The following is a 57,585-nucleotide window of genomic DNA, read 5'->3' as shown; positions in this document are numbered from 1 at the left end:
CCTGCTCTCAGAAAACCACTTGATGCGGTACTTGATGCAGAGCAAGCATCTTTTTAAGAGCAGGCGGGTGGAGAGCCCCAACCGGACCGGCCCCCACCGCTCCCGGGCGACCACCCACCGCCCCGCCGCTCCACCGCCCCCTCGGCCGGTGACGACCCGTTGGGCTGGACGGCGACGACGCCTTGGCGCCCCCTCCCCGTTCCCGCTGCTGGCCGCCGTGCGCCGAAGGCGCGAGACGATGCCCGCACGCGGCGTCCGGACCACGCCGCCCCGCGGTCGCCGGCCCGTTCGTCGCGCTCGCGCGCCTCCGGCCCAGCGCACCGCTGGACCGACCGGCTCACCACCGCGCGGCAGCAGCTGCGGCGGAGCGCAGCGGAGCCAGTCTTGAGTCCAACCGTTCACCGGGGCGAGGAATCGGGACACCGGGCCAGCCGCCCCTTCCCTCGTCGGGGGAGCGTGATGGACTGAGCTATCCCCCCGGCAACGGCTCGCAGGGTGCCCTCGCGCGGTCTTACGAACCGCCCCAGGTCATATTGGCGACGGCCACGAACATCGCGAGGGCGATCGCCACACCCTGAACGGCCCTCCCCCAGCCGGGCATTGCGGCCGCACCGCCCGGGCCGACCCATCACACGGTCACTGATCATCTACGATCACTGATCGGCTACGGTCACTGATCGCCTACGGTCACCGACCATCCCTTCGGACTTACTCGCCTAACCCCTTGGCGGAGGCCCTTCCAGTTCCGCCAGGGCAAGCTCATAGACACGGTGCTCATCCTCGGTCACCGGCACCTCTCCCCTCCCGTCCTCTATCGCGGCGTCCAGCCACTCGTGGATGATCAGCTCGATGATGTCCGGCACCCCCGTGCCCAACAGCATCTCGACCAACGGCCAGGCGTGCATCGTGACGGGAAACCTGGCCGCCTGGTAAGCCGCCCTGGCTTCCTGCCATATCTTCCGGGCCGCCTCCGGGCCCTCCACACGGGCCGCGTCGTGCAGCAGACGGCACCAGCCGATATCGATACGGTCGACACAGCCGCTGAACTCACTGTCCCAACGGCTGATTTCGGCGACCTCACGGAACAACGCAACCGCCGAGGCCCGCTCGCCGGCGGAGTAGAGCTCGTGCGCCTGCCCCAACTTCGCGTCCAGCCGCCCCCGCGGGGTCGCCCCGTGCTTGGCCACATAGGCGTCCATCTCCGCGAGGTAGTCGCTGAGTTCGGCTGCGCGGCTCCCTATGTGTTCGGCATAGCGCCACAGCTCATCGGTCTCGTCCTCGTCGATACCGTGGGCTTCGGCTTCCCGTAGCAACGCGATGGCCCGGTCGCTGTCCTCGTTCATCTGGTCCGGGTCCGTGCCGTCGTCCAGGGAGTCCAGGAAGCCGTACGCTCCGGCGAGCGCCAAGACACCTCGTACGTGCTCGTCCACGCCCGCGGACGCCAGGGATGCCTCCACGGCCGACGCGACATGGGACCAGTCCGTCTCGTCGGTCAGCTCTCCGACGGGGGTGAAAAATGCGGTGAATTCCGTCGGCAGCCTTCCGGAGATGATCACGCTGGTGACACTGGCGGGAACCGGCGGCAGGTCCATGAATCTCCCTCAACGCGGTCGATCAACAGATGAGCCAGTGTCTCCCGGCGCGACGCCAGGCCCCGCGCTGGGGCGTGGTGTGAAAGTCGCCGCACATCCTTGGCCCCGTGAGGGCCGTTCCAGCCTCCTCAGAGGCAGGAATGTACGAACGTACCTTCCGGGGCGTACGATCGTACGCATGGCGGTGGACTACTTTGCTGACGACCCGCGTACCAATCTGGAGCGCATGCTCGCGGGTGATCTCTATATCGCCGACGATCCCGAGATCGCCGGCAGGCAACAGCGCGCCATGCGGCTCGCCGCGCGCTACCAGACCACGTTCCTGGACGACCGCGCCGCCGCCCGGTCGCTCCTCGATGAGCTGCTCGGCTTCGCGGGCGAGGAGATCGAGGTGCGGCCGCCGCTGTACGTGGACTACGGCAGCAACATCTCCATCGGGGCCCGGACCTTCGTCAACTACAACCTGACCGCACTGGACGTGGCTGCGATCACCATCGGCGAGGACTGCCAGATCGGCCCCAACGTCCAGCTCCTCACCCCCACCCACCCCCTGGAGCCGCAGCCCCGGCGCGACAAGCTGGAGGCCGCGCTCCCCATCACTCTTGGAAACAATGTCTGGCTCGGCGGAGGCGTCATCGTGTGCCCCGGGGTGAGCATCGGCGACAACAGCGTCATCGGCGCCGGATCGGTCGTCACCAAGGACATCCCCGCGAACGTCGTCGCCGTCGGCAGCCCCGCCCGGCCCGTCCGCGATCTCTGAAAGCGCCCCCTCCGATGGCCACCGGACACACCGACCCGCAGCGCCGCGAGCGCATCCTCACCGCCACCCTGAACCACATCGCCGACGAAGGCGTCGCCGGCGTCTCCCACCGGAAGATCGCCGCCCGCGCCGGTGTGCCGCTGGGCTCGATGACGTACCACTTCAAAGGCATCGACGAACTACTCCGCGAAGCCTTCACCCGCTTCGCCGACCATGTCGCCGCCATCTTCGAGCAGCACCTGAACGCGGCCAAGAGCCCCGAGCAGGCGCGCGAAGCGGTCACCGACCTCATCCACGAACTCTCCGACGGACCGCAGCAGGACCTGATCGTCACCCACGAGCTCTACACCCTCGCGGCCCGGCACCCGGAGTACCGAGCGCTGACACGGAAGTGGATGATCCGCAGCCGACAACTGCTGGAACGCCACTTCGACGCGGAAACAGCCCGCCAGCTCGATGCACTTATCGAGGGACTCGCCCTCCACCGTGCCCTCGACACCACACCGCACGCCCGAAAGCTCACGAGCGAAGCCGTCAAGCGCATCACCACCACCGCCTAGCCGCGGTCCTCAAACAGCCTGCGGGGGCACGGGCCTGACACCGGGTCCCCGCAGGCACTGCAGGTTGGTCCCTAGGCCTGGACCGAGGCGCGCAGCCGGGCCGCGTCCTGGCCGGGGGGCAGTCCGTAGACGCTGCGGTATTCACGGTTGAACTGGGTCGCGCTGACGTACCCGACCGCCTCGGCGGCCTGGGCCGCCGTCGTGTTGCCCGCGACCAGGCGCCGCCGCGCCTCCCGCAGCCGCAGGTGTTTCTGGAACTTGAGCGGGCTCATGCCGGTGGCGGCTTTGAAGTGCCGGTGCAGGGTGGCGGGGCTCATATGGGCCACGGCGGCGATCTCGTCGATGCTGAGCGGTTCGGTGTAGTGGGCGAAGATCCATGCGGCCGTCGCGCGCACCCGGGACGCAGCGGAGTCGGTCAGTGACCACTGGCGCAGGACAGGGCCGAGCGGGCTGCGCAGCAACCTGTAAAGGATCTCGCTCTCGATACGGGCGGCCAGGGGGCGGATGTCGTCGGGGGTTTCGAGGAGCCGGACCCAGCGGGTGAGCGCGTCGATGAGTTCCGGGGCCATCGGCGCGGTGATCTGCCCGCCGACGGTCGCCGGCGAGGGCGCTCCCGGCCCGGCCGCCGCCGGCCCCGCCGCCTCTGGCCCGGCCCCGTCGAGCTCCAGCAGCAGCTCGGCGAGCACCGCACCGTCGAGCCGCATGATCGCGGACCGGTACGGCACCTTCTCGAAGACGGCGGTGACGGGCAGGTCGAGCGTGTTCAGAAGCATGTCCCCGGGTGGAACGACCTGGCTGCGGTCTCCGACGACGGAGCGCTTGGCACCGTCAGCGATGAAGCAGATCATCGGCTCGTACTGCACATCGACGGGGTCCATGGGCTCGTCGAGCGCGACCAGCAGGAGCCGGGGCACCGCGGTCTCGGTCCACATCCCCCGCCCGTGCCGGTCGATGGCCGCGGCGAGCTCGTCGAGCATGGGACACACCCTTTACGTGAGAGGATCAGGCAATCCTATGCGATCTGCGGCCCATGACGCTCCGCAGCCGCGTTCCTAACGTGGACGGCATGACAGAGCACAACACCAACCCCACGAACCCCACCGGCGCCGCCGGCCTCCCGCACCGGAGGCTCGGCACCCAGGGTCTGGAAGTCGGGGCGATCGGCCTGGGCACCATGGGCATGACGATGGCGTACGGAGCCGGGGACGAGCAGGGCGGGATCGCCACCATCCACCGCGCCCATGAACTCGGCGTCACCTTCTTCGACACCGCCGAGCTGTACGGAATGGGCACCGGCAGCAATGAGCAGTTGCTCGGCCGGGCCGTGAAGGGCTTCCGCGACGAGGTCGTCATCGCCACCAAGTTCGGCTTCGATCTGACCGATCCCGGCAAGCTCGGGGCCCTGGACAGCCGCCCCGAGCACATTCGCGAGGTCACCGAGAACAGCCTGCGCTACCTCGACACCGACCGTATCGATGTGCTGTACCAGCACCGGGTCGACCCGAACGTACCCATCGAGGACGTGGCCGGCACGGTCGGCGAGCTGATCGCCGAAGGCAAGGTGCGCTACTTCGGGCTGAGCGAGGCGGGCCCCGACATCATCCGGCGCGCCCACGCCGTGCACCCGGTATCGGTGCTGCAGACCGAGTACTCGGTGTTCGAGCGGGCCGTGGAGGTCGAGGTGCTGCCGGTGGTACGCGAGCTGGGGATCGGCTTCGTGCCGTACTCGCCGCTGGGCCGCGGCTTCCTCACCAGCGCGGTGAAGCCCGCCGCCGAGTACCCGGCGGACGACATGCGCAGCTGGGACGAGCGCTGGCAGCCCGGCAACTACGAGAAGAACCTGGCCGCCGTACGGGAGCTCACCGCCCTCGCCGACGCCAAGGGCATCGCGGTCACCCAGCTGGCGCTGGCCTGGCTGCTGGCCCAGGGCGAGGACATCGTGCCGATCCCGGGCACCCGCAGCCCGCACCGCCTGGCGGAGAACGTGGCCGCCGCACATGTCACCCTCACGCCCGGGGACCTGGCCCGCATCCGGGAGATCCTGCCGCGCGGCGCGGCCGGCTCCCGCTATCCCGAGGGAATGATGCCGAGTTGGTGAGCCCGCGTCACGGGTGTAGACGCTGCGTCAAGCAAGAGGAGACGCAGCGTCAACGACACCCGTGGCTTCTCACGTCAGCATTGAGTGCGTCGGCCGAAGCACCGCAGACAGCGGCCGGCGCATCGCAGACAGAGGAGCGGCATGAACCCCATCAGCAAGAGACTCGGCGTCGTCCTGGGGCGCACGACCTCAACGCGGACGGGTACGGAATCGAGGCCGTCCTCACCTACGACGACCGGAAGGCCACGACTCGAGGGCACAACGCGACCTTCCACAGCCCCTGGACGACGGGGGACCTGCCCGAAGACCGGACCTACCTCATGCGCGTATGCGTGGTCAGAGGAACCGCCGAGAAGTGCGTCGAGGCCCAAGTCACCTCCTGAGCCCGGGCCGGCCCACCTGACCTCAGCAGCACTGCCAGGTGAACATGGCCCTCTCGAAGCGGCCCGCGGCCAGGTCATCGGGGCGGATCAGCCAGTAGAGCACGCCGCCGTCGCCCCACATCATGTCCAAGTCCTCGTCGGAGTCGAGCTGCGCGAGCAGCACCCACCCCTCCGCCTCCTTCTCGATCCGCGGGTCCTCCCACGACAGGTCACCGCCGCCCAGCGCGCCATGGGCCACCACGATCTCCACGGCGGTCTGGATGGACTGGGCATGGCCACCGATCTGATGCGCGGCGCCACTCTGGTGACTCCACACCGCTCTCTCGAACGCTTCCGGAAGCTCGTCCTCACCGAACTCGGCGGTCAGCGCGAGCGAGCGGAAGTCGGGCGCGCTCGGGCCCGTACGGACGGTCAGCGGCACCTCCGGAAACGGGGTGAGGCCCGCCGGCGCGGGCCGCTCGGGTGCGGTGGCGGACTCGGGCGGGAGGTGGAGGACGCGGGCACCGGCCCAGGTCTCCGGGTCCGCGGTGTCGACCACCCAGTCGACGTCCTCGTTGTCGCCGTAGTAGAAGAAGGCGAGCCGGCCGTCCGCGGGCAGCGGTATGTCCAGCGCCTCCCTGGGCAGCGCGGCGCAGTCGACCTCCGCGACGAACGGCAGCGGCCTGTGCCCTTCCCACACCGGCCAGTCCACGCCCTCGGGCAGCCGGGGCAGCCCGCCGAGCCGGCCGACGACCGGATCGGCGGGCTCGGCCTTCCGGAGATGGGCGGCCGGGCGCAGCAGCGCGATCCAGCGGTCGGCGAGGTCGGGCGGCAGATGGGTGCGGGCCAGGGTGTGCAGCGGGTCAGGTGCGGTGGTCATACAGCTCATGATGGCGGGCGGGTCCGACAGTCAGACGTACGGGCAGACGTACGGGCAGACGTACGGGCGGGCGTACGGGCCGACGTACAGGGGGCGTGGCGCCCGCGGCGGCACATCATGGGTCGTTGCGCAGGACACGGCCTTCGCCGAGGTGAACGACGAGGCGTTCATGGTCTGCCAGCCACGTCGGCGCGTGGCTGAGCCTGTTGCCGTCCAGCCGGAGCGAGGTGAGGGCCGGGAGGTCGGCCATCCATGCGGGCAGGTCGGTGAGTTCGTTGTCGCCCAGGTCAAGGCTGGTGAGCGCGGTGAGGCCGGCCATCGACGCCGGAAGTTCGGTGAGCCGGTTGCCGCGGAGGCTGAGACTCGTCAGCGCGGTGAGGCCGCCCAGCGTTCCGGGCAGCGCCGTGAGCCGGTTGAAGCCGAGGTTGATGCCGGTCAGCTCGGTGAAACCCCCGACCCATGGGGGCAGCTCGGTCAGCTCGTTGCGGTCCAGGTTCAGCCATCGCAGGGTGGTGAGCCTGCTCAGCTCCGCGGGCAGCCGGATGAGCCGGTTGCTGCCCAGCAGGAGATGGGTGAGGTTGGCCAGCTCCCCGAGCGATGCGGGCAGTTCGGCGAGGCGGTTGTAGTCCAGGTTGAGTTCGGTGAGGGCGGTCAGGTGCCCGAGTGTTGGGGGGATCTCGACGAGCTGGTTGCCGGACAGATCGAGCTCGCTGAGCGCGGCGAGGTCGCCCAATGAGCTCGGCACGGTGGAGATGCGATTGCTGCCGACATCGAGGCTGGCGAGCTTTTTCAGGCCGCCCAGGAACTCGGGGAGCTCGGTGAGCCTGTTGTCACGAAGGGCGAGGTCGGTGAGTTCGGTCAGCTGCCGCACCCATATGGGTATCTCCGCGAGCCAGTTTCCGTTCAGCACGAACTCGGTGAGCGCGCTGAGGTTGCCCAGCGATGCCGGTAGTTCTTCCAGCCGGTTGTCGCTGAGGGAGAGGTGGGTGAGCCCCGTGAGGTCGCCCAGGAAGCCGGGCACCTCGGTGAACGTGCCGTCGCTGAGGTCGAGCCGGGTCAGCGCGGTGGCCTCGGCCAGCGAGGCGGGGACGACGGGCAGCGACAGATGGCCGAGCTCCAGGGACGTATCGCCGTCGTCGATGACCTGGGCGATGAGCTCTTCCGCGTCCTCCAGGGCGAACGAATCATCGTCGTCGTCGATCTCGAACGGTTCGTCGTACTCGGACATGAGTGATCCCTCGGAACGGGCCGCTGTGACGGGAAGATCGAATTCTGCCGCGCCGAACCGCGGGGCGCCACCCGGGGGCCGGATCCAGGGCGGCGGTGGCATGCGCGGCGGCGCGAATGGTCTACTCCCGGGATGTATCTCACCGTCTTTCTGCTGGAGTTCCAATCGTGGTACTGGGAGCGCGAGTTCCGCGACGAAGAGTTGCGGGAAGCGTTTGCGACGACGAATGATCCGACCACCCCGGAGGCGTTCGAGCGTGGCTATCTGACGCTGCTGCGCAGCGGTGACACGGTCGCCTGCGGCATCGCGCTGGACTACTACGACCGTGCGGAGATGACGAGCCGGTATGTGGGAGGCAACCCGCTGGAGCCGCATGCGGAGGAGGTGTTCGCGGTCGCCCGTCGGCTGCTCGCGCAGCCGCCGAGGCCCGGGGACGGCGTAGCCAAGGAGGGCGCCAACCACGCGAGCGCGCTGGCCGCCCTGACGCGCGGTGGCCTGGAGGACCGGGACGCCGACGCGATCGCCGGGGTCCTGGCACGGATGCCGGAAGTGAACCTGCTGGAGCGTGCTCTCGATGCCGCGCACATCCTCGTGGACGAGGAGGAAGAGTACGAAGAGGACGAGAAGGGGGGAGCCGAGGGGGGAGCCGAGGAGGAAGTCGGTGAGGCTCCCGATCCGCGGCTCGTCGCGCTGATCGCCCGGGTGGAGGCATGCCGTGATCGTGTCGCGGCCGTCGCCGCGCTGCGCGAAACCCCGGGAGCGGAGGCGACCGAGTCCCTTGTCCGTGCGACCGATGACGCCGAGTGGCGGGTCCAGCAGGAGGCCGCCGCGGCGCTGGCGGCGGGGGCGCGCTTCTACGCACACCGCCCCCTGTTGGAACGCCTGGTTCGGAGCTGGTCGGCCGAGCAGCGGTCCACCGCGGCGGATGAGGTCCGCGACGCGCTCGCCGAGGGCCCGCACAGCCTGCACTGGGAAGGGGCCGAACCGCCGAGCGCGGAGCTGCGCGCCGCGCATCGCGAGCTGCGGTCCCCCACCGGGGAGGCCGCGCACCGGTCGGCGCTGCGCACGTTGTTGCACAGCGAGTCGCCGGTGGCGGTGGGAATCGCGCTCGACCACTTCCACCTCGCCGAGGGGATCACCCGCTTCGGCCTCGACGACGCCGAGCATGCCCCGGACGTGCTCACGGCCGCTCGCGCGGTCCTGCGGCAGCCGCCGTCCCCGGCCGCGCTGAGCCCGGAGACGGGGTTGGGCGCGAGCCACGCGAGCGCGCTGAACATCCTGAAGGAACTGGGCGAGCCCGAGGACGCGGCGACGATCGTGGCCGCGCTGCGGGCGGACACCGCTCCGGCCGTGGTCCGCGAGGGTGCCGTGGCCGCGGCGAGCTGGTGTCTCGAGCGGTGGGAGGCGCCGGACGAGCGGGTCGTCGACTCGCTCGAGGAGCTGATCTTCGACGGCACGGCGGACATGGAGCTGCGCACCGACGCGGTCAACGCGCTCTTCGGTCTGAACGAGCCGCGGATCACCGCCGTGCTGGTGCGCGCCGCCCGCTCTGTCGACTTGTCGATCCAGGTGGAGGGGGCCATCGGCCTCACCTACAGCCACCTGATCGATCAGCACCGGGAGCTGCTGCGCGAGCTGGTCGCGTCCTGGCCGGAGAAAGAAGCGGGGGACCGGGCCCGGATCGTGCGGGACGCGGTGGACGAGTGAGGTGACCGCCGCGGGGCCGTTCACCCTTTGGGGCCGAGCCTTGGGAACGAGAGGCAGGTCAAGGAACCGTAAAGCGGGCACGTTCGTTACCCCGGGCATGACCGCTATGACTCCCGGCTCGAACCTCCCCCTGTCCGTCGCGCGCGTGGCAGTGGATGTCACCGCCCCGGTGCGGCTGGATGTGTCGGGCCTGCTCCTCACCGCCAATGGCAAAGTGCGCTCCGATGACGACTTCGTCTTCTACAACCAGCCCGCCGGGCCCGGCGTGACCCACGGCGCCGGGGCGGGCGGCGCGGGTGACACGATCACCGTCGACACCACCGCCGTGCCGGGCGACATCGAGAAGATCGTGGTGACCGCGAGCCTGGACGCGCCCGGGGCGACGTTCTCGGGCACCGAGCCGACGGCCACCGTGCGCGGCGCGGACGACGGCGCCGTGATCGCGACATTCACCCCGCCCCAGCTCGGCGCCGAGACCGCGCTCGTGATCGTCGAGGTGTACCGGCGCAATGGCGCGTGGAAGGTGCGCGCGGTCGGGCAGGGGTATGCGAACGGGCTGGCGGGCATCGCCACCGACTTCGGTGTGACGGTGGAGGAGCCCGCCGCGCCCGCGGCCCCCGCCCCCGCGGCCGTCCAGGCGCCGCCGCCCGCCGGTCCGCCCGCCGGTTTCCAGCCTCCGCCGATGCCCGCCGCCCCGCCGCCCGCTCCCCCGGTCGCCGCCCCGGCAGCCGCGGCCGCGGCGCCCGGCGCCGGGAAGATCAACCTCGACAAGGGCCGCGTCAATCTCCAGAAGAACCAGACGGTGTCGCTGGTCAAGGGCGGCCGACCGCTGCAGAGTTCGGTCAAGATGGGCCTGGGCTGGGAGCCCGCCTACCGCAGCAAGGACATCGACCTCGACGCGTCCGTGATCGCCTTCGGCGTGGACCGCAAGAAAATCGACGCCTGCTTCTTCGGCAAGCTCTCGATTCTCAACGGCACGATCCAGCACTCCGGCGACAACCTCACCGGTGAGGGCGGTGGCGACGACGAGACCATCACGGTCCACCTCGGCGGGCTGCCGCCGGAGGTCACCGGCCTGGTCTTCACGGTCAACTCCTTCTCCGGCCAGAAGTTCACCGATGTCGCGAAGGCCTACTGCCGCCTGCTGGACGCGGGGACGGGCGAGGAGCTGGTCCGCTTCGATCTGACCCACTCCGAGCCGCGTACGGGCGTGATGATGGCCAAGTTCATCAAGCAGTTCTCGGGCGAGTGGGAGATGACCGCGATGGGCGAGTACGTGGACTCCCGTACGGTCCGCGGGATGGTGAAGCCCGCCGGCAAGGCGCTCTGAGTCGGCTGGGTCGGCTGAGCATCTGATCCAGGACGGGCCCGGCACCGGGGGCCCAGGCCGGACCGCCGAAGAGGGAGGAAGGTCGGCGCTCCGGCCCGGGCCGTCCCGTAGCCCGTACAACGAGCGGAGCGGGCAGAGGTGTCGCAGCGGTGTCGCAGAAAATACGGGCCGCCCCCGCCAGATGCGCGGGGACGGCCCGGAGCTGAGGGATGATCAGCCGCGGGGGCGCTGGCGGCGCCAGGGGCCGGTGATGGCCAGCATGATGCCGGGAGTCTGGATGTTGGCGTAGAGGGTGCGGCCGTCGGGCGAGAAGCAGACGCCGGTGAACTCGCTGTACTCCGGCTCCTCCGCGGTGCCAATGTTGAGTTCGTTGCGCGCGATCGGGTACGTACGGCCGTCGTCCGTGGCGCCGAAGAGGTGCTGGACGCCCTCGCCGTCCTCGGCGATGACCAGACCGCCGTACGGCGAGACGGTGATGTTGTCGGGGCCGTCGAAGGCGCCGTCCTTGGACGGGTCGGGGTTGACGCCGAGCAGCACCTTCAGGGTCAGGGTGCGCCGCTTCGGGTCGTAGAACCAGACCTGGCCGTCGTGCGCGACCGGGCTCTCCTCACGGGCGTACGAGGAGACGATGTACGCGCCACCGTCGCCCCACCACATGCCCTCCAGCTTGCGGGCCCGGGTGACCTGGCCGACGTCGAACTGCTTGCGCACCGGGACCGACTTCGCGTCGCGGTCGGGCACGTCCACCCAGTCCACGCCGTAGACCGTGCCGGTCTTGGTCGCGCGCGACAGGTCGTCGACGAAGTTGCCGCCGGAGTCGAAGCACTTGGGGGCCTGCAGCACACCCGCGTCATCGGCGAGGGTGCGCAGCTTGCCGCGTCCGTGCTCGAAACCGCGCGGCGGGACCCAGCGGTAGAACAGGCCGTTCGGGCCGGAGGCGTCCTCGGTCAGGTAGAGGTGGCCGCGCTTGGAGTCGACGACGACGGCCTCGTGGGCGTAGCGCCCCAGCGCCTTGATCGGCTTGGGGTCGCGGTTGGCCCGGCGGTCGTGCGGGTCCACCTCGAAGACATAGCCGTGGTCTTTGGTCATGCCGTTCTTGCCGGCCTTGTCCTCGGTCTCCTCGCAGGTCAGCCAGGTGCCCCACGGGGTGGATCCGCCCGCGCAGTTGGTGGAGGTGCCCGCGATGCCGACCCACTCGGTGACATGGTCGCCGTGCTTGGAGACCTCGACGACGGTACAGCCACCGGAGGCCGCCGGGTCGTAGACGAGGCCCTCGGTCAGCGGCACGGGGTGCGGCCAGTCGGCCCGCGGGCCCTTCAGCTCGTGGTTGTTGACGAGCAGCGTGGCGCCGCGGGTGCCCTCGAAGGTGGCGGTGCCGTCGTGGTTGGAGGGGGTGGACTCGCCGGACTCCAGCTTGGTCTGGCCGGTGCGGGTGATGACCCGGTAGCTGAAGCCGGCGGGGAGCGCGAGGAGGCCCTTGGGATCGGCGACGAGCGGGCCGTAGCCGAACCGGGCACCGCCCCGCTCGGCCGCGTCGGTGGTGGTCAGGTCCTCGGACGGCTCCGCGGCCAGCGCGCCGGGGCGGTGGCGAGCACCCCGGCGCTGCCGACGAGGGCGACACCGGTATACGCGGAACTCTTCGCGAAGTCTCTGCGGGTGAGCGGCATCTTCATCTCCTGAATGGCCAGATCTGTCCACCGACTGCGCGCCTACGCTCCCGTCCCCGGCCGAACAACAGTTGAACTGGACGCGACATCGACGGTTCGATTGACGCGGACAGGCCGAACCAGCGCCAGGCTCCCGCAGGAGCGTCAGGCGCGTGACGGTGGAGCGTCAGACGCGTGAGCGCGCCTTGAAGGCCGCCTTCCGCGCTTCCTTGGCGGTCTTCTTGTCCGGGTGCAGCCGCCCCATCGCCTCCAGCACCTCGGCGGTCGCCGGGTGGTCCACCCGCCACGCCGAGTCGAAGAAGCTCCCGGACTGCTCGACGAGGCCGCGCACCAGCTCCCGCAGCTCGGCGGAGTCGCCTTCGGCGGCGAGCTGGGCCGCGATGGTGTCCACCGTCAGCCAGAACACCATCTCCTCGGACGGCTCCGGGACATCGGGCATCGCGTGTTCGGCCAGCCATACCCGGGCCAGGCCGCCCAGGTGCCAGTCGTCAAGCACCTCGCGCAGCGCGGGCTCGGCCGCGTCCCCGACCAGCGAGAGCGTCTGCTGGCAGGCCAGACGGCGCAGCGGCGCGCTCGTGTCGTCGCCGCGCGCGGCGGCCAGCAGCTCGCGGGCGGCCGCGTCGGGCGTACGGCGGGCCAGCCACTGCTCGGCCTCGGCGCGCGCCGCGGTCTCCGGGTGCCCGGGCAGGGCGTCCAGCAGGACCTCCGCGCCCTTGTCGGCCAGGTCGCCGACGGCCGGGGCGTCGATACCGGCGTCCAGCATGCGGTTGCGCACACCGAAGACGCCGAGCGGGGTGAGCCTGACCATGCCGTAGCGGGAGAAGTCGTCCTCGTCGGGGCCGAGGGGGTCGGAGCCGAGGGGCGATCCGGCGGTCTCGGGGAAGCGGCCCTCGCCGTCGACCTCCTCGATCAGCGCCTCGTCCACGGGCTGGTACTCGACCAGGCCGGTCGGCTCCAGCATCCGGAACTGGTCGTCGAGGCGGACCATCGCCTCGGAGATCTCCTCGAGGATGTCGTCGGTGGGCTCCTCCATGTCCTCGGGGACGATCATGGCGGCGGCGAGCGCGGGGAGCGGCACGGCGCGGCCGGCGTCCTCCTCGTCCAGGGCGGTCAGCAGATACAGATTGCCCAGCACCCCGTCCAGGAACTCGGCCTCCTCCTCGGGGTTCCAGTCGATCTCGTCGAGGTCGATCTCGCCGTCGTCGCCGATCTGGTCGACGATCTCGGCGAGGTCGGGGGCCGCCGCGTCGGCGAGTACGGTCTCGAAGCCGCCGAGCCAGATGTCCAGGACGTCCCGCGGGCTGCCCTCGGTGATCAGCCGCAGCTCCTCGCCGGGGGTGGCGATCCCCGTGGCTCCGTCCTCGTCGAGGTCCTCGTCGACATCCCCGTCGGCCGCCGCGCCCTCAGCCGCCGGCGCGGGCTCCTGGACCTCGATCAGCCCGGTGTCGACGGCCAGCTGCCAGGCCTCCGCCGCGTACCCCGGCCCGTCCTCGTCGGTGCCGAGGCCCAGGTGCTCGGCCGCCGCACGCAGATCGGGCTCGGTGAGCACGCCGCCCGCCGCGACCGGCCGCTGTGGCCCGGCCCAGCGGGCGAGCCGTACCGCGCGGGCCAGCAGGGGGGCGCTGAGCGCGTCCCGGGCGAGTTCGGCCTCGGAGCGAAGCCGCACGGGCGGCAGGGTGGGGCGGTCTCCGGGCATCGGCGGAGTCATCTCCTCGGGAGCGGATGGAGCGGACGAAACGGCTGGAACGATGGAAACGGTTGAACGCGTGATGGAACTCATGATGGAACTCTTGGGATGGATCGTGCTCGGGAGGGGCCGCGGCACCAGGGGCGCGACCGGGTCCAGCCTAGACGGAAGGTGGGGCTGTTTCGTCCCGATGTGCCGTCAAGGGGACGTCGGCCTGCGAATTCGGCCATGGACCCGGCATACGACATGAGCGGCCGACCCCACGGGCGCCGGAGCGCGCCCCACCCCCGCGCCGTGCCCCGGTTCACGCCCCGACCCCGCCCGTACACCAGCCGTCCCTTGACAACTGCCCTGGTGAAGAAGGACATTGACGCGCGTAGACGCTTGTGCGCCCCTGGTAAACGTCTCGTCGCTCCCTCATCGGAGGCCCCACCATGCCCCCACGCGCCCTGCGCGGTCCCGCCACCGTCACCGCCGTCGTCGCCTCCGCGCTCGCGGCCGGGCTGCTCGCCGCCCCACAATCGGCGGCCGCCGCCGAGATCCGGATCCATGACATCCAGGGCAGCACCCGAATATCCCCGTTCGCGGGCAAACAGGTGTCCGAGGTTCCCGGCACGGTCACGGCGATCCGCGCCTTCGGCTCCTCGCGCGGCTTCTGGTTCCAGGACCCGCACCCCGACCGGGACCGGGCCACCAGCGAGGCGATCTTCGTCTACACCGGTTCGACGACCCCGTCGGTCGCCGTCGGGGACGCGGTGCGGGTCTCCGGCACGGTCAGCGAGTACTACCCGGGCGGTGCGGACGCCGGGCTGCAGTCGGTCACCGAGCTCACCAAGGCGACCTGGACGGTCGAGTCCTCGGGCAACGCGCTGCCCGCCGCTTATGCGCTCACCCCCTCCACCGTCCCCGACCGCTACGCCCCCGACGCATCGGGCGGCAATAGCGGCAATAGCGGCAATAGCGGCAATATAGAAGAGTTGCGGCTGCGCCCGAACTCCTACGCCCTGGACCGCTATGAGTCCCTGGAGGGCATGCGCGTCTCCGTCAAGGACGCCCCGGTCGTGGGCGCGACCACCCAGTACGACGAGCTGTGGGTGACCGCCGAGCCCGGCCACGCCCGTACCGCCCGCGGCGGCGCGCTCTACAGCTCCTACCGCGACCCGAACGCCGGCCGGGTCAAGGTCGCCTCCCTCATCCCGTTCGCCCAGCGCCCCTTCCCCGTCGCCGATGTCGGCGACCGGCTGACCGGCACCACCGCGGGGCCGCTGGACTACGACAACTTCGGCGGCTACGAGATCCAGGCCACCGCGCTCGGCGAGCTCGCGGACGGAAACCTGGCCCGGGAGACCACCCGTAAGCAGAAGGCCGACGAGCTGTCCATCGCCACGTACAACGTGGAGAACCTGTCCCCCAAGACCGCGCAGGCGAAGTTCGACCGGCTCGCCTCGGGCCTCGTGGACAACCTCGCCTCGCCCGACATCGTCGCCCTGGAGGAGGTCCAGGACGACAACGGCCCGACGAACGACGCGGTCACCAGCGCCGGAGCCACGCTCAAGAAGCTCACTGACGCGATCAAGGCGGCCGGCGGCCCCGCGTACGAGTGGCGGCAGATCGACCCGGCCGACGACCAGGACGGCGGCCAGCCGGGCGGCAACATCCGCGTCGCCTTCCTCTTCAACCCCGAGCGGGTCTCCTTCACCGATGTCGCGGGCGGGGACGCCACCACCGCGGTGCGGGTGACGGACGACGGCGGCAAGGCGGGCCTGTCGGCCTCCCCTGGCCGTATCGACCCCGAGAACCCGGTCTGGAAGGACAGCCGCAAGCCGCTGGCCGGGCAGTTCTCCTTCCGGGGCCGCCCGGTCTTCGTGGTCGCCAACCACTTCAACTCCAAGGGTGGCGACCAGGGCCTGGACAGCCGCTTCCAGCCCCCGGCCCGCGGCTCGGAGACCCAGCGCACCGGGCAGGCCGAAGCGGTCAACGCCTTCGTCAAGAAGCTGCTGGCCGTGGACCCGCAGTCGCGGGTCGTCGTCGCGGGCGACCTCAACGACTACCAGTTCTCGCCCGCGCTGGCCGATCTCACCAACGGCGGGGTGCTCACCGACCTGGTCACCGGGCTGCCGAAGGACGAGCGCTACGGCTATGTCTACAACGGCAATTCGCAGGTGCTTGACCACATCCTGACCAGCCACGCCGTGCGCCGCCCGGACTACGACATCGTGCACATCAACGCGGAGTTCGCGGACCAGTCCAGCGACCACGACCCGCAGATCGTCCGAGTGAAGCCGTAGCAGTACTGAACTGTCGGACCAGCACAATTAAATAGACCTGTACCCCGAAGGGGCCCAGAATCCAGCGCAGGAAACACCCCCTGTCCCGTCCTCCTGCCGCACGGAGCGTTCACACATGTCCCTGGGCCCCTTCGGCCGTACCGCCGCCGCCATGATCACCCCGTTCGACGAGGACGGCGCCCTCGACCTCGACGGCGCCCAGCGCCTGGCCACCCATCTGCTGGACCGGGGCGGCTGCGACGGAATCGTGGTCAGCGGCACCACCGGCGAGTCCCCGACCACCTCCGACGCCGAGAAGGAGGCACTGCTGCGGGCCGTCGTGGAAGCCGTCGGCGACCGGGCCCGGATCACCGCGGGGGTGGGCACCAGCGACACCCGGCACACCGTCGAGCTGGCCCGCGCGGCCGAAAAGGCCGGAGCGCACGGCCTGCTCGTCGTCACCCCGTACTACAGCCGGCCGCCGCAGGACGCCGTGGCGGAGCACTTCCGTACGGTCGCGGACGCCGTCGGGCTGCCCGTGATGCTGTACGACATCCCCGCCCGCACCGGCACCGAGCTCGCCGCCGACACGCTGCTGCGGCTCGCCGAACATCCTCGCATCACGGCCGTCAAGGACAGCGCGTACAACCTGCTGAAGGCGGCGAAGGTGATGGCCGCCACCGACCTCGCCTACTTCTCCGGCTGCGACGAGCTGAATCTGCCGCTGCGGGCCATCGGCGGCGTCGGCTACGTCAGCGTCGTGGCCAACGTCGCAGGTCAGCAGGTGCGCGCGGTGCTCGACGCATACGACACGGGGGATCCGGGCGAGGCCGCCCGGCGCCATCTGGCCCTCACCCCGCTCATCGAGCGGATGATGGCCGCCGGCACGCCGGGGGTGGTCACCGCCAAGGCGCTGCTCGGCGCGCTCGGACTGCCCGCGGGCCCGGTCCGGGCCCCGCTGCTCCCGGCCGGCCAGGAGCTGACCGACAAGCTGCTGGCCGCGTACGGCGAGGTGGCGGGCGGGCGCTGACCCTGGAGCGCCCGCCCCACGCCCTGAGGCTCAGTTGTGGCTGTGCAGCGCCTCGTTGAGGCCGCCCCACGAGCCGCTGCGCGGCAGCGCCTCGACCGCGCCGGTGGTGGAGTTGCGGCGGAAGAGGAGGTTGTTGACGCCGGACAGCTCCAGCGCCTTGTGGATCGTGCCGTCCGGCAGGGCGATCCTGGTGCCCGCGGTCACGTACAGGCCCGCCTCGACGATGCAGTCGTCACCGAGCGAGATGCCGATGCCCGCCTCGGCGCCCAGCAGGCAGCGCTCGCCGATGGAGATCGTCTGCTTGCCGCCGCCCGACAGCGTGCCCATGATCGACGCACCGCCGCCGATGTCCGAACCGTCGCCGACCACGACGCCCGCGCTGATCCGGCCCTCGACCATGGAGGTGCCCAGCGTCCCGGCGTTGAAGTTGACGAAGCCCTCGTGCATGACCGTGGTCCCGGAGGCCAGATGGGCGCCGAGCCGGACCCGGTCGGCGTCGCCGATGCGCACCCCGGCGGGGACCACGTAGTCGGTCATCCGCGGGAACTTGTCCACGCTGGTCACCGACAGCTGCAGCCCCTCGGCGCGGGCCGCGAGGCGGGCCCGCTCGACCTGGTCGACGGGGACGGGGCCGAGCGAGGTCCAGGCCACGTTGGCCAGCAGGCCGAACATGCCGTCCAGGCTCTGGCCGTGCGGCTTGACCAGGCGGTGGCTGAGCAGGTGCAGCCGCAGATAGACGTCGTGCGCGTCGAGCGGCTTGTCGTCGAGGGAGCCGATGACCGTACGGACGGCCACGACCTCGACCCCGCGGCGCGGGTCCGGCCCGAGGGCCTTGAGGGCGGTGTCGCCCAGCAGCTCGGCGGCGCGCTCGTCGCTCAGCCGCTCGGTCCCGGCCGGGCCGGGCTCGGCGACCAGCTCGGGGGCCGGGAACCAGGTGTCGAGAACGGTGCCGTCCTCGGCGAGGGTGGCAAGACCGGCGGCGGCTGCGCCGGTGTGGGTGGTGCTGGTGGTGATGGCTGCGTCGGTCATGGTCAGAACGCTAACCGGAGCCGGGCCCGGGAGGCGAACCGGTCTCAGCGAGCGGTCCGGGGCGGTCGGTCGTCCGCTGTCGGCGGGCGGTCCGGACGGCCGAACATCCGGCGTCGACGAGCGATTCGGGCGGCCGGTCGGCCCCTGTCGGCAGGCGGTCCGGGCAGCCGGTGACCCGCTGTCGGCAGGCAGTCCCGGCGCCGGACATCCGGCTGTAGCGAGGCCATTCGGGGCGGCCGGACATCCGGCGTCGGCGGCCGGTCCCGTAAGCGGCCGGTCCCTGCAACGGCCGGACGCCCAATGCCGGCGGGCAGGCCCCGGCAGCCGGACGCCCAGCGTCGGCGGGCAGTCTCGGCAGCCGGCCATCCGGCGCTGGCGGGCAGCTCCTGGCAGCCCGTCATCCCTTGCCGACAGGCCATCCCGGGCAGCCGGACGTCCGGCGTCGGCAGGCCGTCCCGGCAGCCGACCGTCCGGGCTCGGCGAGCGGTCCCTGCAGGCGGACGTCCGGCGTCGGCAGGCCATCCGGGCAGCCCGTCATCCGCTGCCGGTGGTCCGGTGTCGACAGGCCATGCCAGCAACCGATCATCCACCGTCCTCCCGGCTCAGCGAGCGTTCACGCGCAGGCCGCCGTCCACGTCCCCGCCGCCCTCGTCCCCGTCCGCGCCCATGATCCGCGCCAGCACCGCGCGGGTGCCCTCCCGGTCGTACGGGCGGTCCGCCAGCAGCACCTGCAAGGTCAGCCCGTCGATCAGAGCCACCACCGCGCGCGCCGCGGCCGCGTCGGGCACCAGTCGCGTCAGCATCCGGGCCATCTCGTCCAGGCACTCGGCGGCGAGCGGGCGCAGCCCCTCATGGCGCAGCGCGGCGAAGTACAGCTCATACTCCAGCTCCAACCGCGCCCGGTCGCCCGCGAACTGCTCCTCCAGCCACCGGGCCAGCTCGTCGGCGGGCGGCGCGGCCGGATCGACACCCTCCGCCCAGCGCTCCACCTCCGCCAGCCACTCCGCGTTGATCTGCCGGAGCGCCGCGATCAGCAGATCGTCGAGGGTGGCGAAGTGGTACGTCGTCGAGCCCAGCGGCACATCGGCCGCGGCGGCCACGGTCCGGTGGCTGAGCCCCGCGATACCGCGCTCGCGGACCACGGCAGCCGCGGCGTCGATGATGCGCTGCCGCCGCTCGGGGTCGTAGCGGCGGGCCATCAGTGGGCCCCGCCGAGGTTGAGCACGATCACCCCGGCGATCACCAGCAGCACCCCGGCCACCTTGGCGACGGTGGCGGCCTCGCCGAGGAAGAGCATGCCGATCGCCGCGATGACGGCGGTCCCGGCCCCGGCCCATATGGCGTACGCGGTGCCCATCGAGACCGTCTTGAGGGTCTGCGCGAGCAGCGCGAAAGCGACCAGATAACCGGCAGCGGTGGCCAGCGAGGGCCAGAGCTTGCTGAAGCCCTCGCTGTACTTCATCGAGGTGGTGGCCAGGATCTCGGCGGTGATCGCCCCGGCGAGCGTCAGATATCCCATGCGTACGAGTGTACACAACGATGCGTACGACCGTACGCAACCGACACCCGGAAACACCGGGAAACACCCGGAATACGCGAACAGCCCCCGCGCCGAGGCGCGGGGGCTGTTCAGGCGTGCTGCTGCCGTCAGCGGCCGTCAGACGTTGAAGCCGAGGGCGCGAAGCTGCTCACGGCCGTCGTCGGTGATCTTGTCGGGGCCCCACGGCGGCATCCAGACCCAGTTGATGCGCAGCTCGTTGACGATGCCTTCGGTGGCCGACTTCGCCTGGTCCTCGATGACATCGGTCAGCGGACAGGCCGCGGACGTCAGCGTCATATCGAGGGTGGCGATATTGGCGTCGTCGATGTGGATGCCGTAGACGAGCCCCAGGTTGACCACGTCGATGCCCAGCTCGGGGTCCACGACGTCGTACAGGGCCTCGCGGACCTCTTCCTCGCCGGCCGGCTTGACGGCTGTTTCCACGATGTCACTCATACGATCTTCCCTTCGGCGCGCTCGCCCAGCGCCTGGGCGGTCGCGTCCTTCCACGCCATCCAGCTCAACAGGGCACACTTCACCCGGGCCGGGTACTTGGAGACGCCGGCGAACGCGACCGCGTCCTCCAGCACCTCCTCCATCGCGTCGTCCGGCTCGGTCTTGCCCTTGGACTGCATCAACTCCAGAAACGTTTCCTGGATTCTGCGCGCCTCGCCGATCTCCTTGCCGACCAGCAGCTCATTGAGCACGGAAGCGCTGGCCTGGCTGATGGAACAGCCCTGGCCGTCGTAGCTCACATCCTCGATGGTCTCGCCGTCGAGACGGACCCGGAGGGTGATCTCGTCCCCGCAGGTCGGATTGGTGTGGTGTACCTCGGCGTCCCCGTCCCTCAGGCCCCGCCCGTGCGGGTGCTTGTAGTGGTCGAGGATCACGTCCTGATACATCGAATCAAGCTTCACGCAGCACGCCCCTACCCGAAGAAGTTCCGAACGTGCTCCAGGCCCTCGACCAAGGCGTCGACCTCGGCCGGGGTGGAGTACAGATAGAACGACGCTCGCGTGGTCGCGGGAATTCCGTACCTGAGGCAGACGGGCCGGGCGCAGTGGTGGCCGACCCGGACCGCGATGCCCTGCTCGTCGAGCACCTGACCCACGTCATGGGGGTGGATGTCCCCGAGCGTGAAGGAGATCGCGGCGCCGCGGTCCTCGGCCGTGGTCGGGCCGATGATGCGCAGGCCGGGGACCTCCAGGAGCCTGCGCACCGCGTACTCGGTGACCGCGTGCTCATGGCGGGCGATGTTGTCCATGCCGATCGAGGTCAGATAGTCCACAGCCGCGCCGAGGCCGACGGCCTGGGCGATCGGGGGCGTACCGGCCTCGAACTTGTGCGGCGCCGGGGCGTAGGTGGAGGAGTGCATCGAGACGGTCTCGATCATCTCGCCGCCGCCGAGGAACGGGGGCAGGTCCTCCAGCAGCTCCTGACGGCCCCACAGCACGCCGATGCCTGTCGGGCCGCACATCTTGTGGCCGGTGAAGGCCACGAAGTCGGCCTGGAGCGCCTGTACGTCCATCGTCATATGCGGGGCGGCCTGCGAGGCGTCGATCACGACGAGGGCGCCGACCTGCTGTGCCCGGCGGACGATCGCCTCGACCGGGTTGACCGTGCCGAGGATGTTGGAGACCAGCACGAACGAGACGACCTTGGTCTTCTCGGTGATGATCTCGTCTATGTTCGACAGGTCGAGCCGGCCGTCGTCGGTGAGGCCGAACCACTTCAGCTTCGCGCCCGTGCGCTGCGAGAGCAGCTGCCAGGGGACGATGTTGGAGTGGTGCTCCATCTCCGTGATGACGATCTCGGTGTCGCTGTCCACGCGGTAGGGCTCATCGGCCCAACCCAGCATGTTGGCGACGAGGTTGAGCGATTCCGAGGCGTTCTTGGTGAAGATCACCTCGTCCCGGCTCGGCGCGTTGATGAAGGCGGCCACCTTGTCCCGGGCGCCTTCGTACAGCGCCGTGGCCTCCTCGGCGAGCACATGCACTCCGCGGTGCACATTGGCGTTGTGCACCTCGTAGTACTCGCTGAGTACGTCGAGCACCTGACGCGGCGTCTGCGACGTGGCCGCGTTGTCCAGGTACACGAGCTTCTTGCCGTCGTGGACCAGCCGGTCCAGGATCGGGAAGTCCTTGCGGATCGCCTCGGTGTCGAGGAGGCCCGGCAGCTGTGTCATGTCCCTGCGCCTCCGTATACGTCGCCGAACCCCTGGCCGCCGAAACGGCCCCTGTCGTCGTCACTCACTCGTCGCGCCGCCCTTCACATAAGCCTCGTAGCCCTCTTCCTCCAGCTTGTCCGCGAGCTCCGCGCCGCCGGACTCGGCGATCCGACCCGCCGCGAAGACATGGACGTAGTCGGGCTTGATGTATCGCAGGATGCGCGTGTAGTGGGTGATCAGCAGGGTGCCGACCTCACCGGTCTCGCGGACGCGGTTGACGCCCTCGGAGACCACGCGCAGCGCGTCGACGTCCAGACCGGAGTCCGTCTCGTCGAGGATCGCGATGCGGGGCTTCAGCAGTTCGAGCTGGAGGATCTCGTGTCGCTTCTTCTCACCGCCGGAGAAGCCCTCGTTGACGTTGCGCTCGGCGAAGGCGGGGTCGATGGAAAGGCGCTCCATGGCCTCCTTGACCTCCTTCACCCAGGTGCGCAGCTTCGGCGCCTCACCGCGGATGGCGGTGGCCGAGGTGCGCAGGAAGTTGGAGACGGAGACCCCGGGGACCTCCACCGGGTACTGCATGGCGAGGAAGACGCCCGCGCGGGCCCGCTCGTCGACGGACATGGCCAGCACGTCCTCGCCGTCCAGCGTCACCGTGCCGCCGGTGACCTGGTACTTGGGGTGACCGGCGAGCGAATACGCCAGCGTGGACTTGCCGGAGCCGTTGGGGCCCATGATGGCGTGGGTCTCGCCCTGCTTCACGGTCAGGTCGACACCGCGCAGGATCTCGCGGGGGCCGCCTTCGGCCTCGACGGAGACGTGCAGGTCGTGGATCTCAAGCGTTGCCATGGGTGCCTCAGGACTCCTGGGTGACGGAGACGAGCACGTCGTCCCCTTCGATCTTTACGGGGTATACGGGGACGGGGCGCGTCGCGGGGAGGCCGGACGGCTTGCCGGTGCGCAGGTCGAAGCTGGAGCCGTGCAGCCAGCACTCGATCTGGCAGTCCTCCACCTCGCCCTCGGACAGCGAGACGTTCGCATGCGAACAGATGTCGTTGATCGCGAAGACCTCGCCCTCGGTGCGCACGAGCGACACGGGCACGCCGTCGAGCTCCACCCGCTTGGGGGTGTCGTCCTCCAGCTCGCTCAGCGCGCAGGCGCGTACAAAGGTCTGGCTCATGCGACGGACGCTTTCAGCTCGGCCTCGATCTTGGCGATCAGGCGCTCCTCAAGCTCGGGGATGCCGATCTGCTGGACGAGCTCGGCGAAGAAGCCGCGGACGACAAGACGGCGGGCCTCGTCGGCCGGGATGCCGCGCGCCATCAGGTAGAACAGCTGCTCGTCCTCGAAGCGGCCGGTCGCGCTGGCGTGGCCGGCGCCGACGATCTCGCCGGTCTCGATCTCCAGGTTCGGCACCGAGTCGACGCGCGCGCCGTCGGTCAGCACGAGGTTGCGGTTGAGCTCGTAGGTGTCGGTGCCCTCGGCCGCGGCGCGGATCAGCACATCGCCGATCCAGACCGCGTGGGCGTCCTTGCCCTGGAGCGCGCCCTTGTAGGCCACGTTGCTCCGGCAGTGCGGGGTGTCGTGGTCGATGAAGAGCCGGTGCTCCTGGTGCTGGCCGTTGTCGGTGAAGTACAGGCCGTAGAGCTCGGCCTCACCGCCCGGGGCGCCGTAGATGACGCGCGGGTGGAGGCGCACCACATCGCCGCCGAAGGTGACGACCACGGACTTGAACGTGGCATCGCGGCCGACGAGCGCGGTGTGCTGCGCGGCGTGGACGGCGGTGTCGGCCCAGTCCTGGATCGAGACGACGGTGAGCTTGGCGCCGTCGCCGACCAGGAACTCCACATTGGCCGCGAGGGTGGCGTCGCCGGTGTGGTCGATGACCACGACGGCCTCGGCGAAGGCGCCGACCTCCACGACCTGGTGGCCGTAGGCGGTGCCGCCCTCGCCGTGCACGGAGATCCGCACGGGCTCGGTGAGCACGGTCTCCTTGGCGACCGAGACCACCGAGGCCTTCTCGAAGGAGCTGTACGCCTGCGCCGCGATCCGGTCGACGGGCTTGCCGGCCTTGCCCAGGCGCGGGTCCGTACGGTCCACGGTCTCGACGGTGACGCCCTCGGGGGCGCTCACCTCGACCCGCAGCCCGCCGGTGGCCTCGGCCGTGCCGTCGTGCAGACCGCGCAGCCGCTCCAGAGGAGTGAACCGCCACTCCTCCTCACGGCCATGCGGCACCGGGAAGTCGGCCACGTCGTACGACGCGATGGCGCCGAGCCTCGCATCGGTGGGCTGGCCGCCCACCTGGATGGCACCGTCCGTAGTGGATCCGGCCGGAATGGTTTCAGCCATGGCAGCTGTACAGCTCGCTTTCTGGTGACGTACCTGGGCCCTCCCTGGGGACGGCCGCCGCGGGTATCGGGGGAGGCGCCGGCGTCAGCCGACCGCGCCTTCCATCTGCAGCTCGATCAGCCGGTTGAGCTCCAGCGCGTACTCCATGGGAAGCTCGCGCGCGATCGGCTCGACGAAGCCGCGCACGATCATCGCCATGGCCTCGTCCTCGGACAGGCCGCGGCTCATCAGGTAGAACAGCTGGTCGTCGCTGACCTTGGAGACGGTCGCCTCGTGGCCCATGGACACGTCGTCCTCGCGGACGTCCACATAGGGGTAGGTGTCCGAGCGGGAGATGGTGTCGACCAGCAGCGCGTCGCACAGCACATTGGACTTGGAGCCCTCGGCGCCCTCGCCGATCTCGATCAGCCCGCGGTAGGAGGTGCGGCCGCCGCCGCGCGCCACCGACTTGGAGATGATGTTGGACGAGGTGCGGGGCGCCATGTGGACCATCTTGGCGCCGGCGTCCTGGTGCTGGCCCTCGCCCGCGAAGGCGATGGACAGGGTCTCGCCCTTGGCGTGCTCGCCCATCAGATAGACGGCCGGGTACTTCATGGTCACCTTGGAGCCGATGTTGCCGTCGACCCACTCCATGGTCGCGCCCTCGTAGGCCACGGCGCGCTTGGTGACCAGGTTGTACACGTTGTTCGACCAGTTCTGGATGGTCGTGTAGCGGCAGCGGGCGCCCTTCTTGACGATGATCTCGACCACCGCGGAGTGCAGCGAGTCCGACTTGTAGATCGGCGCGGTGCAGCCCTCGACGTAGTGGACGTACGCATCCTCGTCGACGATGATCAGCGTCCGCTCGAACTGGCCCATGTTCTCCGTGTTGATCCGGAAGTAGGCCTGGAGCGGGATCTCCACGTGCACGCCCTTCGGCACGTAGATGAACGAGCCGCCGGACCACACCGCCGAGTTCAGCGAGGCGAACTTGTTGTCACCGACCGGGATCACCGAGCCGAAGTACTCCTTGAAGAGCTCCGGGTGCTCCTTGAGGCCGGTGTCGGTGTCCAGGAAGATGACGCCCTGCTCCTCAAGGTCCTCACGGATCTTGTGGTAGACGACCTCGGACTCGTACTGGGCCGCGACACCCGCGACGAGGCGCTGCTTCTCGGCCTCCGGGATGCCCAGCCTGTCGTACGTGTTCTTGATGTCCTCGGGCAGCTCTTCCCAGGAGGCGGCCTGCTGCTCCGTCGAGCGCACGAAGTACTTGATGTTGTCGAAGTCGATACCGGAGAGGTCCGAGCCCCAGGTGGGCATGGGCTTCTTCTCGAAGAGCTTGAGGCCCTTCAGCCGGAGCTTCAGCATCCACTCCGGCTCGGACTTCTTCGCCGAGATGTCGCGGACGACAGCTTCGGAAAGGCCGCGCTTGGCCGAGGCCCCGGCCACATCGGAGTCGGCCCAGCCGTACTCGTAAGTGCCCAGCCCCTCGAGCTCGGGGTGAGCGGTCTCCGTGGGGAGAGTCATTCGGGGTTCCTCCCGGCCGTGCTGGCAGATGCTGTGGTGGTCTTGGTCTTGCTGGGGGTCTTGCTGGGGGCGGCCTTCTCGGCCTTGCCGGTCCCGGGGATGTAGGTCGTGCACACCCCGTCGCCATGGGCGATGGTGGCCAGACGCTGCACATGAGTCCCGAGGAGCTGGGAGAAGGCCTCGGTCTCCGCCTCGCACAGCTGCGGATACCGCTCGGCCGCATGGGCGACCGGGCAGTGGTGCTGGCAGAGCTGCTCGCCGACCGGTGCGCTGCGCGCCGTAGCAGCGTACCCGTCTGCGGACAGTGCGCGGGCAAGGGCGTGGGCGCGGCTGTCGGGCTCCGCTGCCTCGACGGCCTGGCGGTACGCCACGGCCTGGGCGGCGAGCCTGGCGCGCGCGAAGGCGGCGACCGCGGCGCGGCCCGCCTCGCCGCCGCCGGCGCTCTGCTCGATCCAGCGCAGGGCGTCCACGGCCAGCTCGTCGTACGCCTGGTCGAAGGCGTCGCGCCCGCAGTCGGTGAGCGCGAAGACCTTGGCCGGGCGGCCGCGGCTGCGCGCCCCGTACACCCTCTTCTCGCGGGGCTCGACGACGCCGTCGGCGACGAGGGTGTCGAGGTGGCGGCGCACGGCCGCCTGGGTCAGCTCGAGCCGCAGGGCGAGCTCGGCCGCGGTGGACGGGCCATGGTCGAGGATGGAGCGGGCGACCTTGTTACGGGTGCCGTGCTGCTCATCGGGCGCGGGCACGGACGCGGACGCAGGCACGGACGCGGGCACGGCAGATCGCGCGGCCGCCTCGACCGCGCGTCCCGCCGGAGCTTCGCTCGCGTATTTCACAACGCCATTGTTGCGTAATTCCCCGGGGAGGTACAAGCGAGGTCCCGGCGGCGGTCCGGTGGAGTGCGTCACTAAGGCACACCTAACCGAGATGCCCGGCCTGCCTGCGGCAAGAGGCCCGGGCCTGCCTGCGGAAACAAGGTCCGTCCCCGCCCTGCCCGCCGGCTCCCCCCGGGGGATTCGTAGACTGCCGGGCATGCGAGAAGAGCCCGCGGTCGACATCCTCGGCCTCGTCAAGCGGTACGGCTCGAAGACCGCCGTGGACGGGCTCGACCTGTCCATCGCGCGGTCCACCGTGACCGCCGTGCTCGGCCCCAACGGGGCAGGCAAAACGACCACCGTCGAGACCTGCGAGGGATACCGGCGGCCGGACGGCGGCACGGTCCGCGTCCTCGGCCTCGACCCCGTCACCCAGGCTGCCGCGCTGCGCCCCCGGATCGGCGTGATGCTCCAGTCCGGAGGGGTTTACTCCGGGGCGCGCGCAGAAGAGATGCTGCGCCACACCGCGGGCCTGTACGCCCACCCCCTCGACGTCGACCACCTCATAGAACGGCTCGGCCTCGGCTCCTGCGGCCGTACGACCTATCGCCGGCTCTCCGGCGGCCAGCAGCAGCGCCTCGCGCTCGCCATGGCCGTCGTCGGCCGCCCCGAACTGGTCTTCCTCGACGAGCCCACCGCCGGCCTCGACCCGCAGGCCCGGCGCGCCACCTGGGACCTCGTCCGCGATCTGCGCCGGGACGGCGTGACCGTCGTGCTGACCACGCACTACATGGACGAGGCCGAAGAGCTCGCCGACGACGTCGCGATCGTCGACGGCGGCAAGGTCATCGCCCAGGGCAGCCCGGAGCAGCTGTGCCGCGGCGGAGCCGAGAACACGCTGCGCTTCACCGGCCGCCCCGCGCTCGACCTGCCCTCGCTGCTCAAGGCGCTGCCCGCCGACTCCGCGGCCGACGAGCTGACCCCCGGCTCGTACCGCGTCACCGGCAAGATCGACCCGCAGCTGCTGGCCACCGTCGCCTCCTGGTGCGCCCAGAACGGCGTCATGCCGGACCGGATCTCGGTCGAGCGGCACACCCTGGAGGACGTCTTCCTCGAGCTGACCGGCAAGGAGCTGCGCGCGTGACCGCCCCGGGAACCTTCACCCCACAGCCGGGCCCGGCCCCGCTGCCGCGCATGATCCGCGCCCAGGCCGCCCTGGAGACCCGGATGCTGCTGCGCAACGGCGAGCAGCTGCTGCTGACCGTGATCATCCCGTCCCTGCTGCTGGTGCTGTTCAGCAGCGTCGACATCGTCGACACGGGCTCGGACGGCAAGACCGTGGACTTCCTCGCCCCCGGCGTCCTGGCGCTCGCCGTACTGTCCACGGCCTTCACCGGACAGGCCATCGCGACCGGCTTCGAGCGGCGGTACGGCGTCCTCAAGCGGCTCGGCGCCTCGCCGCTGCCGCGCTGGGCCCTGATGACCGCCAAGACCTGCTCGGTGCTGGTCACCGAGGTGCTGCAGATCGCGCTGCTGACCGTGATCGCCCTCGCCCTCGGCTGGTCCCCGCACGGCAACCCGCTCACCGTCGCGCTGCTGCTGCTCCTCGGCACGGCCGCGTTCTCCGGCCTCGGCCTGCTGATGGCGGGCACTCTCAAGGCCGAGGCGACCCTCGCGGCCGCCAACCTCGTCTTCCTGCTGCTGCTCGTCGGCGGCGGGGTGATCGTGTCGCTGGACAAGTTCCCGGACGCGGTGCGCGCCGTGCTGCAGCTGCTGCCGATCTCGGCCCTCTCGGACGGGCTGCGGGACGTGCTGCGGGACGGGGCGGGGGTGCCGTGGGGGGACCTGGGGATCCTGGCGGTGTGGGCGGTGCTGGGGCTGGGGGCGGCGGCGCGCTGGTTCCGCTGGGAGTAGTGGGACCCCTCGTGCCCCCCTCGTGAAAAGCTGCACAAGCGCCCGCATACGATGGGCGACGTGCCCTCTTCGCTGAACCCCCTCGAGCAGATCGCCCGCCGCTGGCAGCCGTCCGCGCGGTTCGTGGAGCGCGCCGCGCTCGCCGCCGTGGTGATGGCTGTGGTCATCGTGGTGACGGGTGGCGCGGTCCGGCTCACCCAGTCCGGGCTCGGCTGCCCGACCTGGCCGACCTGCACGGAGGACAGCCTGACGCCCACCCACGCGATGGGCATCAACGGCGTCATCGAGTTCGGCAACCGCATGCTGACGTATGTGCTGTGCGGGGTCGTCGGCCTGTTCATCATCGCGGCCCGGGCCCGTACGCCGATGCGCCGCTCCCTCACCAAGCTCGGCTGGGCCCAGTTCTGGATCGTCATGGGCAACGCCGTCGTCGGCGGCATCACGGTGCTCACCGGGCTCAACCCGTACATCGTCAGCTCGCACTTCCTGCTGTCCACGGCGCTGCTCACGGTCGCCGTGCTGACCTGGTGGCGGGCGCGCGAGGGCGACGCCGGGCCCCGCGACCTCGTCGCCCGGCCGGTGCGCCAGCTGTCCTGGCTGCTGGTCGGCGCGACCGGCGCGCTGATCGTGATCGGCACCGTGGTCACCGGGGCCGGGCCGCACGCGGGAGACGCCCAGAAGGTGCACCGCATCCCGCTGGACTGGCAGGAGATCACCCAGCTGCACGTGGACTTCGTCTACATCGTGCTGGGCCTCACCGCCGCCCTGTGGTTCACGCTGCGCGCCGTGAAGGCCCCGGCGGCGCCGCGCCGGCGGGTCCTCGAACTCCTCGTCGTGCTGCTCCTCCAGGGCGTGATCGGCTACATCCAGTACTTCACGCACCTGCCGGAGATCGTCGTCGGCATCCACATGTTCGGCTCGTGCCTCGTGTGGATCGCGGTGCTGCGGGTCCTGCTCTCCCAGCGCGAACGGGCCGAGCTTCCCGCGCCGGTCGCCGCCCCCGCGCCCGCCGCTCAGCCCGTGGCCGAGGCCGCCGCGTCCAGCCGGTAGACCCGGCGCGCGGTTCCGGCCGCGACGAGCGCGGCGATGCGCCGCGCCTCCGGCCGGGTGCAGAAGCCGTCGGCGACCCACTCGGCCGCCAGCCGCGCCATGGACCGTACGAACAGCCGGGCGCCGGTCACATACAGCTCGGGCAGCGCTCGCGCCCCGGTCGAGAACAGCAGCTTGCCGAACGGCGCCTCGCCAAGGGTCTCCCCCGGCCGGGGCCCCGCGTCCGCGTATACGTGCGCGAACGCGGCGGCCAGCTGGGCGGCGCGGCGGTGGTGCGGCCGGCAGGGCAGCAGCACCAGGTCGGTCCCGGCGCCCGCGGTGGCGCGCAGAAAGCCCGCGAGCGGCTGGGGGTCGGCGCAGTGCAGCTGTACGGGCAGTCCGGTCGCGACGGCGCTCCACAGCAGATGCTGGAGCAGCGCCGGATCGGCGGGGCGGGCGCGCGGGGTGCGCCCGCCGAGCCAGCGGTCCGCCGCCCGCCGCACCTCCCGGGGGTCCGGCGGGGTCTCGTCGCAGAAGGTGATGCCCACGGCAAAGGCGGTGACGTGCTGGGCCGCGGCGTACAGGGCTTCCGCGGTGTTGCCGATGAAGGAGTCGACCGAGCCCGAGGTGTCCGCGACCTCTTCGGCCAGCGGCTCCAGGCGGATGACCTCATGGACCGGGCCGTCCGCGGCCGCGGCCAGCTCGTCGGCCGAGGTGAGCTCGCCCGGCGACCCCGACTCCAGCAGGAAGGCGCCGATGCCCGCGCCGCGCAACAGCAGCCGCCCGGCGCGGTAGGCGCCCAGCTCGCGGCGGCGGGCGAGATAGCGGACGGGGGCGCAGTGGGCCTCCAGGCCGAGCAGCGGTGGGCACCAGCGGCGTACGGCCAGACCGGTCCAGCTGTCGAAGAAGGTGGTGCCGGCCGGGGCGGCGGTGCCGGAGCCCGCGGCGGCGGCGAGATGGGCTTCGAACGAGCCGAGGCCGAGCTCGCCGTGGAGGGCGCCGTGGCTGTGCTGGTCGATGAGCGGCGGCAGCGCTCTCGCCCAGGCGGAGGGTCTGTCCGCCGTGTCCAGGACGCCCGCCGTGTCCAGAACGGACTCACTGGCGGCGTCCGAGGGGGCCGGGTCGGCCGGAGTGCCCGTCGCCTCGTCCATCGCCGCCGCCTCCTCGCCGTCGGGCATCGAAGGGCTTAACGGGCGAAACGGTTATGAGGTGTCGCCGGGCCCACCTCGAGCCTGGCCCGCCCCGGCCTGGCTCGGCAAGGGCGCCCGCCGGGGACGGGAGGTTTCCCCTCCCTGCCCCTTCCCGATCCTGGGGCAAGCCCCCCTGCCGCCTCGGGGGCTCAGGGCCCCTGCCGGGCCAGGCCCCATGCCCGAGCCCAGCTCGGCCCCAGCCCGGTCGGCCGGGGCCATGGGCGGAGGCCCACCGCGCGGCGGAGCCGCATGCGGATGCCACGGGAAGGGGCGGGGCGGGGGAGAAACAGCCGCCGCGGCGCGGGCTACGTGTTGCTCGGGCCGCCGAGTTGGATGCCGGCCATACGGGTCCACTCGTACGGGCCGGTGCGGACCTTCGCGGCGAGTTCGCCGTCGAAGTCGTCGTGCAGGGTGATCCCCGCGGTCTCCGCGGCGCGGCGGGCGGTCTCGTAGGACGGGGCGACCAGGTTGCCCCAGTCGCCGTTGGCGCCGACGAGGGCGACGCGGACGGTGCCGCGGCCGATGTGGGCGAGCTGTCCCTCGGCGCTGCCGCCGTGGGACTGCGCGAAGGCCGTCATCTGGTGCGCGAGCCGCTTGGCCCGCTTCTCGGCCTTGGCCGACGCGGACTTGCTCGACGCGGACTTGCCCGGTGCGGACTCGTCCGACGGGCCTTCCGGGGCCGTCTGCGTGGTGTCTCCCATAAGGCCGATGCTACCGGCTGGTAATCAGCGCAGGAAGGGGTCCACGGCGACGGCGATGAACAGCAGCGACACATAGGTGATGGACCAGTGGAACAGCCGCATCTCCTTGAGCCCCGCCCCCGTGATCCCGGCCTTGGCGCGCGCCTGCAGCCCGTGCGCCTCCTTGAGCCAGAACGCGCCCAGCGCCGCGGCCACGACCGGGTAGAACCAGCCGGTGTAGCCGAGCGGCCACAGCAGCAGCGAGACGATGACCATGACCCAGCTGTAGAGGACGATCTGTCGGGCGACCACCTTGTTGCCCGCGACCACAGGCAACATGGGCACGCCCACGCGCTCGTAGTCGTCCTTCACCTTCATCGACAGCGGCCAGTAGTGCGGCGGCGTCCAGAAGAAGATGACGAGGAAGAGAATCGCCGAGGCCCAGGACACCGAATTCGTAACGGCCGACCATCCGATGAACACCGGCATACAGCCGGCGATGCCGCCCCACACGATGTTCTGCGCGGTACGCCGCTTGAGCCACATCGTGTAGACGACGACGTAGAAAACCAGCGCACCGAGGGACAGAATCGAGGACAGCGGATTGACCAGGAACCAGAACCAGGCGGTGGACCCGACGGTGAGCGCGAAGGCGAAGACCAGGCATTCGCGCGGCGAGACCATGCCGGTGACCAGCGGGCGCTGCGAGGTGCGGGCCATGAGCGCGTCGATGTCGCGGTCGTAATACATATTGAACGCGGCCGCGCCGCCGGCCGACAGATAGCCGCCGACGCAGGTGGCGAGCACCAGCCACAGATCCGGGACGCCCTTGGCGGCCAGGAACATCACCGGCACCGTCGTCATCAGCAGCAGCTCGATGACACGCGGCTTGGTCAGTGCCACGAAAGCCTTGACGCGGGCACCGAGCGGCCGGTGGCTCCGGCTCGAATCGAGCACCCCCGCAGGACGGGAATCGACGGCCGTCACGCACACCCCTGGTAGAAGCAAGAACCAGCAAGCACCGGACATGAAGAGCCGGTAAAGACTTGCGCGTACCACGCCACTCTAGACGTTGCGGATACGCCGCCCGCCGCCGGGGTCGGCTCGTGTTCGCCGAGCTCATGGCCCTCGGGGGAATGGCGCATCTCCGGCATTCGTTCCCGGGATGTCGGGTACTCGCTCGAAAAGATGAGCGTTCTTCCAGGGGTAGGCTCGACACCGCCGGTGTGCGCATCGTCGCCGGGATATAGACATTGTGGAGAGGAGCCCTGACTCAGGGTGAGCACGAAGCCGACTACCACAGACCTCGAGTGGACCGATGTGGACCAGCGTGCCGTGGACACGGCGCGTGTCCTGGCCGCGGATGCCGTACAGAAGGTCGGCAACGGCCACCCCGGCACCGCGATGAGCCTGGCCCCCGCCGCGTATCTGTTCTTCCAGAAGCTGATGCGGCATGACCCCTCCGACGCCGGATGGGTGGGCCGCGACCGGTTCGTGCTCTCCCCCGGCCACACCTCGCTGACCCTCTACGTCCAGCTGTACCTGGGCGGGTTCGGCCTGGAGCTGGAGGACCTGAAGTCGTTCCGCACCTGGGGCTCGCTGACCCCGGGCCACCCGGAGCACGGTCACACGGTCGGCGTCGAGACCACCACCGGCCCGCTGGGCCAGGGCGTCGCCAACGCGGTCGGCATGGCGATGGCCGCCCGTTACGAGCGCGGTCTGTTCGACCCGGAGGCGCCCGAGGGCACCTCCCCCTTCGACCACACCATCTGGGCGATCGTCTCCGACGGCGACCTGGAGGAGGGCATCTCCGCGGAGGCCTCCTCGCTGGCCGGCCACCAGAAGCTCGGCAATCTGATCGCGTTGTACGACGACAACCACATCTCGATCGAGGGCGACACCGCGACCGCCTTCTCCGAGGATGTGCTGAAGCGCTACGAGGCGTACGGCTGGCACGTCCAGCGCATCGAGCAGGCGGAGAACGGCGACTTCGACGTCCACACGCTGTACGCGGCGCTCAAGGCGGCGCAGGCCGAGACCGAGCGCCCCTCGATCATCGCCGCCCGTACGATCATCGCCTGGCCCGCGCCGAACGCGCAGAACACCGAGGCCGCCCACGGCTCGGCGCTCGGCGCCGACGAGGTCGCGGCGACCAAGCGCGTCATGGGCTTCGACCCCGAGAAGAGCTTCGAGGTCGAAGAGTCGGTCATCGCCCACACCCGCTCGCTGGCCGACCGCGGCCGCGAGGCCCGCGCCGCCTGGGACAAGAAGCTCCAGGACTGGCGGAACAACAACCCCGAGCGCGCCGCCGAGTTCGACCGGATCTCCGCCGGTGAGCTGCCCGCGGGCTGGGACAAGGCGATCCCGGTCTTCGAGCCGGGCAAGGACGTGGCCACCCGCAAGGCCTCCGGCCAGGTCCTCAAGGCGCTCGGCGGGGTGCTCCCCGAGCTGTGGGGCGGCTCCGCCGACCTCGCGGGCTCGAACCTCACCACCATCGACGCGTCCTCGTCCTTCCTCCCCAAGGACAACCCGCTTCCCGAGGCCGACCCGTACGGCCGCACGGTGCACTTCGGCATCCGCGAGCACGCCATGGGCTCGACCATGAACGGTGTGGCGCTGCACGGCAACACCCGTATCTACGGCGGCACCTTCCTGGTCTTCTCCGACTACATGCGCCCCGCCGTCCGGCTCGCCGCGCTGATGAAGCTCCCCGTCACCTATGTGTGGACGCACGACTCCATCGGCCTGGGCGAGGACGGCCCGACCCACCAGCCGGTCGAGCACCTGTCCGTGCTGCGCGCCATCCCGGGCCTGAACGTCGTCCGCCCGGCCGACGCCAACGAGACCGCCATCGCCTGGCGTGAGATCACCCGCCGCCACAGCGACCAGCCGGCCCCGCACGGCCTCGCGCTGACCCGGCAGAACGTGCCGACGTACGAGCCCAACGAGGACGCGGCCAAGGGCGGCTATGTGCTCGCCGAGGCTGAGGGCGGCACCCCGCAGGTGATCCTCATCGGCACCGGGTCCGAGGTGCAGCTCGCCGTCGAGGCGCGCGAGCGGCTGCAGACCGCCGGGATCCCGACCCGCGTGGTCTCGATGCCCTCGGTCGAGTGGTTCGAGGAGCAGGACCAGGCGTACCGGGACAGCGTGCTGCCGCCGTCGGTGAAGGCCCGGGTGGCGGTCGAGGCGGGCATCGGCCTGACCTGGCACCGCTTTGTGGGCGAAGCCGGCCGCATCGTCTCCCTCGAGCACTTCGGCGCCTCCGCCGACTACAAGGTGCTCTACCGGGAGTTCGGCCTGACCGCGGACGCTGTCGCCGCCGCCGCCCGCGAGTCGCTTGAGACCGCCGGGCGCTGACGCCGTATACGACCTTGTAGCGACGAGTAGGAGATGCAATCCCGATGACAGACGCACTCAAGCGGCTGGCCGACGCAGGCGTCGCGGTCTGGCTCGACGACCTTTCGCGCAAGCGCATCACGTCCGGCAACCTCGCCGAGCTGATCGACGAGAGCCATGTGGTGGGCGTGACCACCAACCCGTCGATCTTCCAGAAGGCGATCGCCGGCGCCGACGGCTACCAGCAGCAGGTGGCCGATCTCGCCACCCGCAAGGTCACCGTCGACGAGGCCGTACGCATGATCACCACGGCGGACGTCCGGGACGCCGCCGACATCCTGCGCCCGGTCTACGACGCGACCGGCGGCCAGGACGGCCGGGTCTCCATCGAGGTGGACCCGCGCCTGGCGCACAACACGGCGGCCACCATCGCCGAGGCCAAGCAGCTGGCCTGGCTGGTGGACCGGCCCAACACCTTCATCAAGATCCCGGCCACCAGGGCGGGCCTGCCCGCGATCACCGAGGTGATCGGGCTCGGCATCAGCGTCAACGTCACGCTGATCTTCTCGCTGGAGCGCTACCGCGAGGTCATGGACGCCTTCCTGGCCGGTCTGGAGAAGGCCAAGGCCGCGGGGCTCGACCTGCAGAAGATCCACTCCGTGGCGTCCTTCTTCGTGTCCCGCGTGGACACCGAGATCGACAAGCGCCTCGACAAGCTGGGCACCGACGAGGCCAAGGCGCTGCGCGGCAAGGCCGCCCTGGCCAACGCCCGCCTCGCCTACCAGGCGTACGAGGAGGTGTTCGGCTCGCACGACAAGTCGACGCCGGCGCCTGCGCGCTGGGCCGCCCTGGACCGGGCCAACGCCAACAAGCAGCGCCCGCTGTGGGCCTCCACCGGCGTCAAGGACCCGGCCTACAAGGACACGCTCTACGTGGACGACCTGGTCGCCCCGGGCACGGTGAACACCATGCCGGAGGCCACGCTGGAGGCCGTCGCCGACCACGGCGGGATCACCGGTGACACGGTGCGCGGTACATACGAGCAGGCCAAGGCCGATCTCGAAGCGCTCGCGGGCGTCGGAATCTCGTACGATGACGTTGTACAGCTCCTCGAGGACGAAGGCGTCGAGAAGTTCGAGACGTCCTGGAACGACCTGCTGAAGTCCACTGAGGCGGAGCTGGGCCGCCTCGCTCCTTCGGAGGCGTGAGAGACCTTGTCACTTTCCACGAGCGGAGCCAATCCGCTGCGTGACCCCCGGGACCGGCGGCTTCCGCGCATCGCGGGGCCGTCCGGCCTGGTCATCTTCGGCGTCACGGGCGACTTGTCCCGCAAGAAGCTGATGCCGGCCGTCTACGACCTGGCCAATCGCGGCCTGCTGCCGCCGGGCTTCTCGCTCGTCGGCTTCGCCCGCCGCGACTGGGAGAACGAGGACTTCGCCCAGGTCGTGCACGAGGCGGTCAAGGAACACGCCAGGACCCCCTTCCGTGAGGAGGTCTGGCAGCAGCTCGCCGAGGGTTTCCGCTTCGTGCCCGGCGAGTTCTCCGACGACGAGGCGTTCGAGAAGCTGCGGGAGACGGTCGACGAGCTGGACAAGGCGCGCGGCACGGGCGGCAACTTCGCCTTCTATCTGTCGGTCCCGCCGAAGTTCTTCCCCTCCGTCGTCCAGCAGCTCAAGAAGCACGGCCTGTCCTCCGGGCCCGGCGACTCCTGGCGGCGCGCCGTCATCGAGAAGCCCTTCGGTCACGACCTGACCAGCGCCCAGGAGCTCAACCAGGTCGTCCACGAAGTCTTCCGGCCGAGCGATGTCTTCCGGATCGACCACTACCTGGGCAAGGAGACGGTCCAGAACATCCTGGCGCTGCGCTTCGCCAACACCATGTTCGAGCCGCTGTGGAACCGGTCGTACGTCGACCACGTACAGATCACCATGGCCGAGGACATCGGCATCGGCGGCCGGGCCGGCTACTACGACGGCATCGGCGCCGCGCGCGACGTCATCCAGAACCACCTGCTGCAGCTCCTCGCGCTGACCGCCATGGAGGAGCCCTCCTCCTTCGACGCCACCGCGCTGGTCACCGAGAAGCTCAAGGCGCTCAAGGCCGTCAAGCTGCCGAGGGAGCTGGGCAAGCACACCGTGCGCGGTCAGTACGCCCACGGCTGGCAGGGCGGCGAAGAGGTGCTGGGCTATCTGGAGGAGGACGGCATCGACCCCAACTCCAAGACCGACACCTACGCCGCGATCAAGCTGGAGATCGACAACCGCCGCTGGGCGGGCGTCCCCTTCTACCTGCGCGCGGGCAAGCGGCTCGGGCGGCGGGTCACCGAGATCGCGGTGGTCTTCCAGCGCGCCCCGCACTCCCCCTTCGACACCACCGACACCCAGGAGCTCGGGGAGAACGCCCTGGTCATCCGGGTGCAGCCGGATGAGGGCATCACCATCAGGTTCGGCTCCAAGGTGCCCGGCACCTCCATGGAGATCCGGGACGTGACGATGGACTTCGCCTACGGCGAGTCCTTCACCGAGTCCAGCCCCGAGGCCTACGAGCGGCTGCTGCTCGACGTTCTGCTCGGCGACGCCAACCTCTTCCCCCGTCACCAGGAGGTGGAGGAGTCCTGGCGGATCCTCGACCCCGTCGAGGCCTACTGGGACGGGCACGGCAAGCCCGAGCAGTACACGGCGGGCACCTGGGGGCCGAAGGCTGCGGACGAGATGCTCGCACGAGACGGACGGAGCTGGCGTCGGCCATGAACATCGATCTCACCGACACCACGTCCAGCCAGGTCAACGCTGCTCTGGTGCAGGCGCGGAGGGCGGCGGGGATACCGGCCGTGGGCATGGTGCTCACCCTCGTCATCGTCACCGACGAGGGCAATCACTACGACGCGCTGAAGGCCGCGAGCGAGGCGTCCAAGGAGCACCCCTCGCGCATCCTGGTCGTCATCAAGCGGCCGGGGCGCTCGCCGCGCGACCGCAAGACGGCCCGGCTGGACGCGGAGGTGCGGATCGCCGGCGAGAGCGGCACCGGCGAGACGGTGCTGCTGCGGCTGCACGGCGAGCTCGCGGGCCACGCCCAGTCGGTGGTGCTGCCGCTGCTGCTGCCGGACGCCCCGGTGGTGCTGTGGTGGCCGGACGACGCGCCGGAGCACCCCAGCGAGGACCTGCTGGGCCGGCTGGCCGCCCGCCGGATCACCGACGCCCAGGCCACCGAGGACCCGGTGGCCACGCTCGCGCTGCGGGCCAGGACGTACACCCCGGGCGACACCGACCTGGCCTGGACCCGCATCACGCCGTGGCGCAGTGTGCTGGCCGCGGCGCTCGACCAGAAGCACTCGGCGATCACCTCCGCGGTGGTCGAGGGCGAGGCGTACAACCCCAGCGGTGAACTGCTGGCCCTGTGGCTGGCCGAGCGGCTGCGGGTCCCGGTGCAGCGGCAGGTCACGGACGGCCCGGGGCTGACCGCGGTGCGGCTGGAGACGGCCGACGGCACGATCTGCCTGGACCGGGCGAACGGATCGCTGGCCGAACTGGCGATGCCAGGGCAGCCGGACCGGCATGTCGCGCTGCAGCGGCGGGACAAGTCGGAGCTGATCGCGGAGGAGCTGCGGCGTCTGGACCCGGACGAGATGTACGCCTCGGCGGTGAAGTTCGGGGTGAGCAGGCTCGGCAAGGGCATCAGCGGCGCGGCCGGACAGCCCGCGGCGCGGGCCGGTGCCGGTACCACGGGCGGTGCTTCCGCGGGCGGCGCTGCTGCGAGTGGGAGCAGCGGTAAGGCCGGTGGCGGGGCCCGTCCGGAGCCTGCGCACAAGGCGGCCGGGGCCCCGGCGCGTACGGCCGGCGGCGCCGGTGACGCGGGGACGGGCGGCGCGGGCAGCGCAACCGACAGTGTGGCGTCGTGACTGCTCCCCAGGTCGTGGTCCATCGCGACAAGGAACTGATGGCGCAGGCCGCGGCGGCCCGGCTGATCACCAAGATCGTGGACGCCCAGTCCGCCCGCGGCTCGGCCTCGGTCGTGCTGACCGGCGGGCGCAACGGCAACGGCCTGCTGGCCGCGCTCGCCGAGGCGCCCGCCCGGGACGCCGTGGACTGGTCGCGGCTCGATCTGTGGTGGGGCGACGAGCGGTTCCTGCCGGAGGGCCACCCGGACCGCAATGTCACCCAGGCGCGGGAGGCACTGCTGGACTCGGTGGGTCTGGACCCGGCCCGGGTGCACCCGATGCCGGCCTCCGACGGCCCGTGGGGCAGCGAGGTGGAGGCCGCCGCGGAGGCGTACGCCGAGGAGCTGGACCGGGCCGCGCGGCCGGAGAACCACGGCGCGGTGCCGTCCTTCGATGTGCTGCTGCTGGGCGTCGGCCCGGACACCCATGTGGCCTCGCTCTTCCCGGAGCTGCCCGGCGTACGGGAGGCCGAGCGGACGGTGGTGGCGGTGCGCGGTGCGCCCAAGCCGCCGCCCACCCGGGTCTCCCTGACCCTGCCCGCGATCCGCGCGGCGCAGGAGGTCTGGCTGCTGGCGGCGGGCGAGGACAAGGCCAAGGCGGTGACGATCGCGCTGTCGGGGGCCGGGGAGATCCAGGCCCCGGCCGCGGGCGCGTACGGCCGCCGCCGCACGCTGTGGCTGCTGGACCGGGCCGCCGCGGCGGGGCTGCCGCGCGAGCTGTATCCCCCGGCGTCGCCCTGACGGGGCGCGAGACACAGCCGTACGGGCCGACTGGGCGGAAACCCGGTCGGCCCGTACGGCGTCTTATGGGGCCTCAGCGCCCGCGCAGCGAGCGGTACGTGGCGACCAGCCGCGCCGTGGAGGCGTCGAGCCCCGGCACCTCGGCGCCCTCGGTGAGGGCGGGCTCGACGCGCTTGGCGAGGACCTTGCCGAGCTCGACCCCCCACTGGTCGAACGAGTCGATGTTCCAGACGGCGCCCTGGACGAACACCTTGTGCTCGTAGAGTGCGATCAGCTGGCCGAGCACCGAGGGGGTCAGCTCGGCGGCCAGGATCGTGGTGGTGGGGCGGTTGCCGGGGAAGGTCTTGTGCGGCACCAGCTCCGGCGCCACCCCCTCGGCGGCCACCTCCTCCGCCGTCTTGCCGAACGCCAGCGCCTGGCCCTGGGCGAAGAGATTGGCCATCAGCAGGTCATGGTGGCCGGCGAGCTTCGGAGACAGGTCGGCCACCGGGTTGGCGAAGCCGATCAGATCGGCCGGGATCATCTTGGTGCCCTGGTGGAGCAGCTGGTAGTAGGCGTGCTGACCGTTGGTGCCGGGGGTGCCCCAGACCACCGGGCCGGTCTGCCAGTCGACCGGATTTCCCTCGCGGTCCACCGACTTGCCGTTGGACTCCATGTCCAGCTGCTGCAGATACGCGGTGAACTTCGACAGATAGTGCGAGTACGGCAGCACGGCATGCGCCTGCGCGTCGAAGAACTGCCCGTACCAGACGCCCAGCAGCCCGAGCAGCAGCGGCGCGTTCTCCTCAGGCGGGGCGCAGCGGAAGTGCTCGTCGACGAGGTGGAAGCCGGCCAGCATCTCGCGGAAGTGCTCCTGGCCGATGGCGATCATCAGGGACAGGCCGATGGCCGAGTCGAAGGAGTAGCGCCCGCCGACCCAGTCCCAGAACTCGAACATGTTGTCGGTGTTGATACCGAACTCGGCGACTTTCACCGCGTTGGTGGAAAGCGCCACGAAGTGCTTGGCGACCGCCTCCTGGCCCGCCTCGAGACCCCTCAGCAGCCAGCGGCGGGCGGAGGTGGCGTTGGTGATGGTCTCGATGGTGGTGAAGGTCTTGGAGGCGACGATGAACAGCGTCTCGGCCGGGTCGAGCCCGCGCAGCGCCTCATGCAGATCCGCCCCGTCGACATTGGAGACGAAGCGGAACTCCAACTCGCGGTGGGTGTAGGCGCGCAGCGCCTCGAAGGCCATCGCCGGGCCCAGGTCGGAGCCGCCGATGCCGATGTTGACGATGTTCTTGATGCGCTTGCCGGTGTGGCCGGTCCACTCCCCCGAGTGGATCCGGTCGACGAACGGGCCCATCTTGGTGAGCACCGCGTGCACTTCGGGGATGACGTCCTTGCCGTCGGCCTCGATGACCGCGGAGTGGGGCGCGCGCAGGGCGATATGGAGCACCGAGCGGTCCTCGGTGGTGTTGATCTTCTCGCCCCGGAACATGGCGTCCCGCAGCTCTGTCACCCCGGTCGCCTGGGCCAGCTCCCGCAGCAGGCGCAGGGTCTCGTCGGTCACCAGATGCTTGGAGTAATCCAGGTGAAGGTCGCCGACCGACACGGTGAACCGCTCCGCGCGCTCGGGATCCTGGGCGAACAGCTCGCGCAGCTGTGCGTCACCCAGCTCCCGGCGGTGTGCGGCCAGTGCGTTCCACTCCGGCAGCTGGTCGAGCCTGCCGCGGCCATCTGCGTTCATCTCGGAATCAGCCCACTTCTCATCGGTGCCTGGCCCCCGTGGCCCCCAACCTAGTTGATCGGGGAGCGCATACCGGGGACGAGGGCCACCAGTCCGCCGGCGAAGAGCGCGGCGGCCGCCAGCGCCGGTGCGTTCAGCCCCCATGCCCCGGCTATGACCCCGCCGAGCAGGGCGCCGAGCGGGGCGCCGGCGGTCGACAGCGTACGGAAGGCGGCGCTGACCCGGCCCAGCATCTCGGCCGGGCTGCGCTGCTGCATCATCGTCACCTCCGTGACGTTCCAGATGATCCCGGCGAAGCCGAAGACGCCGAAGGCGGCAGCGGCGGCCGGCAGCTCGCGGATGGTGCCCAGAGCGAGGAGGGCGGCGATCTGGACGAGGCCGCACACCATGATCGTGGGGGCGCGGCCCAGCCGCTCCGCCACCCGCGCGGCCATCAGCCCGCCGATCACACTGCCGATCCCGTAGACCGTGATGACGGCTGCATAGCCCGCGTCCCCGGCGCCCAGCCATCCGGTGACATGCAGCACCAGCGTGGCGATGAGGGCGCCGATGCCCACATTGCACAGCGTGGTGGACACACACAGCGCCCGCAGCAGCCGGTCCCGCCACAGCACCCCGATGCCCTCGGCCATGTCCTTCCGTATCGTGCGCCCCGGCGCCCGGAGCTCCCGCTGCGGCGCCTGCGCCCGCCCACCCAACGACGCGACCAGCGCGGCGGCGGCGAGATAGGTGGCCGCGTCGGCCGCGTACGGCACGGCGGCGCCAAGGCCCAGGGCCACCGGCACCAGCGGCGCGCCCACGAACCGGCCCATGACCTCCTGCCCGGTCATCAGGCGTGCGTTGGCCCGGCTCAGGGTCTCCGGCGCCACCACGGACGGCAGCAGGGCCGTTGCGGCGTTGTCGAAGAGGGTCTGCAGGGTGGTGAGCGCGAAGGCGAGGGCGAGCAGCAGGCCGATCGTGGCATGCCCCAGCCATACGGCGACGGCGAAGGCGGCCATCAGCACGCCGCGCGCCACATCCACCGCCCACATCGCCCGCCGCTGGTCCACCCGGTCGGCGATGGCCCCGCCTAGCAGCCCGAACAGCAGCCACGGCAGAAAGCCGCACGCGGTCACCAGCGAGACCAGCACCGGGGAGTCGGTCAGCGAGACGGCCAGCAGCGGAAGCGCCGCCCCGCGCAGCGCGTCCCCGAACCGGGACACCACCGCGGCCCCCCACAGCCGCCCGAAACCACCCCGCCACGCGAGCGGTACACCCCGCTTCGCGCCCCGCTCACCGGCCTCCACCGCGGCCATGACGCCCCTCCCCAACCACGGCACCGCCCCGCACGGCACCCCACGTCACGACCGTAGCCCCCACCACTGACAACGGCCCGGCCGCGCACCCCCGTCAGAGGTGCCCGGCCGGGCCGTCGTACTGTGCGTCGTCCCGCCTGCCGCTCAGATCTCGCCGCGGAGCTTGGCGAGAGCCTCGGCGAGGATCGCCTCGCCGTCGGCGTCGCTCCGCCGCTCCCGCACATACGCCAGATGCGTCTTGTACGGCTCGGTGCGCGGCGGGTCCGGCGGGTTGTCCCGGTCCTTGCCGGCCGGGAAGCCGCAGCGGGGGCAGTCCCAAGTGTCCGGGATCTGCGCGTCGCTGGCGAAGCTCGGCACGGTCTCGTGCGCGTTCGAGCACCAGAAGGAAATGCGCAGGCGAGGCGCCGATTCGCCTCGCTCCGCTTCTCCCATCGGCCCCGCTCCGACCCGACTTCCACGGATCGCGTTGCCACTTGCCACGGTCGTAACTCCCTGCGTGATGGTGCCGCGAAGCATTGGTAGGCAGCTCCGCTGCCGGGCGCCCCAGTCTACGTAAGGCCCAACGCGCGTCCAATGAGAGGAGTTACACCCTCCCCCGGCCCTCGGCCGGGAGGTACCCCCGAGGACGCAAGCCCATGATAAGCCGCGCTCGCGACGGTGCGTCAGCTATCGGCTCAATCGAGCTTGATCAGCAGGCCGAGCACCACGATGCAGACGAACCACAGCAGGCCGATGACGACGGTGATCCGGTCCAGGTTGCGCTCGGCGACCGAGGAGCCGCCCACGGAGGACTGCATACCGCCACCGAACATGTCGGACAGACCTCCGCCCTTCCCCTTGTGCATGAGCACCAGCATCATCAGCAGGACGCTGAAGATGATGAGGGCGATCGAGAACCCCATGACCACGGCTGGAACCAACTCTCTCGGGCTTGGACGGGACGGTAAAGAACGGTAAGGAGCGGGGGCCGGGCAGTGCCTTCCGCACCACCTCGACCCCCGCCAGGGTACGACGAGTGGCCTGCTACGGCCTACTCACCGGCCTACTCACCGGTCTGCTCACTGATCTGTCACTGGTCGCGGAACCGGACGATCTTGACGAAGTCGTCCGCGTCCAGGCAGGCACCGCCGACCAGCGCGCCGTCCACGTCCGGCTGCGCCATGATCGCGGCGACGTTTCCGGACTTCACCGAGCCGCCGTACTGGATCCGGACCTTGTCGGCCAGCTCCTGGCTGTAGAGCTCGGCCAGGCGGCCCCGGATGGCCCCGCAGACCTCCTGGGCGTCCTCGGGGGTGGCCACCTCACCGGTGCCGATGGCCCAGACCGGCTCGTACGCGATCACGATCCGCTCGGCCTGCTCGGCCGGGACGTCCTTCAGGCCCCCGTCGAGCTGCGCGAGCGTGTGCGCGACCTGGTTGCCCGCCTTGCGCACCTCCAGGCCCTCGCCGACGCACAGGATGGGGGTGACGTCGTTCTTGAAGGCGGCCTTGACTTTGGCGTTGCACAGCTCGTCGGTCTCGCCGTGGTACTGGCGCCGCTCGGAGTGGCCGACCGCCACATAGGAGCACCGCAGCTTGGCGAGCATCGCGCCGGAGATCTCCCCGGTGTACGCGCCGGAGTCGTGCGCCGAGATGTCCTGGGCGCCGTACTTGAGCTTGAGCTTGTCGCCCTCGACCAGGGTCTGCAGCGTCCGGAGGTCCGTGAACGGCGGCAGGACCGCGACCTCGACGGCCTCGTAGTCCTTGTCGGTGAGCGAAAAAGTGATCTTCTGGACGTGGGCGATGGCCTCGAGGTGGTTGAGGTTCATCTTCCAGTTGCCCGCGATCAGCGGGGTGCGGTCACTCACGGTGTTCAGTCCTCCAGTGCGGCAAGGCCGGGGAGCGTCTTGCCCTCGAGGTATTCGAGGCTCGCTCCGCCGCCGGTCGAGATGTGGCCGAAAGCATTCTCGTCGAAGCCCAGGATCCGTACGGCGGCGGCGGAGTCCCCGCCGCCCACCACGGTGAAGGCCGGGCTCTCGACCAGCGCCTGGGCGACGGCCTTGGTGCCCTCGGCGAAGTCGGGGTGCTCGAAGACGCCCATCGGGCCGTTCCAGAAGACGGTGGCGGCGTCGGCCAGCTTCGAGGCGTACAGCTCGCAGGTCTCCGGGCCGATGTCGAGACCCATCTGGCCGGCCGGCATCTCCGCGGCGGGGACGGCCTGGGGGTGGGCCGGGGCCTTCGTCTTCAGGTCCGGGAACTCGGGGCCCACCAGGACGTCGACGGGGAGCACGAACTCCACGCCGCGCTCCTTGGCGCGCGCCAGATACTCCTGGACGGCCTCGATCTGGTCGTCCTGGAGCAGCGAGGTGCCGATCTCGTGGCCCTGGGCCTTGAGGAAGGTGTACGCCATGCCGCCGCCGATGAGGATGCGGTCGGCCCGCTCCAGGAGGTGGTCGATGACGCCGAGCTTGTCGGACACCTTGGCGCCACCGAGGACCACCGCGTACGGGCGCTTCACGTCCTCGGTGAGCTGCTTAAGGACGTTCAGCTCGGCGGCGATCAGATCGCCCGCGGCATGCGGCAGCCGCGCCGGGAGGTCGTACACGGAGGCGTGCTTGCGGTGCACCGCGCCGAAGCCGTCGCCCACGTACAGGTCCGCGAGGCCGGCGAGCTGATCGGCGAAGGCGCCGCGCTCGGCGTCGTCCTTGCTGGTCTCACCGGCGTTGAAGCGCAGGTTCTCCAGCAGCACCACATCGCCCTCGCCGAGCCCGGCCACCGCCTCGCGGGCGCTGTCCCCGACCGTGTCGGTCGCGAACGCGACCTGCTTGCCGAGGAGTTCGCCGAGCCGCCGGGCGACCGGGGCGAGCGAGAAGCGGGGCTCGGGCGCGCCCTTGGGCCGGCCCAGGTGGGAGGCGACGATCACCTTGGCGCCCGACTCGGTGAGCTTGGCGATGGTCGGCACGGCGGCGCGGATACGGCCGTCGTCGGTGATCGTCTCGCCGTCGAGCGGAACGTTCAGATCGGCGCGGACGAAGACCCGCTTCCCGGCGACCTGAAGATCGTCAATCGTCTTCACAGAGGACTCCTAGTTCATGGGACAGGGCCCGTACGACAGCGTCGTACCGGGCCCTGTCCTGGCTCATCTCGACAGCGGTCAGAGCTGGTTGCCGACGAAGACGGTCAGGTCGACGAGGCGGTTGGAGTAGCCCCACTCGTTGTCGTACCAGCCGATGACCTTGACCTGCTTGCCCTGGGCCATGGTCAGCGAGGAGTCGAAGGTGCAGGAGGCCGGCCAGTTGACGATGTCCGAGGAGACGATCTCGTCCTCGGTGTACTCGAGGATGCCCTTGAGCTGGCCCTCGGCGGCCTTCTGGAAGGCGGTGTTGACCTCGTCCCTGGTGACCTCGCGGTCCAGCTCGACGACCAGGTCGGTGACCGAGCCGGTGGGCACCGGGACCCGCATGGCGATGCCGTCCAGCTTGCCCTTGAGCTGCGGGAGCACCAGGGCGGTGGCCTTCGCCGCACCGGTCGAGGTCGGGATGATGTTCTCCGCGGCGGCCCGCGCGCGGCGCAGGTCCTTGTGCGGGAAGTCCAGGATGCGCTGGTCGTTGGTGTACGCGTGCACCGTGGTCATCAGACCCTTGGTGATGCCGAAGGCCTCGTCGAGGACCTTGGCCATCGGCGCGACACAGTTGGTGGTGCAGGACGCGTTGGAGATGACGTGGTGGTTGGCGGCGTCGTACTTTTCCTGGTTGACGCCCATGACGATGGTGATGTCCTCGCCCTTGGCGGGCGCGGAGATCAGGACCTTCTTGGCACCGGCGGCCAGGTGCTTCGCGGCGTCGTCGCGCTTGGTGAAGATGCCCGTCGACTCGATGACGATGTCGGCGCCGAGCTCCGCCCAGGGCAGCTTGGCCGGGTCCCGCTCGGCGAACGTCTTGAACGTCTGGTTGCCGACGGTGATGGTGTCGTCGGTGTGGCTGACCGCCTGCTTCAGCCGACCCAGGATGGTGTCGTACTTGAGCAGGTGGACCAGAGTGGCGTTGTCGGTCAGGTCGTTGACACCGACGATCTCGATGTCCGCACCCTGGTCCAGGAGCGCGCGGAAGTAGTTGCGTCCGATGCGGCCGAAGCCGTTGATGCCTACGCGGATCGTCACGAACCGATCTCCTCGTTGGTGTGCCGGTATGGACGCCGGCGAGCGTTATTGGATGTCCCCGACCGCATCCGACCCTACCGCTATCACGGGACGTACGTGACATTGGCACCGTCGGCCCGCGACCACTGAAAAGTGGTACGGACCGACGGCCTCGGTTTACCCATCAGTCACTTTCTGTCACGAATGGTCAACGCCGCAGCGCACGCAGCGCGGCCCCCACGAGCCGCGTCCGCTCGGCGGCGCCGGGGATGTGTTCCAGGCCGAAGCCGAGGAGCACGGTGTCCCGGGTGGTGACCGCGGCCGAGGTGTGGAACAGCTCCCGCGACCGGGTCCAGTCGGCGGAGTTCGCCGGGCTGCCGGCCGGCGCGCCGGGCACCGCCCAGGGGCCGAGCGCCGTCTCGAAGCCCTCCTGGTCCCGCTCGGCGCCGCCGACGACGAGCGCGGTGCTGTCGGCCAGGACGCCGAGCCCGCCCGTACCGGAGTCGGTCACATACGAGATGGACAGCTCGACCTTTTTGCCCGCGTAGCCGCTCAGGTCCACGGAGACGGGCCGCCAGCCCTCCGAGGAGCCGTTGAAGGCGTTCCACTTGCCCGTGGTCCCGCCCGCCTCACAAGCGTTCGCACCACGGGTCAGATAGTGCGCCAGGAACGGGTGCAGCGTCAGATAGCAGTCGTCCGGGGCGGTGGTGGAGGTGGCGCCATTGGCGTCGGGCAGGGTGGTCCAGTCGTCCTGGCCCACGGTGTGCGCCTCGACGATCGCATAGTCGTATCCGGGTTCGGTGTCATAGCTGAGCCGGAACCGCAGACTCGGCTTGTCGGCCGCGGCGTCCCCGGTCAGATCGACGGTGCGGGACAGCCGCATCCAGGAGCGGTCCCGGTGCAGCGCCGCCGCCATCCACTCGCCGTCGTACGGCTGGAACGGGCTGCGCGCGCCCGGGTAGTCGCCCGCGGCCGCGCTGCGGAACTGCGGGAACTGCTCCGGCGGCAGCGCGTCGGAGGTGACGGTGTACCCGCCCGCAGCGTCCAGGGGGTTGTCCGCGGCGTCGGCAAGGGTGGCGTCCGTGCCCGCGAGGGCACCGGCGCCCCGGAAGCTCGGCGGGGACGTCAGCGACAGACGGCGGTCGGCGCCCAGGTAGTACTGGCTGAAGTCGTCGGTGTCGGCCGGGCCGACCACGGAGCTGCCGCCCGCCCGCTCTCCGCTGGTGATGAGCTTGCCGCCCTCGTTGAGGAAGTCGCGCACCGCGAGCAGGGTCGCGCCGCCGGGCCGCTGGGCGCCGGTGTACCAGTACACGGTCTTGAAGTGGCTCAACACCCCCAGGGCGTGCGGCGCGCCCTGGGTGGCGACGTCCCATACGGCGGACTTGCGGCCGTTGTCGGCGAGCGCCTTGGTGTACGCGGCGGTGTGCCGGGCCGCGGTGGTGCCGCCCTCGTCGGCGATCACCAGGGTGTCGGCGCGCGGCCGCTCGGCGACGCGGTAGGTGAAGGGTTTGCTCGCGGTCGGCTCGCCCTTGGCGGTGCGGCCGGTGAACCAGACCTCCACCGTGTCGCCGGCGTCCGCGCCCTTGACCGTGGCGCGGTACTGGTCGAAGCGGATGTTGTCCTCGCCGCCGTAGGTCTCGCCGCCCTTCCAGGGCCCCAGCGGGGCGGTACGGGTGCGGCCGCCGTCGACGCGGTAGTTGAGCTTCTTGCCGCGCACGCTCTTGCGGGCGGTCACCGAGACCTCCTGGCCGGCGCCGCGGGCGTAGGAGGTGGTGAAGGCGTCCGGGGTGAAGTCGGGGGCGTCGATGCCGACCGGGGAGTTGGGCCGGTCGGGGTGTTCGGCGGTCTCGGCGACGGCGAGCGCGAACGGGATGTTCTTGGCGAACTCTTCCTGGATGAGCTTTTTGTCGTCCGGGAAGGTGAAGATGGACTCGCAGTCGCCGGGCAGCCAGGCGTCGTCGGGGTCGACGGCGGAGGCCGTCTGACAGGTCGACATCTCCGGGGTGAACATCATCATCCCGTTGACGTTGGCCGCGTGGCCGTCGGCCTCGCCGTTGGTGGTGTAGAGCTCGGAGGAGACCTGCGGGTGGTAGCCGGGGATCGCGGACTTCTCCGGGGTGCCGGCGAGGGACTTGTAGAGGATGTCGTCGGGGGTGGGGGTCGCGACCTGCCAGCCGACGCCGTAGAGCAGCAGTTCGGCGGCCGAGTGGTAGTTGATGCCGTACTCGAAGCCGATGCGCTTCTCGAAGGCGTCCAGCGCCTTGGTCTCCGGCTCGGAGCCGGGGCTCGGGCCGCGGTAGACCTCCTCGGCCGGGTCGGGGGACGAACCCTCGTTGTCGTAGCCCCACTTGTAGCGGAAGTTGCGGTTGAGGTCGACGCCGTCGCCCGTGGTGATCTTGCCGTCGCCGTCGTTGTCGCGCAGATTCTTGCGCCACTGCCGGTTCTCGGGGCTCTGGTGGGTGAAGTCGTAGCCGTCCGGGTTGGCGGAGAGGACGAACCACAGCTCCGTACGGTCCACGATCTTGGTGACGCGGTCGTCCTTGCCGTAGTTGTCGAGGTAGTAGTGCATCAGCCGGCGGGTCATCTCCGGGGTGATCCACTCACGGGCGTGCTGATTCGACATATAGAGCACCGAGGGCTTGGTGCCGTCGGGGGTACGGTCGGCGCCCTTGCTGAGCTTGAGGGCGAGGATGTCGTTGCCGCGCACGGTCTTGCCGATGCTGACGACCTTGGTCAGCCCGGGGTGCGCCTGGCCGGTCTCGACGATCTCCTGCTTGAGGCCGCCCTCGCCGCTGTACGGGCGGAAGACGCCGTCGCCCGCGGCCTTGACCCGGTTCACGGCCTTCCGGGAGATCTCCTTGCGGGTGAGTCGGACGCCCTGCCCGCGCAGCGCCTCCGCCTGCTTGCCGGTGAGGTAGAGCTCGGCCTGCCCGGTCCCCTTCCGCGGCAGCCGCTCGCCCAGCTCATGCCCGTCGGCTCCGGCCTTGAGCAGCAGCGGCACCTGAGCCCGGGTCACCTGGGCGGTCCATACCGACAGCCCCTCGTCGGCGGCTTGAGGCCGCGGCCTGGCCTGTGCCGTGGAGGTCGCCGCCACCCCTCCCAGCAGCAGCGAGGCCACCGCGATGATCGATCCGGCCTTGTGTCTTGTCATGAGCCCCCCTTGTCGCATCGGTCTTGTCCCATCGGTGCGCAGGCGCCTAAGACTTGTCACACCCCATGATCATGTCAATGCCATCGCAAGACCGTCATACGACACGAAAAGGGCAGCGAAAAACCCCCGGCTTCGCCGTGGAAGCCGGGGGCGGGAGAGGTCAGTCGTGCGGTCAGCCGACCATGCCCTCGGCCATCTCCTCGGTCAGGCTCGACTCCGTACCGGGGATCCCGAGGTCCTGGGCGCGCTTGTCCGCCATGGCCAGCAGGCGGCGGATACGGCCCGCGACGGCGTCCTTGGTCAGCGGCGGGTCGGCGAGCGCGCCCAACTCCTCCAGGGACGCCTGCTTGTGCTCCATGCGCAGCCGGCCGGCCGCGGCCAGGTGCTCGGGCACCTCCTCGCCCAGGATCTCCAGCGCGCGCTGCACCCGGGCCCCGGCGGCGACGGCGGCCCGGGCCGAGCGGCGCAGATTGGCGTCGTCGAAGTTGGCGAGCCTGTTGGCGGTGGCGCGGACCTCGCGGCGCATCCGGCGCTCCTCCCACGCGAGCACCGACTCATGGGCGCCGAGCCGCGTCAACAGCGCGCCGATGGCATCACCGTCACGGACGACAACGCGGTCAACACTGCGCACCTCCCGCGCCTTGGCGGCGATCTGCAGCCGGCGCGCCGCGCCGACCAGCGCGAGCGCGGCCTCGGGGCCGGGGCAGGTCACCTCGAGCGAGGAGGAGCGGCCGGGCTCGGTGAGCGAGCCATGGGCGAGGAAGGCCCCGCGCCAGGCGGCCTCGGCGTCACAGGTCGCACCCGAGACGACCTGCGGCGGCAGCCCGCGGATCGGCCGGCCGCGGCCGTCGACCAGCCCGGTCTGCCGGGCCAGCTGGTCACCGCCCGCCACCACCCGCACCACATAGCGGCTGCCGCGGCGCAGCCCGCCGGGCGCCATCACCACCAGATCGGAGGAGTGCCCGAAGATCTCCAGGATGTCTTTGCGCACTCTTCGGGCCGCGATGCCCGTATCCAGCTCCGCCTCGATCACGATGCGCCCGCTGACCAGGTGCAGCCCGCCCGCGAACCGCAGGATCGCCGAGACCTCCGCTTTCCGGCAGCAGGTGCGGGTGACGGGGAGCCGGGAGATTTCGTCCTTCACCGCTGCCGTCATCGCCATGGGCCGATCCTTCCATGCATCCGAAAAATACGGTCGTACGCGGCCGCCAGAAGCTCCGGGTCGTGTTTCGGGGAGCCGTCGGGCCTGGCCACCGGCGCCAGCTCGACCGTGCCGCCCAGCCGCTTCGCGGCGTCGCACAGACTGCTCTGGTCGGGGACGGCGGCCTGGTCGGCCAGCACCACGTCGAAGGCGAGTTTAGGGGCGTGTCGGGCCAAAACCTCCAAATGACGCTGCGGGGAGAAGCCGTCGGTTTCACCGGGCTGGGGGGCCAGGTTCAGTGACAGGACCCGTCGGGCCTTGGTGTCGGTGAGCGCTTCCAGCAGCTCGGGGACCAGTAGATGCGGAATCACGGAGGAGAACCAGGAGCCGGGGCCCAGCACCACCCAGTCGGCGTCCAGGACCGCCTCGACGGCCTCGGGGACGGCCGGCGGACCGCCCGGCACCAGATGGACCGACTGCACCTCGCCGGGGGTGAGCGCGACGGTGGCCTGCCCGCGCACCGTGGTGATCTCGTCCGGGTGGTCCGGGTCATGGCCGCGGACGAACGCCTGGAGCTCCAGCGGGACCGCCGACATGGGCAGCACCCGGCCGTGCGCGCCCAGCAGCTTGCCGACCAGGTCCAGGGCCTTGACATGGTCGCCCAGCTGCTCCCAGAGGGCGACGATCAGGAGATTGCCGACCGCGTGGCCGTGCAGTTCGCCCTCGCTGGCGAAGCGGTGCTGGATGACCCGGGCCCAGGTCTGGCCCCAGTCGTCGTCGCCGCACAGCGCGGCCAGCGCCTTGCGCAGATCGCCGGGCGGCAGCACACCGAGCTCATCGCGCAGCCGTCCGCTGGAGCCCCCGTCGTCGGCGACGGTGACGACGGCGGTCAGATCGCCGGTGATCCGGCGCAGGGCGGCGAGCGAGGCGGACAGCCCCATCCCGCCACCGAGCGCGACCACCTTGGGCTGCGCTCCTCTGCTGGTACGGGATCCGACCAGCCGCCGCAGCCGTCTGGTCCTGATCGTCACTCGCGCCCCATGTCACGGTGGACGATGACGGTCTCGACTCCCTCGGCGGCGAGCCGGGCGGCCAGCCGCTCGGACATCGCGACGCTGCGGTGCTTACCGCCCGTACAGCCGACGGCGATGGTCACATAGCGCTTGCCCTCGCGGCGGTAGCCGGCGGCGATCAGCTGCAGCAGTTCGGCGTAGCGGTCCAGGAACTCCTTGGCGCCGGGCTGGTTGAACACATAGCCGGCGACCTCCTCGTTGAGCCCGGTGAAGGGGCGCAGCTCCGGGACCCAGTGCGGATTCGGCAGGAAGCGGCAGTCCACCACCAGGTCGGCGTCGACCGGCAGCCCGTACTTGTAGCCGAAGGACATGACCGTGGCGCGCAGCTCCGGCTCCTCCTCGCCGGCGAACTGGGCGTCCATCTTGGCGCGCAGCTCGTGCACATTGAGGCTGGAGGTGTCGATCACCAGATCGGCGTCGCCGCGCAGCTCGCGCAGCAGGTCCCGCTCGGCCGCGATGCCGTCCACGATCCGGCCGTCGCCCTGGAGCGGATGCGGGCGGCGCACCGACTCGAAGCGGCGCACCAGGGCCTCGTCGGACGCCTCCAGGAACAGAACGCGGCGCTTGACGCTCTTGGCGGCCAGGTCCGCCAGGGACTCGCGCAGATTGTCGAAGAAGCGACGGCCGCGGACGTCCACGACCACCGCGATACGGGCCACATTGCCCTGGGAGCGGGCGCCGAGGTCCACCATGGTGGGGATCAGCGCGGGCGGCAGGTTGTCCACCACGAACCAGCCGAGGTCCTCCAGACACTTGGCGGCGGTGCTGCGGCCCGCCCCCGACATACCGGAGATGATCACCAGCTCGGGGATGGCCGTAGCCTCGGCGGCGGCGTCTCCGGGGGTGCCCGTATTCACCTGCGCTCCGTCTCCATGGTTCTCATGTTCGTTCATCTGTCCGTCCCCCGCGTCACTGATGACGCCACGCTTGTGGCCTCATCCTCAATGATCTCTCCTGTGGCGGTGTTCACCGCCGGGGCGGCCGGGGCCGCCGTGGCGAGGGCGGCCGCGACCGTCTCGGCCGTCTTACGGCCCACCCCCGGCACCTCGCATATCTGCTCGACCGTCGCGGCGCGCAGCCGCTTGAGCGAGCCGAAGTGCTTCAGGAGCGCCTGCCGACGGCTCTCACCGAGCCCGGGCACGGTGTCCAGCGGGCCGGCCTTCATCGACTTGGCCCGCTTGCCGCGCTGGTAGGTGATGGCGAAACGGTGCGCCTCGTCGCGCACGCGCTGCAGCAGATACAGCCCCTCGCTGCTGCGGGGCAGCACCACCGGGTCCTCGTCATCGGGCAGCCAGACCTCCTCCAGCCGCTTGGCGAGGCCGCAGACCGCCACATCGTCGATCCCGAGCTCGTCCAGCGCCCGCTTGGCGGCGGCGACCTGCGGCCGGCCGCCGTCCACGACGACGAGCTGCGGCGGGTAGGCGAATCGCTTCGGCTTACCGCTCTCGTCGATGGGCCCGGCGGGCGCCTCGGAGTGCCCGTCCCGGGCCTCCTCGGGGTGCCCGTTCCGGGCTTCCCCAAGGTCCCCGTTCGGGGCCGTCTCGCCGTCGGGCGCCGGGCCCCACTCGCCGGTGTCCGTCTTCTCCTGCAGATAGCGGCGGAACCGGCGGCCGACGACCTCGTGCATCGCGCGGACGTCGTCCTGGCCCGCGAAGCTCTTGATCTGGAAGCGGCGGTACTCGCTCTTGCGCGCCAGACCGTCCTCGAAGACCACCATGGATGCCACCACGTCCTCCCCCTGCAGATGCGAAATGTCGAAGCACTCGATGCGCAGCGGGGCCGAGTCCAGCTCCAGGGCCTCCGCGACCTCCTCCAGGGCGCGCGAACGCGTGGTCAGATCGGAGGCGCGCTTGGTCTTGTGCAGCGCCAGCGCCTGCTGCGCGTTGCGCGCGACGGTCGTCATCAGGTCCTTCTTGTCGCCGCGCTGCGGGATGCGCAGATCGACCCGGGAGCCGCGGCGGTCGCTCAGCCACTGGGCGACCGACTCGGCGAGCTCGGGCAGGGCGGGGACCAGGACCTCCTTGGGGACCGCGTCGCCCTTCTCCTCCCCGTACAGCTGCTGCAGCGCATGCTCGACAAGACCGGCCGTGTCCACGGCCTCCACCTTGTCGGTGACCCAGCCGCGCTGGCCGCGGACCCGGCCGCCGCGCACATGGAAGATCTGGACGGCGGCCTCCAGCTCGTCCTCGGCGATCGCTATCAAGTCGGCGTCGGTGGCGTCGGCGAGCACGACCGCGTTCTTCTCCATGGCGCGCTTGAGCGCCCCGATGTCGTCGCGGAGCCGGGCCGCCTTCTCGTACTCCATCTCCTCGGCGGCCTCCTGCATCTGCTGCTCCAGGCGGCGCAGATAGGCGCCGGTGCGCCCGGCCATGAAGTCGCAGAACTCCTCGGCCAGCCGCCGGTGCTCCTCGGCGGTCACCCGGCCCACACAGGGGGCGGAACACTTGCCGATATAGCCGAGCAGACAGGGGCGGCCGATCTGGGCCGAGCGCTTGAACACCCCGGCCGAGCAGGTACGCACCGGGAAGACCCGCAGCATCAGATCGACGGTCTCGCGGATGGCCCAGGCGTGGCCGTACGGGCCGAAGTAGCGCACGCCCTTCTTCTTGGGGCCGCGCATGACCTGGACCCGGGGGAATTCCTCGTTGAGCGTGACGGCGAGGGACGGATAGCTCTTGTCGTCGCGGTACTTGACGTTGAACCGGGGGTCGTACTCCTTGATCCAGGAGTACTCGAGCTGCAGCGCCTCGACCTCCGTGCTCACCACGGTCCACTCCACCGAGGCGGCGGTGGTGACCATGGTGCGGGTGCGCGGATGGAGATTCGCCAGGTCCTGGAAGTAGGAGGAGAGCCGCGGGCGCAGGCTCTTCGCCTTTCCGACGTAGATCACCCGGCCGTGCTCGTCTCGGAACTTGTAGACCCCCGGCGACTCGGGGATCTGTCCCGGCTTGGGGCGGTAGCTGCTCGGGTCGGCCATGGTCACCACCCTACTGGCGGGGAGTGACAGTCCGGAGCGGTCGGGCCGGGTGCGCCGCACGGATGTCGCGCGTGCGCGTAAACGTTTGCGTAAGCGTTTACGCGACGCCCGGAATGAGGTACGTTCCTGCCTCGACCCGCTCCTGGGCGACTGGCGGACAGTGAGGGGACAGTCACAGATGGCGACGATGGCTGATGTGGCCCGACGCGCGGGCGTGTCCGTGGCGACGGTGTCGCATGTGCTCAACGAGACCCGTCCCGTGCTCCCGGCCACCCGGCAGGCCGTGCTCGACGCCATCGACACCCTGGGCTACACCCACAACACGCTCGCCCGCTCCCTGGTCACCGCGCGCACCCGTTCGATCGGCCTGGCGGTCTCGGCGATCAGCAATCCGTACTTCACCGAGATCCTGCAAGGCGTCGAGGCCGGCGCCCTGGAGCACGGCTACGGCCTGCTCATCGCCGATCCGCACGACGACCCCGAACAGGAGCGCAAGGCCGTCCAGCTCCTCCATGAGCGGCGGGTGGACGGGGTGATCGTCGCCGCCTCCGCCGAACCCCGCGCGATGCTCGACTATCTGACCCGCCACCAGGTCCCCGCCGTCTTCCTCGACCGGCTGGTCACGGACGCCCACGACCAGGTGAGCGCGGAGAACGCCCAGCACGTCGAAGAGCTCGTCCGCCACCTCGCCGACCTCGGCCACACCCGCATCGGCCTGGTCGCGGGCGCGCCGGGGCTGAGCACCACCGCCGAGCGGACGGCCGGCTACCGGGCCGGGCTGCGGCTGCGGGGGCTGCCGTTCGACCCCGAGCTACTGGCCGACGGCGACTCCGAGGCGGATGGCGCGCGGGACGCCACCCACCGGCTGCTGTCGGCCGCCCGGCCACCCACCGCGATGGTCACCGCCAACAACGCGATGACCATCGGCGCGCTGCGCGCCCTGCGCGAGGCGGGCCTCGGCGTGCCGGACGACATCGCGCTGGTCTGCTTCGACGACTTCTCCTGGGCCGATGTGTTCTCGCCCCGGCTCACCGCGATCTCGCAGCCCAGCCGCCAGATCGGCGCCACCGCGGTCAGGCTGCTGCTCGACCGGCTGGCGGACCCCTCCCGGCCGCCGCGGACCGTCCGGCTGCCCTGCGCCTTTGTGCACCGCACCTCGTGCGGCTGCAAGGAAGCCGCGGAGCCGTAGAAGCGCCTGGCGGGGCCGTCCGCCAGCCTGCGAGCAGCAGCCGGCCCCGGGATCCCCATCCACCCACAACGTGAGGAACCGCCTCGTGATTGTCGTCGCCGGAGAAGCCCTGATCGACCTGGTGCCCGACCGCCCGGCCACGGCCGGCCCCGCGGCGGACCCGGCCCTGCCTGCGCTGCTGCCGCGGCGCGGCGGCGGCCCGTACAACACGGCGGTGGCGCTGGGCCGGCTGGGCTCGCCGACCGCCTTCTGCTCCCGGATCTCGACCGACGGCTTCGGCGAGGCACTGATGGGCGGGTTGCGCGAGGACGGTGTGGATACCGCGCTGGTGCAGCGCGGCGCGGAGCCGACCACGCTCGCGGTGGCCTCGATAGCCCCCGATGGATCGGCGGGCTACGGCTTCTACGTCGAGGGCAGCGCGGACCGTCTCTTCGAGCTGCCCGCGGCCCTTCCCGACTCGGTCGCGGCGCTGTCCTTCGGCACCTGCTCGCTGGTGCTCGAGCCGGGCGCGAGCGCGTACGAGGCGCTGCTGCGGCGCGAGGCGGCGCGGGGCGTCTTCACCGCGCTCGACCCCAACATCCGCACCGGCCTGATCCCCGACGCCGACGCCTACCGGGCGCGGTTCCGCGGCTGGCTGCCGCATGTCGGGCTGCTCAAGCTGTCGATGGAGGACGCGACCTGGCTGGCCGGCGCCCAGGACCCGGCGGCGGCCGCCCGCGAGTGGCTGGCGGCGGGCCCGGCGGCCGTGGTCCTCACGCACGGGCGGGACGGCATCAGCGTCCTCACCCGGGGCGGGGGCGGCTGCGCCGTCCCAGGCGTACAGATCGAGGTCGTGGACACCATCGGGGCGGGCGACACGGTGAACGCCGCGCTGCTGCACCGGCTGGCGGCGCATGAGGCGCTGTCGGTGGACGCGGTGGCGAAGCTGGACGAGGCGGCCTGGCGGGATGTGCTCGGCTTCGCGGCGCGGGCCGCCGCCGTCACCTGCTCCCGGCCGGGCGCCCAGCCGCCCTACGCGGCCGAGCTCTGACACGCGGGGCCCTCGGGGCCTCGGGGGCCCCGGGGTCATTGCGGCCCCGCAAGGCTCCGCGCGGGACTGGGAGCACCGTGGCCGGCCGAGCTCTGGCCCCTGGGGCCTCGGGGCCCCACGGCCCCCGCAAGGCGCTACGAGGCGCCGTGGAGGCATCGCAAGGCGCGTGTCTCCGCAGCACTCGCCGCTGCCCGCCGCCCCGGCGGTACCCGGCGCCCGGCCTGTACGCCGCGGCCGCGCGGCCGCGGCGGCCCCCGCCCGCAGGAACCGGCGCCGAGTCTCCAGCCCGCAGCCGCAACGGGTGGGGCGCGGCGGGCGCCCGCGACCCAGGCCCGGGAGGGCCGGCGGCTTGGGGCCCGGGAGGGCCGGCGGCTTGGGGCCCGGATGGTGCGGTCCGGCGCCCGGTTGGCGCGCGGCGAGACGGCCGGGGGCATGGCGGCGGCGCAGGCCGTCGGCCCGCGACGGTGGCGGCCGGCAGCACCTGCCGCGCGCG

At 70.9% G+C, this 57,585-nt stretch carries 48 protein-coding genes and 1 pseudogene; 17 read left to right on the top strand and 32 right to left on the bottom strand.

The window, feature by feature from the left end; all coding sequences use genetic code 11:
- Positions 1–716: 716 nt before the first annotated feature.
- Positions 717–1,592 (bottom strand): hypothetical protein, encoded by an 876-nt coding sequence (locus tag ACWDSL_RS17695; RefSeq protein ID WP_450486299.1) that lies wholly within the window; start codon positions 1,590–1,592, stop codon positions 717–719.
- A 178-nt stretch (positions 1,593–1,770) separates the two neighbouring features.
- Between ACWDSL_RS17695 and ACWDSL_RS17690 the strand changes: the two genes are divergently transcribed.
- A complete protein-coding gene (locus tag ACWDSL_RS17690; protein ID WP_450486297.1) occupies positions 1,771–2,352 on the top strand; it encodes a sugar O-acetyltransferase in 582 nt (193 codons plus the stop codon).
- A 14-nt stretch (positions 2,353–2,366) separates the two neighbouring features.
- Positions 2,367–2,912, top strand: a complete 546-nt coding sequence (locus ACWDSL_RS17685) for a TetR/AcrR family transcriptional regulator (protein WP_450486295.1) — start codon at positions 2,367–2,369, stop codon at positions 2,910–2,912.
- 71 nt (positions 2,913–2,983) lie between these two features.
- Here the strand turns inward: ACWDSL_RS17685 and ACWDSL_RS17680 are convergent, their stop codons facing one another.
- Entirely contained in the window at positions 2,984–3,889 is a 906-nt protein-coding gene (locus tag ACWDSL_RS17680; protein WP_450486293.1) for an AraC family transcriptional regulator N-terminal domain-containing protein, read from the bottom strand.
- Between the two features lie 89 nt (positions 3,890–3,978).
- On the opposite strand from ACWDSL_RS17680, the gene ACWDSL_RS17675 reads away from it, so the two are divergent.
- Positions 3,979–5,010 carry an aldo/keto reductase gene (locus tag ACWDSL_RS17675; protein WP_450486291.1) on the top strand — a complete coding sequence of 344 codons (1,032 nt, stop codon included), beginning with the start codon at positions 3,979–3,981 and terminating at the stop codon, positions 5,008–5,010.
- Positions 5,011–5,415: 405 nt separating this feature from the next.
- Here the strand turns inward: ACWDSL_RS17675 and ACWDSL_RS17670 are convergent, their stop codons facing one another.
- Together ACWDSL_RS17670 and ACWDSL_RS17665 are read right to left on the bottom strand one after the other, a co-directional pair.
- Positions 5,416–6,252 (bottom strand): YwqG family protein, encoded by an 837-nt coding sequence (locus ACWDSL_RS17670; protein ID WP_450486289.1) that lies wholly within the window; start codon positions 6,250–6,252, stop codon positions 5,416–5,418.
- A 115-nt stretch (positions 6,253–6,367) separates the two neighbouring features.
- The gene (locus ACWDSL_RS17665; protein WP_450486287.1) at positions 6,368–7,480 is read right to left on the bottom strand and encodes a leucine-rich repeat domain-containing protein; all 1,113 of its coding nucleotides are present in this window, start codon (positions 7,478–7,480) and stop codon (positions 6,368–6,370) included.
- A 132-nt stretch (positions 7,481–7,612) separates the two neighbouring features.
- Between ACWDSL_RS17665 and ACWDSL_RS17660 the strand changes: the two genes are divergently transcribed.
- Positions 7,613–9,187 carry a hypothetical protein gene (locus tag ACWDSL_RS17660; RefSeq protein ID WP_450486286.1) on the top strand — a complete coding sequence of 525 codons (1,575 nt, stop codon included), beginning with the start codon at positions 7,613–7,615 and terminating at the stop codon, positions 9,185–9,187.
- Between the two features lie 106 nt (positions 9,188–9,293).
- Positions 9,294–10,517 (top strand): TerD family protein, encoded by a 1,224-nt coding sequence (locus ACWDSL_RS17655; protein ID WP_450486303.1) that lies wholly within the window; start codon positions 9,294–9,296, stop codon positions 10,515–10,517.
- Between the two features lie 213 nt (positions 10,518–10,730).
- Here ACWDSL_RS17655 and ACWDSL_RS17650 read toward each other — a convergent pair.
- Positions 10,731–12,184, bottom strand: a pseudogene (locus ACWDSL_RS17650) (alkaline phosphatase PhoX).
- A 166-nt stretch (positions 12,185–12,350) separates the two neighbouring features.
- Positions 12,351–13,880 (bottom strand): hypothetical protein, encoded by a 1,530-nt coding sequence (locus ACWDSL_RS17645; protein WP_450486284.1) that lies wholly within the window; start codon positions 13,878–13,880, stop codon positions 12,351–12,353.
- A gap of 425 nt (positions 13,881–14,305) precedes the next feature.
- Here ACWDSL_RS17645 and ACWDSL_RS17640 point away from each other — a divergent pair, with 425 nt between their 5' ends.
- Both ACWDSL_RS17640 and dapA read left to right on the top strand, forming a co-directional pair.
- A complete protein-coding gene (locus tag ACWDSL_RS17640) occupies positions 14,306–16,159 on the top strand; it encodes an endonuclease/exonuclease/phosphatase family protein (protein WP_450486282.1) in 1,854 nt (617 codons plus the stop codon).
- Positions 16,160–16,274: 115 nt separating this feature from the next.
- Positions 16,275–17,168 carry a 4-hydroxy-tetrahydrodipicolinate synthase gene (dapA, locus tag ACWDSL_RS17635; protein ID WP_450486280.1) on the top strand — a complete coding sequence of 298 codons (894 nt, stop codon included), beginning with the start codon at positions 16,275–16,277 and terminating at the stop codon, positions 17,166–17,168.
- A 30-nt stretch (positions 17,169–17,198) separates the two neighbouring features.
- Here dapA and dapD read toward each other — a convergent pair whose 3' ends face one another.
- From dapD to ACWDSL_RS17580, 11 genes are all read right to left on the bottom strand, one after another.
- Positions 17,199–18,197, bottom strand: coding sequence for a 2,3,4,5-tetrahydropyridine-2,6-dicarboxylate N-succinyltransferase (dapD, locus tag ACWDSL_RS17630; RefSeq protein ID WP_450486278.1), 999 nt, complete (start codon positions 18,195–18,197; stop codon positions 17,199–17,201).
- A gap of 602 nt (positions 18,198–18,799) precedes the next feature.
- A complete protein-coding gene (locus ACWDSL_RS17625; RefSeq protein ID WP_450486276.1) occupies positions 18,800–19,396 on the bottom strand; it encodes a TetR/AcrR family transcriptional regulator in 597 nt (198 codons plus the stop codon).
- Positions 19,396–19,716: a DMT family transporter gene (locus ACWDSL_RS17620; RefSeq protein ID WP_450486274.1), complete on the bottom strand. Its 321-nt coding sequence runs from the start codon at positions 19,714–19,716 to the stop codon at positions 19,396–19,398. The genes ACWDSL_RS17625 and ACWDSL_RS17620 overlap by 1 nt, the downstream gene beginning before the upstream one ends.
- Positions 19,717–19,854: 138 nt before the next feature.
- Positions 19,855–20,193, bottom strand: coding sequence for a metal-sulfur cluster assembly factor (locus ACWDSL_RS17615; protein WP_450486272.1), 339 nt, complete (start codon positions 20,191–20,193; stop codon positions 19,855–19,857).
- Positions 20,190–20,654 (bottom strand): Fe-S cluster assembly sulfur transfer protein SufU, encoded by a 465-nt coding sequence (gene sufU, locus ACWDSL_RS17610; protein WP_450486270.1) that lies wholly within the window; start codon positions 20,652–20,654, stop codon positions 20,190–20,192. The genes ACWDSL_RS17615 and sufU overlap by 4 nt, the downstream gene beginning before the upstream one ends.
- Positions 20,655–20,665: 11 nt before the next feature.
- Positions 20,666–21,922, bottom strand: coding sequence for a cysteine desulfurase (locus ACWDSL_RS17605; RefSeq protein WP_450486268.1), 1,257 nt, complete (start codon positions 21,920–21,922; stop codon positions 20,666–20,668).
- A 60-nt stretch (positions 21,923–21,982) separates the two neighbouring features.
- Entirely contained in the window at positions 21,983–22,750 is a 768-nt protein-coding gene (gene sufC, locus ACWDSL_RS17600) for a Fe-S cluster assembly ATPase SufC (protein ID WP_089511311.1), read from the bottom strand.
- A gap of 7 nt (positions 22,751–22,757) precedes the next feature.
- Complete coding sequence (locus ACWDSL_RS17595; RefSeq protein WP_014180620.1) at positions 22,758–23,081, bottom strand: bifunctional 3-phenylpropionate/cinnamic acid dioxygenase ferredoxin subunit; 324 nt, start codon at positions 23,079–23,081, stop codon at positions 22,758–22,760.
- Positions 23,078–24,250: a Fe-S cluster assembly protein SufD gene (sufD, locus tag ACWDSL_RS17590; protein WP_450486265.1), complete on the bottom strand. Its 1,173-nt coding sequence runs from the start codon at positions 24,248–24,250 to the stop codon at positions 23,078–23,080. Before sufD ends, ACWDSL_RS17595 begins: the two co-directional genes overlap by 4 nt.
- A gap of 84 nt (positions 24,251–24,334) precedes the next feature.
- Entirely contained in the window at positions 24,335–25,756 is a 1,422-nt protein-coding gene (gene sufB, locus ACWDSL_RS17585; RefSeq protein ID WP_450486263.1) for a Fe-S cluster assembly protein SufB, read from the bottom strand.
- Complete coding sequence (locus ACWDSL_RS17580) at positions 25,753–26,529, bottom strand: helix-turn-helix transcriptional regulator (RefSeq protein ID WP_450486301.1); 777 nt, start codon at positions 26,527–26,529, stop codon at positions 25,753–25,755. The genes sufB and ACWDSL_RS17580 overlap by 4 nt, the downstream gene beginning before the upstream one ends.
- A gap of 256 nt (positions 26,530–26,785) precedes the next feature.
- Here ACWDSL_RS17580 and ACWDSL_RS17575 point away from each other — a divergent pair, with 256 nt between their 5' ends.
- The 3 genes from ACWDSL_RS17575 to ACWDSL_RS17565 are packed head-to-tail and all read left to right on the top strand — an operon-like array spanning position 26,786 to position 29,532.
- Positions 26,786–27,712, top strand: a complete 927-nt coding sequence (locus ACWDSL_RS17575) for an ABC transporter ATP-binding protein (RefSeq protein WP_450486261.1) — start codon at positions 26,786–26,788, stop codon at positions 27,710–27,712.
- Positions 27,709–28,482 carry an ABC transporter permease gene (locus ACWDSL_RS17570; protein ID WP_450486259.1) on the top strand — a complete coding sequence of 258 codons (774 nt, stop codon included), beginning with the start codon at positions 27,709–27,711 and terminating at the stop codon, positions 28,480–28,482. The genes ACWDSL_RS17575 and ACWDSL_RS17570 overlap by 4 nt, the downstream gene beginning before the upstream one ends.
- A gap of 60 nt (positions 28,483–28,542) precedes the next feature.
- Positions 28,543–29,532, top strand: a complete 990-nt coding sequence (locus ACWDSL_RS17565) for a COX15/CtaA family protein (RefSeq protein WP_450486257.1) — start codon at positions 28,543–28,545, stop codon at positions 29,530–29,532.
- Here ACWDSL_RS17565 and ACWDSL_RS17560 read toward each other — a convergent pair.
- The 3 genes from ACWDSL_RS17560 to ACWDSL_RS17550 all read right to left on the bottom strand — a co-directional run bounded on the left by ACWDSL_RS17560 (position 29,496) and on the right by ACWDSL_RS17550 (position 32,368).
- The gene (locus ACWDSL_RS17560; RefSeq protein WP_450486255.1) at positions 29,496–30,689 is read right to left on the bottom strand and encodes an amidohydrolase; all 1,194 of its coding nucleotides are present in this window, start codon (positions 30,687–30,689) and stop codon (positions 29,496–29,498) included. The two genes, ACWDSL_RS17565 and ACWDSL_RS17560, sit on opposite strands and share 37 nt — an antisense overlap.
- A 317-nt stretch (positions 30,690–31,006) precedes the next feature.
- Positions 31,007–31,402, bottom strand: coding sequence for a hypothetical protein (locus tag ACWDSL_RS17555; protein WP_450486253.1), 396 nt, complete (start codon positions 31,400–31,402; stop codon positions 31,007–31,009).
- Positions 31,403–31,426: 24 nt separating this feature from the next.
- Complete coding sequence (locus tag ACWDSL_RS17550; RefSeq protein WP_450486251.1) at positions 31,427–32,368, bottom strand: heme o synthase; 942 nt, start codon at positions 32,366–32,368, stop codon at positions 31,427–31,429.
- 291 nt (positions 32,369–32,659) lie between these two features.
- Between ACWDSL_RS17550 and tkt the strand changes: the two genes are divergently transcribed.
- From tkt to pgl, 5 genes are read left to right on the top strand one after another with little or no spacing between them, the layout of a single operon-like run.
- Positions 32,660–34,738 (top strand): transketolase, encoded by a 2,079-nt coding sequence (tkt, locus tag ACWDSL_RS17545; RefSeq protein WP_450486249.1) that lies wholly within the window; start codon positions 32,660–32,662, stop codon positions 34,736–34,738.
- Positions 34,739–34,782: 44 nt separating this feature from the next.
- Positions 34,783–35,925, top strand: coding sequence for a transaldolase (gene tal / locus ACWDSL_RS17540; RefSeq protein WP_450486247.1), 1,143 nt, complete (start codon positions 34,783–34,785; stop codon positions 35,923–35,925).
- Positions 35,926–35,931: 6 nt separating this feature from the next.
- On the top strand, positions 35,932–37,467 hold the full coding sequence (gene zwf / locus ACWDSL_RS17535; RefSeq protein WP_450486245.1) for a glucose-6-phosphate dehydrogenase: 1,536 nt from the start codon (positions 35,932–35,934) through the stop codon (positions 37,465–37,467).
- Positions 37,464–38,615 carry a glucose-6-phosphate dehydrogenase assembly protein OpcA gene (opcA, locus tag ACWDSL_RS17530; RefSeq protein ID WP_450486243.1) on the top strand — a complete coding sequence of 384 codons (1,152 nt, stop codon included), beginning with the start codon at positions 37,464–37,466 and terminating at the stop codon, positions 38,613–38,615. Before zwf ends, opcA begins: the two co-directional genes overlap by 4 nt.
- Complete coding sequence (pgl, locus tag ACWDSL_RS17525; RefSeq protein WP_450486241.1) at positions 38,612–39,394, top strand: 6-phosphogluconolactonase; 783 nt, start codon at positions 38,612–38,614, stop codon at positions 39,392–39,394. Before opcA ends, pgl begins: the two co-directional genes overlap by 4 nt.
- 73 nt (positions 39,395–39,467) lie before the next feature.
- Here the strand turns inward: pgl and pgi are convergent, their stop codons facing one another.
- From pgi to uvrC, 12 genes are all read right to left on the bottom strand, one after another.
- Positions 39,468–41,120, bottom strand: a complete 1,653-nt coding sequence (pgi, locus tag ACWDSL_RS17520; RefSeq protein WP_450486239.1) for a glucose-6-phosphate isomerase — start codon at positions 41,118–41,120, stop codon at positions 39,468–39,470.
- 50 nt (positions 41,121–41,170) lie between these two features.
- Complete coding sequence (locus ACWDSL_RS17515) at positions 41,171–42,415, bottom strand: MFS transporter (RefSeq protein ID WP_450486237.1); 1,245 nt, start codon at positions 42,413–42,415, stop codon at positions 41,171–41,173.
- 144 nt (positions 42,416–42,559) lie between these two features.
- Positions 42,560–42,895 carry an RNA polymerase-binding protein RbpA gene (locus tag ACWDSL_RS17510; RefSeq protein ID WP_450486235.1) on the bottom strand — a complete coding sequence of 112 codons (336 nt, stop codon included), beginning with the start codon at positions 42,893–42,895 and terminating at the stop codon, positions 42,560–42,562.
- Positions 42,896–43,089: 194 nt separating this feature from the next.
- Positions 43,090–43,317, bottom strand: a complete 228-nt coding sequence (gene secG, locus ACWDSL_RS17505; RefSeq protein WP_014180602.1) for a preprotein translocase subunit SecG — start codon at positions 43,315–43,317, stop codon at positions 43,090–43,092.
- A 167-nt stretch (positions 43,318–43,484) separates the two neighbouring features.
- Positions 43,485–44,261 (bottom strand): triose-phosphate isomerase, encoded by a 777-nt coding sequence (tpiA, locus tag ACWDSL_RS17500; RefSeq protein WP_450486232.1) that lies wholly within the window; start codon positions 44,259–44,261, stop codon positions 43,485–43,487.
- 5 nt (positions 44,262–44,266) lie between these two features.
- Positions 44,267–45,469 (bottom strand): phosphoglycerate kinase, encoded by a 1,203-nt coding sequence (locus ACWDSL_RS17495; RefSeq protein ID WP_450486230.1) that lies wholly within the window; start codon positions 45,467–45,469, stop codon positions 44,267–44,269.
- Between the two features lie 78 nt (positions 45,470–45,547).
- Positions 45,548–46,552 (bottom strand): type I glyceraldehyde-3-phosphate dehydrogenase, encoded by a 1,005-nt coding sequence (gene gap / locus ACWDSL_RS17490; protein WP_450486228.1) that lies wholly within the window; start codon positions 46,550–46,552, stop codon positions 45,548–45,550.
- A 187-nt stretch (positions 46,553–46,739) separates the two neighbouring features.
- Positions 46,740–49,682 (bottom strand): M14 family zinc carboxypeptidase, encoded by a 2,943-nt coding sequence (locus ACWDSL_RS17485; protein WP_450486226.1) that lies wholly within the window; start codon positions 49,680–49,682, stop codon positions 46,740–46,742.
- 172 nt (positions 49,683–49,854) lie between these two features.
- Positions 49,855–50,844: a DNA-binding protein WhiA gene (gene whiA, locus ACWDSL_RS17480; RefSeq protein WP_089511332.1), complete on the bottom strand. Its 990-nt coding sequence runs from the start codon at positions 50,842–50,844 to the stop codon at positions 49,855–49,857.
- Positions 50,835–51,854, bottom strand: a complete 1,020-nt coding sequence (locus ACWDSL_RS17475; protein ID WP_450486224.1) for a gluconeogenesis factor YvcK family protein — start codon at positions 51,852–51,854, stop codon at positions 50,835–50,837. The genes whiA and ACWDSL_RS17475 overlap by 10 nt, the downstream gene beginning before the upstream one ends.
- Positions 51,851–52,789, bottom strand: a complete 939-nt coding sequence (rapZ, locus tag ACWDSL_RS17470) for an RNase adapter RapZ (RefSeq protein ID WP_450486222.1) — start codon at positions 52,787–52,789, stop codon at positions 51,851–51,853. Before rapZ ends, ACWDSL_RS17475 begins: the two co-directional genes overlap by 4 nt.
- Entirely contained in the window at positions 52,786–54,873 is a 2,088-nt protein-coding gene (uvrC, locus tag ACWDSL_RS17465) for an excinuclease ABC subunit UvrC (protein WP_450486220.1), read from the bottom strand. Before uvrC ends, rapZ begins: the two co-directional genes overlap by 4 nt.
- 178 nt (positions 54,874–55,051) lie before the next feature.
- On the opposite strand from uvrC, the gene ACWDSL_RS17460 reads away from it, so the two are divergent.
- Complete coding sequence (locus tag ACWDSL_RS17460) at positions 55,052–56,062, top strand: LacI family DNA-binding transcriptional regulator (RefSeq protein ID WP_450486218.1); 1,011 nt, start codon at positions 55,052–55,054, stop codon at positions 56,060–56,062.
- A gap of 85 nt (positions 56,063–56,147) precedes the next feature.
- Positions 56,148–57,092: a carbohydrate kinase family protein gene (locus ACWDSL_RS17455; RefSeq protein ID WP_450486216.1), complete on the top strand. Its 945-nt coding sequence runs from the start codon at positions 56,148–56,150 to the stop codon at positions 57,090–57,092.
- The last annotated feature ends 493 nt before the right edge of the window (positions 57,093–57,585 follow it).

It is taken from the genome of Streptomyces sp. NPDC000941, from assembly GCF_053599555.1.
This window is presented reverse-complemented; position numbering and strand designations above follow the sequence as displayed.

Excerpts from the sequence above, each read along its gene's own strand:
- ACWDSL_RS17670 (WP_450486289.1), bottom strand. The coding sequence starts at position 6,252 with ATGACCACCGCACCTGACCCGCTGCACACCCTGGCCCGCACCCATCTG.
- ACWDSL_RS17675 (WP_450486291.1), top strand. The coding sequence starts at position 3,979 with ATGACAGAGCACAACACCAACCCCACGAACCCCACCGGCGCCGCCGGC.
- ACWDSL_RS17645 (WP_450486284.1), bottom strand. The coding sequence starts at position 13,880 with ATGCCCGGAGACCGCCCCACCCTGCCGCCCGTGCGGCTTCGCTCCGAG.
- rapZ (WP_450486222.1), bottom strand. The coding sequence starts at position 52,789 with ATGAACGAACATGAGAACCATGGAGACGGAGCGCAGGTGAATACGGGC.
- ACWDSL_RS17575 (WP_450486261.1), top strand. The coding sequence starts at position 26,786 with ATGCGAGAAGAGCCCGCGGTCGACATCCTCGGCCTCGTCAAGCGGTAC.
- ACWDSL_RS17655 (WP_450486303.1), top strand. The coding sequence starts at position 9,294 with ATGACTCCCGGCTCGAACCTCCCCCTGTCCGTCGCGCGCGTGGCAGTG.
- ACWDSL_RS17625 (WP_450486276.1), bottom strand. The coding sequence starts at position 19,396 with ATGGCCCGCCGCTACGACCCCGAGCGGCGGCAGCGCATCATCGACGCC.
- dapD (WP_450486278.1), bottom strand. The coding sequence starts at position 18,197 with ATGACCGACGCAGCCATCACCACCAGCACCACCCACACCGGCGCAGCC.
- ACWDSL_RS17680 (WP_450486293.1), bottom strand. The coding sequence starts at position 3,889 with ATGCTCGACGAGCTCGCCGCGGCCATCGACCGGCACGGGCGGGGGATG.
- ACWDSL_RS17555 (WP_450486253.1), bottom strand. The coding sequence starts at position 31,402 with ATGGGAGACACCACGCAGACGGCCCCGGAAGGCCCGTCGGACGAGTCC.
- sufB (WP_450486263.1), bottom strand. The coding sequence starts at position 25,756 with ATGACTCTCCCCACGGAGACCGCTCACCCCGAGCTCGAGGGGCTGGGC.
- ACWDSL_RS17515 (WP_450486237.1), bottom strand. The coding sequence starts at position 42,415 with ATGGCCGCGGTGGAGGCCGGTGAGCGGGGCGCGAAGCGGGGTGTACCG.
- tal (WP_450486247.1), top strand. The coding sequence starts at position 34,783 with ATGACAGACGCACTCAAGCGGCTGGCCGACGCAGGCGTCGCGGTCTGG.
- ACWDSL_RS17595 (WP_014180620.1), bottom strand. The coding sequence starts at position 23,081 with ATGAGCCAGACCTTTGTACGCGCCTGCGCGCTGAGCGAGCTGGAGGAC.
- opcA (WP_450486243.1), top strand. The coding sequence starts at position 37,464 with ATGAACATCGATCTCACCGACACCACGTCCAGCCAGGTCAACGCTGCT.
- ACWDSL_RS17685 (WP_450486295.1), top strand. The coding sequence starts at position 2,367 with ATGGCCACCGGACACACCGACCCGCAGCGCCGCGAGCGCATCCTCACC.
- ACWDSL_RS17605 (WP_450486268.1), bottom strand. The coding sequence starts at position 21,922 with ATGACACAGCTGCCGGGCCTCCTCGACACCGAGGCGATCCGCAAGGAC.
- dapA (WP_450486280.1), top strand. The coding sequence starts at position 16,275 with ATGTCCCTGGGCCCCTTCGGCCGTACCGCCGCCGCCATGATCACCCCG.
- ACWDSL_RS17640 (WP_450486282.1), top strand. The coding sequence starts at position 14,306 with ATGCCCCCACGCGCCCTGCGCGGTCCCGCCACCGTCACCGCCGTCGTC.
- ACWDSL_RS17665 (WP_450486287.1), bottom strand. The coding sequence starts at position 7,480 with ATGTCCGAGTACGACGAACCGTTCGAGATCGACGACGACGATGATTCG.
- ACWDSL_RS17660 (WP_450486286.1), top strand. The coding sequence starts at position 7,613 with ATGTATCTCACCGTCTTTCTGCTGGAGTTCCAATCGTGGTACTGGGAG.
- uvrC (WP_450486220.1), bottom strand. The coding sequence starts at position 54,873 with ATGGCCGACCCGAGCAGCTACCGCCCCAAGCCGGGACAGATCCCCGAG.
- secG (WP_014180602.1), bottom strand. The coding sequence starts at position 43,317 with ATGGGGTTCTCGATCGCCCTCATCATCTTCAGCGTCCTGCTGATGATG.
- whiA (WP_089511332.1), bottom strand. The coding sequence starts at position 50,844 with ATGGCGATGACGGCAGCGGTGAAGGACGAAATCTCCCGGCTCCCCGTC.
- pgi (WP_450486239.1), bottom strand. The coding sequence starts at position 41,120 with ATGAACGCAGATGGCCGCGGCAGGCTCGACCAGCTGCCGGAGTGGAAC.
- sufC (WP_089511311.1), bottom strand. The coding sequence starts at position 22,750 with ATGGCAACGCTTGAGATCCACGACCTGCACGTCTCCGTCGAGGCCGAA.
- ACWDSL_RS17560 (WP_450486255.1), bottom strand. The coding sequence starts at position 30,689 with ATGCCCGACGGCGAGGAGGCGGCGGCGATGGACGAGGCGACGGGCACT.
- ACWDSL_RS17695 (WP_450486299.1), bottom strand. The coding sequence starts at position 1,592 with ATGGACCTGCCGCCGGTTCCCGCCAGTGTCACCAGCGTGATCATCTCC.
- ACWDSL_RS17460 (WP_450486218.1), top strand. The coding sequence starts at position 55,052 with ATGGCGACGATGGCTGATGTGGCCCGACGCGCGGGCGTGTCCGTGGCG.
- ACWDSL_RS17620 (WP_450486274.1), bottom strand. The coding sequence starts at position 19,716 with ATGGGATATCTGACGCTCGCCGGGGCGATCACCGCCGAGATCCTGGCC.
- ACWDSL_RS17615 (WP_450486272.1), bottom strand. The coding sequence starts at position 20,193 with ATGAGTGACATCGTGGAAACAGCCGTCAAGCCGGCCGGCGAGGAAGAG.
- ACWDSL_RS17690 (WP_450486297.1), top strand. The coding sequence starts at position 1,771 with ATGGCGGTGGACTACTTTGCTGACGACCCGCGTACCAATCTGGAGCGC.
- ACWDSL_RS17485 (WP_450486226.1), bottom strand. The coding sequence starts at position 49,682 with ATGACAAGACACAAGGCCGGATCGATCATCGCGGTGGCCTCGCTGCTG.
- sufD (WP_450486265.1), bottom strand. The coding sequence starts at position 24,250 with ATGGCTGAAACCATTCCGGCCGGATCCACTACGGACGGTGCCATCCAG.